Below are 57,671 nucleotides of genomic sequence, written 5' to 3' on the forward strand. Positions count from 1 at the left end.
CTGCTCGGCGCCTGCGACCAGGCCAGCGGCGGATTGTTGCCGTCGCGGCGAATGACCTGGGTCGGTTCGATCGGTGGACGTCCGGGCGGATGGCCCGATCCCGGTTGCGGCCGTCCCGAACCGGGAGGACGGCCCGAATGCGGCGGGCGGCCCGAGCCGGGTGGCATCGGCCGCCCGGAACCGGGCGGGACGCGCGGATCGTGTCCGTGCCGGTCCGGCGGCGGCATGCGTCGACCGTCCGGGCCCGCCGGCGGCGGCACCCGGCGGGTCCGCGGATACTGCTGGGGGTCGTCGCCGTTCACCACCGAGATGGTACTGACCGGGGCGTTGTGCCGGTCGGCACAATGCGTCCGGAGGGCTGAACGTGGCCGATTTCCGCAGGTCGGCGCGATCTCACGGCAGCCAGGAGACGTGGCCGTGCAGGGCGGTGTAGCCGATGTAGGCCACCGAATCGATCGTCGCGTGTGCCAGGATCAGCGGCCACAGCCGTCCGGTCCGCTGCCAGTACCGGCCGAAGATCACCCCCATCACCAGGTTGCCGAGGCCTCCGCCCAGCCCCTGATAGAGGTGATAACTGCCACGCAGCAGCGCCGACGCGGCCAGTGATCGGTTCTCCGACCAGCCGAGCGTGCGCAGCCGGCTGATCAGATAGCCGACGACGATGATCTCCTCGGCCACGGCATTCGCCACGGCCGAGAGCACCAGCACCGGCAACCGCCACCAATGGTCGTGCAGTGAACTGGGCACGATCGTCACGCTCATGCCCAGCGCGTGGGCGGCCAGGTACAGCCCCAGTCCGGGCAGTCCGATCACCGCGGCGAGGACGACACCGGGGACCACATCACCACGCCACCGGATTCGCGCCAGCCCGACCAGCCGCGGCCCGATTCCGCTGCGCCACAACAGATACAGTCCCAGCGCGCCCCATCCGATCAGGCGGGCGACGCTCAACAGCTGGAACAGCAGATCGATCGTCGACTGCGCGGCCCGGGAGGGATTCAGCGCGACCTGCTGACCACCGATTCCGCCCGGTGCCAGCGCGCTTTCCAGCAGCGACAGTGCCGCACCGGCCCCGCTCGTCCCGAAGGTGACGACCAGGACGATCGCGATCTCTACCCGGATCGCGAACCGGTCGCGCTCCGCAGCGGGATCGGGCCAGGCAGCTGCGAAACGATCGGCCGGAACCATAGGAACAATCTAGGGGTGGTCCGCCGCATGCCGCGTTCCGGCCGTATCGGATGTGCTCTCAGGCGGAGCGATCGGAGCCGTGCATGCGATCGAAGAACGGGCAGCCGGCGAGGATGCGCACCGCGCGGCTCAACTGCTGCACGTCGTCCACGGGCGCGTGGAAGGGCAGTCGCACATCGTGATCGGTATCGGGGCCCTCGACCCGCAGCGTGACGCCGTAGCGGTCGATGGCCAGCGGCCGCACCGAGCCGCCGCGCAGCCGGACCGGCAGATGGCGGGCCAGCCGGGCGATCACATCGGCGTGATCGGAGTCCATATGTTGCAACCAGGCCGCCTCCAGTTCCCAGAACGGATCGGCGTCGGCGCTGCGCAGATCGTGCGGGCAGACCGATTCGGCGCCGGCGGAGTCGGCGACGACGGCCGATTCCAGCACCACTCGCAGCAGGGTGCTGGTATGGCCGACATCGAGCAGGCCGGGATGCGGATATTCGCTCGCGACCTGAGATGCCAAGGCGCGCTGGGCATGTCCGGGTACCGCCCGCACGCGCCCGCGCAACCAGACCAGCGCACGCACGGGTTCGCGTAACGCCAAGGGTGCGTGGTCGGTCAGCTCCAGCACACCCGGTGAACCGACCTCGGCCGCCGCGGCGGCGACCGCCGCCGAGTTGCGCGCGACGGCGACGACCACATCACCGCACGCGCGCAGGTGGTGCACGGTCGTGGGAATCGGATCGGTGCCGGGCAGGGCCAGGACGGAACTCTCGGCATGGGCGCACGCACTGCGGATCCGCTCCGCGGCGGATGGAGCGGCGGACGTGATCGTGCGGCGCATACAGACCTCCAGTGACGAACCCGGGACGGATACGGACGGATAATTAGGTAAACCTAAGCTAAGTCACGGCCCGTGGTTACGCAAGCATTGCGCTCGCTACGGTGGAAATGTGCCGCACGATTCGACGCCCGCCTCCGAACCCGTTCTGCTGTCGTTGAGCGTGCCCAGCACGGGCCCGTCCGATCTGGTGGACGGACTGGTCCGGCCGCCGTCGGCGAATCCCCAGGCGCCGGTGCTCGACCTGACCCTGTCCGATGAGCGCATCGCCGAATTCCTGGTCGGCGTGGCACATTCCGATACCGGATTCGTCGCCGCGACCGCCTCGGGCAAGCGGGCGGTGGCGATCGTCGCGGCCACCGTGGCCGCGCTGTGCGGCGAGAATATCCGGACCGCACTGACCAGCCCCGATATCGATTTCCTGCGTGGCCTGTCCGCTCCGGCCGTCCAGGCACTGCGCGAGGTACTGCTGGCCGTCGAGACCGAACAGATGGAGTCGGTGACGGCGGCGCTGCGGGTGCTGACCTCCTGATCGGGCCCGGCCCCGACCTGGGCTGTTACCGCTGGGTACGCACAAACGGCGAGCGCGCAGCCAACTGCCAGTAATGTCGTATCCGTGCCGCGTATCGCCTATTTCGGACCGTCGGGAACTTTCACCGAGATGGCCCTGGCCCGACTCGAATCGGACGGGGCCTTCGACGAGCCGGTCGAGCGGATCGCCGCACCCAGTCAGGGCGCGGCGCTCGAGATGATCCGGTCCGGTGCGGCCGACGGCGCGGTGGTGCCGATCGAGAGCTCGGTCGAAGGTTCCATCTCGGCGACCCTGGACGCGCTCGCGGTGGGCCCGCGGCTGCAGATCATCGCCGAAACCGAACTCGACGTGGCGTTCACGATCGTGGCGAAACCTGGAATGGAGCTGTCGCGGGTGCGCACCGTCGCGGCCTATCCCGTCGCGGCCGCGCAGGTGCGGTTGTGGCTGGCGGATCGGATGCCGCAGGCAACGCTGTACACCTCGGCCTCCAACGCGGCCGCGGCCGAGGATGTGGTGGCCGGCCACGCCGACGCCGCGGTCTCGACCACCCTGGCCGGTCAGCGGCTGAAACTCGTCGAACTGGCCACCGGCGTCGCCGACCACGACCAGGCCATCACCCGTTTCGTGCTGGTCACCCCGCCACGTGAGGCGCCCGCCCGCACCGGCGCCGACCGCACCTCGCTGGTGGTACTCGAACTGGCGAACGAACCCGGTTCGCTGATGCGGGTGTTCGCCGAATTCGCCACGCGCGGTGTGGATCTGACCCGCATCGAATCCCGGCCGACGCGCACCGGGATGGGTACCTATCGCTTCTATCTGGACTGTGTCGGCCATATCGACGACACCGCCGTCGCCGAGGCCCTCAAGGCGCTGCACCGGACCGCCGGGCGGATCCGCTATCTGGGCTCCTGGCCGGCCAGTTCACCGAGTGGATCGCCGCCGCCCGCCGACGAGCCGGCGGCGGCCTGGTTGGACGATGTGAAAAAGGGGGTGGACGCCTCATGAGTGAAACCGGTGCGAACCGCGATCCCGTCCGCGGTTCCGGCAGGTTGGTGCTGGTCCGTCACGGCGAGACCGAGGGTAATGTCGCGAAACTTCTGGATACCCGGGTACCGGGTCTACCGCTGACCGAACGTGGTGTGGCGCAAGCGAAATCGTTCGCCGCGCGGCTAGCGGTGCCGCCGGTGCGGTTGTACTCCTCGGTAGCGCTGCGTGCCCAGCAGACCGCGAGCCATATCGAGTCGGTGACCGGTGTGGCGGCCGAGGTGGCCGACGGTGTGTACGAGGTGCAGGTCGGCGAACTGGAGGGGCAGAATTCCGACGCGGCGCATCGGGAATTCCAGCGGGTCTACCGTTCCTGGCATCTGGGTGAACTGCATACGCGACTGCCCGGCGGCGAATCCGGCGAGGAGGTCCTCGAGCGGTATCTGCCTGTGCTGGAACACCTTCGGGACGACTACCTGCTTCCAGGCTCGGAAACGCGCGATGTGCTGCTGGTCAGCCACGGCGCCGCGATGCGACTGGCGGCCCGCGAACTCACCGGCGTCGCACCGCCGTTCACGACCAACAACCATCTGGACAACACCGAGACCATCGAGCTGGCGCCGACCGCCGACGGCGGTTGGACCTGTGTCCGCTGGGGCCGCTACACCCCGCCGTTCGGATACAAGGTCGAACCGAAGGCCGACGACCCGATGGGTTAGCCGATTCCGGGGGTCGCCGGCTTGAAATCCTCACGTAGCGGAAGCTTGTCGACGAGGTCCTTGATCGCGGTGCGCAATCGGCCCGGTGTCCCGCTGGCCAGCGAGGTCCACATGACCTCGTCGTCGGAGCGGGTGGTGACGCCGATGAATCGCCCGTTGCGGGTGTTGTACACCGCGATCATCCCGTCGGAGATGTCGCGACTGGCGTCGTTGTACACGACGCCGACGATCGAAGCGTGCGAATGGATTTCGACCAGCGCCGAGGCCAGCGCCTGCGCGTCGCGGGGCGGCCGCCCCACTCGCTCCAGGCGCCGCGCGGTGGTCGCGGCATCCCCGGCATCACCGAGAATCGGCTTGAGTTCCTCGGTGAGAACATTCATTCCGCTGAGCTCGAGCGCCTCCGCCGGTCCCAGCGCCGCCATGATCGTGCCCGGTAGGTCGTGTCCCGCCTCGTCGATGCTGTAGGAATTCGGCCCGCGCAGGGCGACGACATCGAGGTCGTCGCCCTTGGCGAGGCAGAATCGGTTCACTCGGTCGCCGACGTACCAGCGCATCGAGATCACCCAGTGCGGGCGGTACAGCCCGCGCAGCCGGTCTTCGAGGTCGTGCTGCACGACTCCGTCGACGAGCAGCTCACGCGCGGTGAGCGATTCGGCGGCCGCGGTCATCGCCCGGTCGTGGTCGACGACATTGTCGTAGCGGCCCCTCGCATCCAGTACGACAGGCACCTCGTCGATCTCCAGTTTCTCGAGCAGAAACTGCATCTCGTCGAGCGACAACACGACGGACTCGAGCATCGACGGCCCGCGGCCGGCGCCGAGCACGGTCACCTAGCGCGCTCCCGCGGCCGGGTCTGCTCCGATGACCCCGGGTGCGATGACCCGGCCGTCGGCGAAGTGCTCGCCCCGCAGGTAGTCGTTGCCCTGGTGCTCGCCCTCGTCGTCGTCGCTGTCGACCTGGCGGCCCAGCAGCGGGTTACCGGCGGCGTTGTTCGCGCGGGCCGGAGCCGGTGCGCCCATCTGCGCGACGGGTGCCGTCTCCGCCACCGGAGCGGTCGCGGCCGGAGCGCCGATCACGTTGCCGGCACCCCAGCCCTCGGGGAGTTGCAGCGTGCCGGCGCCGTTGCCGATGCCGACGGAGCTTCCCCCGAAGGACACGGCACGCGTGGCTGCCGCGGCGCCACCGGCGGCGGCGACACCCCCCATGCCGCCCATCATCATCGGCGACATGCTCGCGGCGGGCGCGGCATGGCTGGTCGCCGCGGCGATCGCGGTACCGGCCACATTGCCCACCGTGGACACACCCGTCGTCGCCACCGATCCGGCGACATTGGCCGCCTGGGTGGCGGCGCTGATCACGCCCGGATCGGTCGCGAGCGCCTGCGCCACACCGATGGCCGTCTGCACCGGGTCGCCGCTGGTGTTCTGCGAAGCCGCCTCGGCGCCGCTGTCGGCCACCCCGGCGCCCGCCGCGATCGGTGGCGGCGTCAGGAACTCGGCCGGAGTCGCCGTCATGGCCTCGACGGTGGATTCGTAGGTGTCCATGACCAGTGCGGCCTGTACATCCAGGGCGGCCTTGGCGGCTTCCGCCACCTCGGCACTGCCGTCCAGATCGCCGCCGTGCGCATGTGCCGCGACGCGCGCGGCGTCCACCGCGGCGATCTCCGGCAGGCTCGGCATGGCAAGGGTGGCGACGGTATTGGCGGTGGCGTGGGCGGAGGCCTTGGCCGCCATCGCAGCCGCCTGCATGCCCTGCTGTTCGGCCCAGCCGGTGAAGCCGGCGAGTTTGGTCAGTGCGACGGCACCGTTGAGACCGACCATGCCGACACCCAGTTCGGCCATGACCCGGGTGACGGTGGCGGTCGCGTCGACCCACGCCGCCGTGAGACCACCCCATGCCGTGGCCGCGGCAGCGGCCGGAACGGCGTGCGGACCCGCGGTCAGCAGACTCGAATTGCCCTCGGCGAGCCGGGGCAGCCAATAGATTCCGGTGATCCCTGCAGTCATTGTCTCTCCCCTGAACGAATGGTGTGGTGAAGGATCGCGCCGGTCAGAACTGAATCGCGGCGGTACCGGCCGCGTTGATCGCGTCCTCGGCGATGTACGAGGCCAGCTGCTGACGCAGGATCGCGGCCGCGTGGTGCAGTTCGAGAATGGCCTGCGCGGCCGCGCGGTCGTGGCTGAGCGCGCCCTCGTTCAGATGGGTTGCCGCGGCGACGGACACCTCTTCGGCGCCGGCGGGGACGACGTGGGTGGCCGGACCGCTCAAAGCGGCGGCAGCAGTGAGACGTTCGGCGAGCAGATCGAGTTCCGCCGAGGCCGCGAGCACGACTTCGGGCTGTACACCGAGCAAACCAACCATGACTCGAACTCCTTCTTGTGGCGGCTGTGCAAGTGTCGAGGCTGCCCGAGCCCAGTGCTGTTCCGGCACAGAGGATCCGGCAGACCCGTCGGTGGAACCACGAGAATTCCCCCTACGAGATGATTGGACGCGACGGCCCCCGGTTCGGTTCCCTCGAGTCACGAATCGATTCGACTTTACCCGCTACGCGCGTAAAGACTAGCCCCAACCGAGCTGATGCAGCCGTTCTTCGTCGATCCCGAAATAGTGAGCTATCTCATGGATCACCGTGATGGCCACTTCCTCGACGACCTGCCGTTCGTCGTCGCACATTTCCAGAATCGTGTCGCGGTAGATGGTGATGGTGTCCGGTAGCGCGCCGCCGTACTGACTGTCCACCCGGTCGGTCAGCGCGATGCCGTGATACAGCCCGAGCAGATGCGGATCCTCGGGATTGCGCGCCTCGATCAGCACCACCACGTTCTCGATCGCCCCGGCGAGTGCGGGCGGAATCGTATCCAGCGCATCGCCGACCAGTTCCTCGAACCGGCTCTCCGACATCGACACCGGCATGGTGTCAGCGCTGCGGTGGAATCGGCGCGGGCGCCGCGCCCGGCAGCGGCGCCGGGGTGGAACGTCCGGAACTCGGCGGCGGCACCGGGGCCTGGCCGTCGATCAGCACATCGCCCTTCGCGGATCCGGTGATCGTCGCGAACCCGTCCTGAGACCCCTTGCCCACCAGGCAATTCAGCTTGTGACTGCCGACCAGCCAGCTGCGGGCGTCGAGGTTGTCCCAGAAGATGGTCAGCGTCTTGTTGATCAGCGCGTCCTGACCGCCGAGGTAATCGCCTGCGGCACGGGCGCATTCGTCCTGCATGAACTTGTCCTGATCGGCGTTCGCCGGCGGGCCGCTGTTGAAGTGGGTGCCGAGATCCACCGTCGACATCACCTCGTAGGCGTGCGGCTGACCGCAGGGGACCGGTTCGTTGGTCGGCAGATTCTGATTGATGCCGATGCAGGTGCCCGGATCGAAGACGCGGGACTGGTCGCTGTCGCGCACCCGGCCCACGGTCTGCTGCGTCGCGCTACCCGTGGCGCTCACCAACTGCAATCCGCACCGGATGGTCCGGTCGCCGTTGCGCCAGCCCGGTTCTCCCGGGTTGACCATGCCGACCACGAACCGCCCCCGCGGGTCGAGCCGGCCACCGAGGTAGGCGGCCGCGGCCGAGGCGCAGTGTTCGTCGCGCAGTTCGCCGAAGCGCAGCGAATCGGGGAAGGCCGAGCCCGGCCCGAATTCGCGGCCCGGATATTTGCTCAGGTCGATATCGGCGGTCACCTCGAACAGATGTTTGTCGGCGCAGTTGACCTTGGTCAGATCCAGGGTTTTGGCGCTGGTCCAGGTGAGGCAGTCACCCGATTTGGCGGAGCCGAAGGCGGCGTCGGCGCGGCCGGCGGGCGCCTTGCCCGAACCGGGATCGTGCACCTCCAGCCCGTGTGAACTGCGAAACCCCGAGATGGACAGCGTCACCAGCGCCGCCACCACGGCACCGACGGCGACCGCGAGCAATCCCCACCGCAGCCGATGCGGATGCAGCGCCTTGCCGTCCTGACCGAAGCGTTTCCCGGCGCCCGGCAACGGGCGGCGACGGTTCGCCCCGGCACGCCTGCGGCGAGGCATGTCGGATTCTTCGTTTCCCGGTTCCGGCGCCGCTGGCGCCCCATCGTCGGAGGACATCGCCGTCCATCATGGCAGGCGCCGTGCGGGGCCTGCCACGATCGGTTCGGATTTCACCGGATCCACAGAAAATGCGGTGGACACCTCCCACTAGGCTGATTGCCCATGATCGACCTCCGATTCCTGCGCGAGAATCCCGAAGCGGTCCGTGCCTCGCAGCGTGCCCGCGGTGAGGACCCGGCGCTGGTGGATGCCCTGCTCGAGGCGGATGCGGCCCGCCGCGCCGCGGTCGCGACGGCGGACAACCTGCGCGCCGAGCAGAAGGCGCTGGGTAAGAAGGTCGGTAAGGCGTCCCCGGACGAGCGCGCGACGCTGCTGGCCCACGCGCAGGAGTTGTCGGCGAAGGTGAAGGAGGCCGAGGCCGCCGAGAACGCCGCCGACGCCGAACTCGACAGCGCCCACCGCGCGATCTCGAACGTCGTGCAGCAGGGCGCACCCGCGGGCGGCGAGGACGATTTCGTTCTGCTCGAAACCGTGGGCGCTCCCACCGAATTCGACTTTTCCCCGCGCGATCATCTCGACCTGGGCGAGGCGCTCGGACTGATCGATATGGAACGCGGCGCCAAGGTCTCGGGCGCCCGGTTCTATTTCCTGACCGGCTACGGCGCCCTGCTGCAACTCGGTCTGCTGCAGCTGGCCGCCCAGCGGGCGGTCGCCAACGGCTTCACCATGATGATCCCGCCGGTACTCGTGCGTCCGGAGATCATGGCCGGAACGGGCTTTTTGGGGCAGCACTCGGCCGAGGTCTACCACCTCGACGACGACGATCTGTACCTGGTCGGCACCTCGGAGGTCCCGCTGGCCGGCTACCACTCGGGCGAGATCCTCGATCTGAGCGACGGTCCGAAGCGCTATGCCGGCTGGTCGTCGTGCTTCCGTCGCGAGGCCGGCAGCTACGGCAAGGACACCCGCGGCATCATCCGCGTGCACCAGTTCGACAAGGTCGAGATGTTCGTCTACTGCCGTCCCGAGGACGCCGACGCCGAACACCGCCGCCTGCTGGACTGGGAGAAGGAGATGCTCGCCGCGATCGAGGTCCCGTACCGGGTCATCGATGTGGCCGGTGGCGATCTCGGCAGCTCGGCCGCCCGCAAATTCGACTGCGAGGCCTGGGTGCCGACCCAGCAGACCTATCGCGAACTCACCTCGACCTCGAACTGCACCACCTTCCAGGCCCGCCGCCTGTCGGTGCGCTATCGGGACGAGAACGGCAAGCCGCAGATCGCCGCGACCCTCAACGGCACCCTCGCGACCACTCGGTGGATCGTCGCGTTGCTGGAAAATCACCAGCAGGCCGACGGCTCGGTCCGGGTGCCCGCCGCGCTGGTTCCGTTCGTGGGCCGCGAGGTGCTCGAGCCGCCGCGCTGACGGTTGCGGCCCTGTCGCGGTGATGATCGCGGCCGGGGCGCGGTGACTTCGGCCTCGAATCCGGCGGTTGTCACTACTGCTATGCACCGCGTTGTCTAGGCTGGACGGCGTGCGAGGACTCGGGTCTCGCGGCGATACCCGCACGCAGGTTCGGGCGGCATCGGCGCTGGCGACGGCAATGGTCATGGCTCGGACCACCGGGGCGTTCTACGTCATGGGTGGGGTCCTGGGCCTGCTGATCACTGCCATCGCACCGGGAGACGAGGGCAACCGCCCGCTGGTCGGCTCGGCCGCCGCGGTCGCGCTGTTGCTCGGCGTGAGCCTGCTGATCTGGGGCCCGCGCCAGCCGCACTGGGTGCACCACGGATATGTCGCGGTGGCGACGGTGCTGGTCACCATCGCCGTGCACTGGTTCCCGAACACCGTCGGCGCGATCACGCTCGCCGCCTTCTACGTCTTCGTCGCCGCCGATGCCGCGATCTTCTTCGCCTGGCGGCTGGCCGGGGCGCACGTGGGCTTCGCGGTCGTGCTCTGTCTGTGGGTGGTGCCGTCCCGGGGTCTGCCCTGGTGGTCGGGCATCATCCCGGCCGGTATCACGGTCGGCGTCGGCATCGTGGTCGGCATCCTCACCCGGATGGCCTCGGACGCCGATATCGACACACTCACCGGCTTGCTGAACCGCCGCGGTTTCGATCGCGCGCTCAACAGCGCCATCGGACATGCCGGGCGGACCGGGCAGGGCCTGGCGCTGGTCCTGGTCGACCTGGACCGGTTCCAGAAGATCAACGATCATCTCGGTCACCGCGCCGGCGATGCCGTGTTGCAGCGCGTCGGCGACGCCTGGTCGAAACTGCTGGGCCCGGATCAGGTGCTGGCCCGATACGGCGGCGACGCGTTCGCGCTGTTGTTGCCCAACACCACCGAACAGGCCGCGATCCTGCTGACCGAACAGCTGCGTGCCGCGGTCACCACGGGATGTTCGGCCGGCGTCACCTCCTGGCAGCCCGGCGAATCCGGATCGCTGCTGGTCAGTCGCGCCGACGTGGGTCTGTACCGAGCCAAGCAGGCCGGGCGTAACCGCACGGTGCTGGAGTCGTCGCGGCAGCTGCCGCTGGCGGTCGAACTGCGCGAGGCCATCGACACCGGTGCGCTGGACGTGCACTACCAGCCCATCGTGAGCCTCGGTGAGGACGGCGCCCAAGCGGTCGGCGTGGAGGCGCTGCTGCGCTGGTCGTCCAACGCCCAGCCCGACGTGACCACCGAGGGGCTGATCCGGGTCGCCGAGGAATACGACCTGATCTCCGACCTCGACGAGCTGGTTCTGCGGCGCGCGTGTGCCGATGCGGCCCGGCTGCAACAGACCTTCGCCCAGCTCGATCTGACCCTGAACGTGAACGTCAGCGGCCTCGAATTGGCCGAGAGCAACTATGCCGACCGGGTCTCCGGCATCCTCGCCGATACCGGCTGGCCGGCCGACCAGCTCGTCCTGGAGGTCACCGAGAGCGAATTGGCCGCCGAATCCCAGACCGCCATCGCGAATCTGCACCAATTGCGCGACAGCGGCGTTCGGATCGCCATCGACGATTTCGGCACCGGCTACTCCTCGCTGAGCCGATTGGCCACCATCCCCAGCGACATTCTCAAGGTCGACCAGTCGTTCGTCGCCGCGATCCGGTCCGATTCGCCCGCCCCGCCGCTACTGGGAGTGATTGCGGCGCTGAGCAAGTCGCTGGATCTCCAGGTGATCGCCGAGGGTGTGGAAACCGAATATCAGGCGGCCGTGCTGACCGAACTGGGCTTCGCGCTCGCGCAGGGCTACCACTACAGCGATTCGCATCCGGTCTCCGAGCTGATCAGCGATATGAACTCCACCCGCGGGCTGGTCGGCGCCGGCACGACCGATCGGGAGCTCGCCGCCAAGGGCTGGGTTCCGTTGGACAACAACGGATTCGATCCCGAGGGCTCGATCCGCCGGAGCTGACCCGATCAGGGGTGCGGCATCGGCCCGGTCGGAACCACTACCGTGGCGGATATGACCGCAGCGCGTGAACGGACCGACGTGCGGCGCTGGATCGGTGTGCTGCTGGGCCTGTGCTGCGGCGCCGGTGTGGCGGTCCAGGCGCGAATCAACGGTGATCTCGGCGATCGGCTCAACGACGGAATCGCCGCGGCGGTCATCAGTTTCGGCTCCGGTCTGATCCTGCTGCTCATCGTCAGCGGTTTCAGCGGGCGGATGCGCACCGGTCTGGCCGCGATACGCCATTCCGTGCGCGCCGGCCGGCTGCGATGGTGGCATCTGCTGGGTGGGTTGTGCGGCGCGTTCTTCGTAGCCTGTCAAGGGTTGTCCGTGGCCACGATCGGCGTCACCGCCTTCACGATCGCGGTGGTCGCCGGCCAGTTGACCAGCGGTCTCGTCGTGGACCGTCTGGGTGTGAGCCCGGCCGGAATCACGCCGGTGACGCCGGTGCGGCTCGGTGCGGCGGCCCTCGCGGTCGCTGCGGTCGGTGTGGCCGCCCTGGGGCGCTCCGGCGGCGAATCCGGTTCCGGCGGGGGCGCGGCCTATCTACTGATCGCGCTGCCCGCCCTGGCGGGACTCGGTTTGGCGTGGCAGCAGGCGGTCAACGGACGGCTGGCGACCGTCGGCGGGCCGGTGCCGGCCACCACGATCAATTTCGCGACCGGGACCGCGGGCCTGCTGGTGGTCGAGGCGGCGCAGCTCGCGCGGATCGGCCGGCCCACCGCCTTTCCCACCGAACCGTGGCTCTACCTCGGCGGTGCGATCGGGGTCTTCTTCATCGCCGTGGCGGCGCTGATCGTGCGCTGGATCGGGGTGCTCCTGTTCGGCCTGACCTCGGTGTCCGGCCAGCTCATCGGCTCGGTGGTACTGGATGTCGTCGCGCCGACGGGCACCCGCCTGTCGGCGCTGACCATCGCCGGCTGCGTATTGACGCTGCTCGCCGCCGCCATCGGCGTCCTCGCGCAGGGCCGCACCACCGAGCAGGCCTGACGACGACTGCCCGCGAAACAGCGTTCGCGCGAACGGCTTTCGTGGTTCAGGGCCGGAAGGCGCGCAGCGTGTGCTCCACCAGCGCATCGGCATACGCGTCGTCGAGCGGCCCGTATCGCAGCAGCCATCGCTGATACACCGGCGCGTACAGCATTTCGAGCATCAGGTCGAGGTCGGCATCCGCGCGCACCTGCCCGGCCGCCTGCGCGCTGCGTAATCGCGCCTTCTTGGCGTCGTCGACGGGACGTCGCAACTGCCGGTCGTACTGCGTGGCCAGCACCGGATCGTTGATGATCTCGGTGTTGAGCGCCCGCACCGGTTTCTCGAATTCCGCATCCGCGAATTCCGCGACCGTCGCCCGCATCACCAGCTTCAGATCCGCCTCGATATCCCCGGTGTCCGGCAGCGAGATGCCCTCCCCGTCGTCGTCACTCAGGTCCAGGAACGATTCGAAGATCACCGCCCCCTTGGACGGCCACCAGCGATAGATCGTCTGCTTACCGACGCCCGCGCGCGAGGCGATCGCCTCGATCGAGACCTTCCGATATCCGACCTCGGAGAGCAGGTCCCGGGTGGCCGTCAGAATCGCCTGCCGCGACTTCTCGCTGCGCCGGGAGCCGGCCGGTTCGGATTTCGCGGTATCGGACACGCGGTCGACCATAGCATCTTCAGCGAGACGAGACGGGTCGTCTTGACAATTCGCGGCGCGATCAGGACACTGTGTCGAGACGAGACGGACCGTCTCATAAAGAGAGGATGTGGGATATGGCCACCGGTAAGACCTGGTTCATCACCGGCGCTTCCCGTGGGCTGGGGCGTGCGTTCACCGAAGCCGCCTTGCACGCCGGTGATCGAGTGGTCGCGACGGCCCGCGATGTCGAACCGCTACGGGATCTGGCCGCCACATATCCGGATCGGCTGATTCCGCTCGGCCTGGACGTGTCGGATCGCCGGGCCGTATTCGAGGTCGTCGAGCGGGCCGTCGCGCTCGTCGGGGAGCTCGACGTCGTGGTGAACAACGCGGGCGGCATGCTCTACGGCATGGTCGAGGAGGCGACCGAGGACCAGATTCGCGCGCATCTGGATGTGAACTTCTTCGGCGCGGTGTGGGTCGTCCAGGCCGTACTGCCGCAGCTGCGCGCACAGGGGCACGGCCGCATCCTGCAGGTCACCTCGATGGGAACCGCCGGCGGTATGGCCGCCGTCGGCTACTACGGAGCCGGGAAGGCGGCACTGGCGTCGCTGTCCGAAGCGCTGGCGATGGAGGCCGAACCCTTCGGTATCAAGGTCACCAATCTGGAGATGGGCGGCTACGACACCGGCCTGTTCACCGCGGGAACGACCGCGACCGAGGCCCTGCCGCAGTACGAGCCACTGCGCGAAGAACTGGCACGCATGTGGGGCGACGAATCCGGGCCGGCGCCGAGTTCGGCCGCGCCGGTGATCATGAAACTGGTCGAACTCGAGAATCCGCCGCGACGTCTGATCGTGGGCGGCAATTCCTTCGATCAGGTCGCCGAACTCTATGCGGCGCGCTCCGAAGGGTATAAAGCCTGGGAGTCGCTCAGCCGGTTGGCGCCCGGCTGAGGGCGGTGAACTATTCGTGCAAACCTGAGCTTTCTGCGCGGGAATCCGCTCATTCGGCCCGAGTTTGCACGATTAGTTCGCCCCCGTTCACACCTTGCGCGAACGAAGTTCGTGCCCCTTGGACGTCTTGCAGCGCCCGGTCTCCAGATCCCACTGCCAGCCGTGCAGATTGCAGGTGAGCGTATTGCCCTCCACCACACCGAATTTCGACAGATCGGCCTTCAGGTGCGGGCAGCGGCGCTGCACTTCCCAGCCGGCGAGCTCGGTCGAGGCGGAATCGTCGTGCGCCTCGGCGAACCAGCCGTCGGCATAGGCGATGCGCTCGTCGGTGAGGCATTTGAAGAAGGTGTAGAGGAATTCGTTGTAGCCGCCGATCCGCCACGCCTGGAAGCGGGTGGACAGGAAGATGGTGTTCACCCAGTCGGGTTCGTTGTCGCGCAGCACGGTGCGTACCAATTGCGGGGCGATGCGGAACCCGTAGCGGTACTTGCCTTCTCCCTCGATCGGCCCGCGCACCAGCCGCTTCGGGAAGTCGAGCACCACGGTTTCGTCGCCCATGACCAGCCCGACCGGATAGCCGATCCCGTCGCAGATCAGATCGCTCTGCGCCATGATCGGTTCGAACAGCTCCTTGAGCTGGGGAAGCAGCGGCGTACCGTCTTCGGTTGCCCAGGAAGCCTTCTCGCGTTCCAGCACCGGCGCCATGCGCTGCGCCATCCGCTCGATGTAGCCGGCCTTGTCGTCGTAGATCTCGGCCGGATCGAACGGATGGGTCAGATCCAGTTCCTTACCGCGCACATCCGCGACCGAACCCGGAATCATCAGCACCCCACCGGGATTGCCGTGGATGCGCATCTGCTCGAGGAACACCATCTGGTCCGGGAAGATATTGCCGTTGTCGGCGGAGTAGCGGTTCTCGCCGTCGTCGTTGAGGTAGCGCAGTTCGTCGTCGAGGAACACCGGCGGTCCGGCCGAGGGCACCACCCAGGTGGCGCCGACCTGCTCGATATAGCTGCGTGCGCGGTCCATTCCGCGCCGGCGCTTCTGCTTGCCGAAGTTGTCTTTGGTCTTGCTCGGGATGTCGTAGACCATCGGGTACCAGATGGCGCCCGAATACTGCAGCAGGTGGATGTCGATATGTCCGAACTGCTCGTGCAGGACGTCCATATCCACCGGCCGGGCGTCGTTCATGTTGAAACACACGGTCTCGCGATCGGAGACGACCAGGCCCGAATCACCGATCGGCCCGTCGGCCGGCGCGCGCAGCGCGATGATCATGATGTCCAGTTCGTGCCCGTCCCGGCCGGTGATCGTGTGCTTGACCGAGTCCTGGGTTTCGAAGAATGTGTGGAAGCCCAGCTTCTCCAGCTCGCGCTGCAGATCCGGCACCGGATAGTCCGGCAGCAGGACGGTGGCGTCCTTGTTCACGTGGTCGAGCAGATTCTTCGCGTCGAAGTGGTCGCGATGCAGGTGCGAGACGTAGAGGAAATCGCAGTTGCCCAGCTCGTCCCAGTCCAGCGCGGTGTTGTCCGGGAACGGGACCCACGACGCGAAATAGGCCGGATTCACCCACGGATCACAGAGGATCGTCCCGGCCGCGGTGCGGATGTGGAATCCGGCATGTCCGACGCTGGTGATCTGCACGAAGAAGTCCCTCCTGAACCGGCTACCAGCCACCCAGGGTAGCGGTTGAACGGGCTTCCGCAGCCTGAGGGGCGCTTTTGACGGCCCCGATGCCGGTTATTTCCGAGCTATTGCTTTGGCCGTCGGAGCGGCGCAGTGTAGAGGTGCACGGTGGCGCCACCGGGGCGCTGCCCCGAGTACAGAGGAAGTGGACCGTGTACGCACGTTCTACGACTATCCAAGCGAAGACCTCCGCGATCGATACCGGAATCGCGCATATGCGCGACGAGGTGATGCCGGCCCTGCAGAACATGCCCGGCTGTGTCGGGATGTCGTTGCTGGTCGACCGGAAGTCCGGTCGTTGCATCGCGACGACGTCCTGGGAATCGGAGGAGATGATGCGCGAGAGCGCCGATCGGGTGCGTTCGCTGCGTGATCGCGCCGTCCAGCTGCTCGGTGCCGATTCGGCGCGGGTCGAGCAGTGGGAGGTCGCGGCCATGCACCGCGACCATCGCCTGCCCGAAGGCGCGTGTGCCCAGCTCACGTGGGCCAAGTCCGACGATCCGAGCCGGTTCGACCACGCGATCGAGACCTACAAGTCCATGGTGGCGTCGCAACTGGAACAGCTGTCGGGGTTCTGCAGCACGAGTCTGCTGGTCGATCGGGCGGACGGGCGCGGTGTCGCGTGCGAGACCTTCGAGAGCGCCGACGCGGTCGAACGCAATCGCGAACAACTCGCCACCCTGCGCCGCGAGGGAACCCGCCGAGCCGGTGTCGACGTGCTCGAAGTCGGCGATTTCGAGGTCGCCCTCGCGCATCTGCGCGTCCCCGAACTGGTCTAGCGGTAGGCGTATCGTCTTCGCGCCCACTGTCATCTAGCGGTTACCCGCGGGCTATCGCAACGAGGCGGGCCCGCTCCCGCACATCAGGCCGAAACGTCGCCGATGCAGTATCCGTTGTCGGTCGCTTTCACGGTGTATGTCCGTTCCTGCTGGCTGCCGCCGGCCGTGACCGTCGCGGATATGGACAGGTAGGTGCTGTTCAGAGCGGTGGAACTGAGCGACTGATCGGCGAAGGCGGTCGGCGTGGTGAGCTTGGCCGCATTGGTGGCCAGCGGCGGGCGCGATGTGCGCCCGGTGCCGTTCGGATCCCACGCGGTGGCGGCGGTGCACAACAGCGGATGGGTGTTTTCCTGGTCGGCCGCATCGATCGGATGTCCGGTCTGGCGGGACAGATAGCGCCGGACGATGTGGCGCGCGTCGGCGGTCTGGGCCTCGTTGCCGGTGCCGAAACCGATCTCGGTGCCGGCGGGGTAGACCCGTGGGCAGGCATATCCGGTGGCGATATCGGTTCGCTCGGCGACAACGGTCACCGCGTCGGCGGCTCCGCTCGCCGACTTCCACACCAGAGCGGTCCCGTCGTCACTGCCGGGCTGGGCCAGCGCCGACTCGATGGCCGATTTGTCGGAGTACATCGTCTCGACGTTGCGGGGAGCCATCGTCCAGCACTTGGCTTCCATGTCCGCCGGAGTGAGTTGCCGCAGATCGGTCACCCAGCGGGTCATGGCCGCGGTGGCCTGCGGATCGGCCGTCACGAGGGCCACCGCTACCGCGGATTCGGGCGCTGCCGGAGCGGGAGCGGCGATCCGCGAGGACGACGGAGCGGCGGATTGCGTTGCCGCGGAGGAATTCTCGGACTCGTGATAGTCGGTGCCATCGATGCCGACCTGCGAATCACAGCCGGCGAGGATGCCCGCGACCACGATCGCCAGACCGCCTGCCCGCACCGCCGAGAGCCGTCTGCCGCGTCGCGCCGCCCGTCCGGTATGCAGCGCTGCGCCCATACCCCCTCGTGGTTTCCGGCCGCCTGCACGCGATGCTGGATTGGGGCTTTCCACTGCGCTGAACCTCGTTTTCTGTGCGGCGGTCGGTAGCGAAAATGTGACAGCGACTACGCTAGCGGAATTGTGGAACCCGTATACCGGACGATCATCGGCCTGGCCCGGACCGTCTTCTTCGTACAGGGACTGAAATTCGACGTCACGGGGGCGGAGAACATCCCCGCGCGGGGCGGCGCGGTCATCGCGATCAACCACACCGGCTATATGGACTTCACCTACGCGGGCCTGCCCGCGCGGACGCCGAAGCGCTACATCCGGTTCATGGCGAAGAAGGAAGTCTTCGACAACGCGATCTCCGGGCCGATCATGCGCGTGCTGCGGCACATCCCGGTCGACCGTGGGGCCGGCGCGGACTCCTACAAGGCGGCCGTCGACTATCTGCGCCGCGGCGAACTGGTCGGGGTGTATCCCGAGGCGACCATCAGCCGCAGCTTCGAGATCAAGGAATTCAAATCGGGTGCCGCGCGGATGGCCGTCGAGGCCGGGGTCCCGATCATCCCGATGACGATCTGGGGTGCGCAGCGGGTCTGGACCAAGGGGCATCCGAAACGCCTGGGCCGCACCAACACCCCCATTTCGATCGCCGTCGGCAAACCCATCTTCCCGCCCGCGGAGGCGGACGAGAAGGCGGTCGCCGAACTCACCGAGACCGTGCGCGCGACCATGCGGGACATGCTGCTCGGCCTGCAGAAGGACTACACACACGAGCCCGGCGCATACTGGGTTCCGGCCCGCCTGGGCGGCGGCGCACCGACACTGGAGGAAGCCGACGCGATGGACGCGGCCGAGGCCAAGGCGAAAGCGGAGGCGCGCGCGGCACGTCGCGCCGCCGAAACGGGAGATGCCGACTCCTGACGGCAGGGTCGGCCCGGCAGTACCAGGAGTGTCACCGATGACGCGAGAACCCGTTTTCGACGTCCTCACCGGATTGGTCCGCACCATCTTCTGGGCACAGGGCCTGAAGATCGATATCGTCGGCGGCGAGCACATCCCGCGCACCGGCGGTGCGGTCCTGGCCGTGAATCACACGGCTTACCTGGACTTCATGCAGGTCGGACTGGTCGGCCGCGAATCGGGCCGCAACGTCCGCTACATGATGAAGGCCGAACTCGAACACGGCATCGTCGGCTGGCTCATGAAGCAGTGCAAGGCGATCGGCGTCGACCGCACCGCCGGCGCCGAGTCCTACGCCCGCGCCGTCACCGCCCTGCGCGACGGCGAAATCGTCGTCGTCTACCCCGAAGCCACCATCAGCCGCAGCTTCGAACTGAAGGAATTCAAATCCGGCGCCGCCCGCATGGCGATCGAAGCCGCCGTCCCCATCGTCCCCATGACGATCTGGGGCGCCCAACGCGTCTGGACCAAAGACATCCCGAAACAACTGGGCCGCCACAACTTCCCGATCCACATCCAGGTAGGCGACCCCATAGCCCCCGTCGACCACGCCGACGACCTCACCGCCACCCTGCGCTCCAACATGGAGAAACTGCTCGACGCCGCGCAACGGGACTACGACATGCCCCCGGGCGCCCGCTGGGTCCCGGCCCGTTTGGGCGGCACCGCACCGACATTGGAGCAGGCGAAGGTCCTGGAACGCGAGGAGATGGAGCGCCGCGCAGCCGCGAAAGCCAAACGCGCACAAGGGTGAGCGCTGTCGCAGCGATCGTGGTCTGGCCTCGATGCCGAGCCGCCACCGCTGTTTCTCGGCCCCGAACACCTCAACTCGGATCCGAACCGCGGATGGCGGCGAACCAGGTCGCGGTGGCGGCCGCTACCACGGTGGCGCCGGCGAAGGCGGGGAGGCCGCCGCCGGCGACGTAGATCCAGAACAGGCCGGCGAAGGGGGCGACGACGGCGAATTGGGCGTCGAGGAGGAGGCGGCGGCCGAGGCGGGTGGCTGCGGCGGCGCGGGCCTGGCCGTCGGGGTCGGGGCGGGTCGGGTTGTCGATCAGGCGGCCTTGCGGTTCGGAGTCACGGACCGCTCCGGAGGCGAACAGGCGGTGGCCGTGCACGAGCACGGCGGCGTCACAGTCGGCGTCGGATTCCGTGAGGCCGACCAGTGAAGGGTCGAAATAGACCGGCAGCCAACGGGTTCGGCCGCCGGAGCTCAGTTCCAGCCACGATCGGCTGACCAACCGGTTCTGCTGGCGTACCCGCTTCACCCGGAACGTCCCGGCCGGAATCGTGCGCCACGGCACCACCCCGAACGCCACCGCGAGACGAAACCCGCTGTACAGCAACACAACCAGCCCCACCGCCGCCAGCATGGCCAACTGTTCCGGATCAACGAACGGCGCCCAGGCGATGCAGATCACCAGGGCGCCGATCGTGGTGAGAACCGGATAGGCCAGCGGATGGCCGGTTCCGGAAATCACTTCAGGTAGCCGACTTTCGTCCAGTCCAGGGTGGCCAGGCCGCGCGCGCCGTAGTTGGCGAGGTTGGACCGGGTCGCGACGATGCCGGGTGACTGCAGCAGCGGGAGGGAATGACCCTCGGCGAAGATCTGGCGGTCGACCTGATTGGCCAGATCGATGGCCTTGGCCGGATCCAGTTCGGAGACGGTCTTCTCGATCAGATCGTTGAGTTCCGGGGAACCGATATGGCCGTAATTGCCCTGCCAGTTGTTCGGGTCGTATCCCCAGATCTGGCTGATGCTGCCCAAGGGGAACGGGTCACCCACCCAGGAGAACTGTGCCAGATCGAAATCGCCCTTCTGGAACACATTGGTGAACAGGCCCTGTCCCGGCCGAGTGTCGATGGTGAGTTTCACCCCGATTTTGGCGAGGTTCTGCTGCATGATCTGCGCCATCTGCACCCAGGACGGATCGTTGTACATCACATCGCGGATCTCGAGTCTGCGGCCGTCCTTCACGCGAGCGTCGCCCTGCAGTTTCCAGCCCAGGGCGTCGAGTTCACGGGCGGCGGCGTCGGGGTCGTAGGGCAGGGCGTTGTCCTGGTACCCCTTCTGCCCCTCCAGGTAGATGTGATTGTTCAACGGTTTGGGTTCGGCGACCAGACCGTTCTGAATCGCGTTCGCGATGCCCTGCCGATCGATGGCCTTCGAAACGGCCACGCGAACCTTGGGATCCTCCAGAATCGAACCCGGTGCGCCGTTGAAGGTCAGATGCGACCACTGCAACGCCGGCGCGCGGCGGATGGACACATTGGGAACCCCCTGAGCCGTCACCAGATCGCCACGGCTGCCGATTCCGATCGCGTCGAGTTCGTCGTTCTGCAGTGCGGGCACCAGTGCGGCCGAATCGAGCACGCTGAAATTGACGGTGTCGAGTTTCGGCGCGGCACCCCACCATTTCGGATTGCGCCCCAGCGTGATCCGGCCCTGAGTCCGGTCGGTGGATTGGACGGCGAACGGTCCGGCCGTCACCTTGATGCCGTCGACGAGGCTCTTGTTGAACGCCTCCGGATTCGAGGTCACCGACTTCGGGTACAGCATGCTGTTGCCGGAGAATTGGCCCTGCCATTCACCGAAGTGCTTGCTGAATGTCAGCACCGCCTGGCGATCGTCGACGCCGCGCTCGACCTTCGCGACCCGATCGAAACCCATGTTGTTGGCGATCAGGTACTCCGGGTTGCGACCACTCAGCGCCTCGGCTTGAGAGGCGATGTCCTCCCAGGTGATCGGCGTTCCGTCCGTCCACACCGCCTTCGGGTTGATGGTGTAGGTGACGGTCTGCGGATCGGTGCCGGTCAACTCGACATTGGTGAAGTAGTCGGTGTTGAGATGGGTGCCACCGGCGGCATCGATGCTGAATGCCTGCGGCAGCATCGGCCTTTCCACCGCCGTGATGTCGTAGTTGTTGCCGTCGATCTGGAGAGTGTTCCAGTTCGGCGGGAACTCCGAGATCGCCAACCGCAGGCTGCCGCCGTCGCGAAGGTCGGCGACGTCGTGCGGATTGATGTCGTTGGTCGTGCCGAGAGCGGAACTCCCGGACCCGGTCGTGGAGCCCGAACACCCCGACAGCAGCAGTCCGCACGCGACCGCGGGGATCGCGAGCCGGGTTATTGTCGAACGAATCCGCATGGTCTCGTTCTCCTTTCGTCGGGACGGGCGGCTAACTTACGAAGCCGATCTTGGTGTAGTCGTAGGAGGCCAGGCCCGGAGCGCCGTAGTTGGCGACGGTGGTGCGCACACCGTAGTTACCGGGATCCTGGGTGAGCGGCAGCGAGAAACCCTCTTCGAAAACCTTGCGATCCACCTGATTCGCCAGGTCGATAGCCTTTTTCGGATCCAGCTCGTTGAGGGTCTGCTCGATCAGCGCATTCAACTCCGGGGAGCCGATGCGGCCGAAATTGCTCTGCTCGTCGTCGGGGTGGTACGCGTAGATCTGCGGAATGCTGCTCAGCGGGAAGGCGTCACCGGAGAAGAGGAACTGCGCGGCGTCGAAATCGCCGGGGATCATCACATCGGTGAAGAATCCCTGACCCGGCCGGGTATCGATGGTGAGTTTCGCGCCGACCTTCGCCAGATCGCCCTGCACGATCTGCGCGACCCGCACCCAGGTCGGATCGTTGTACATCACATCGCGGATCTCGAGTTTGCGGCCGTCCTTCACGCGCACGTCGCCCTGCAATTTCCAGCCCAGGGCGTCGAGTTCGCGGGCGGCGGCATCGGGATCGAAGGGCAGGCTGTTGTCCTGATATCCCTCCTGGCCCTGGACGAAGATGTGATTGCCGAGCGGTTTCGGATTCGCCACCAGACCGTTCTCGATGGCGTTCGCGATGCCCTGCCGGTCGATCGCCTTCGAAATCGCCACGCGCAATGCGGGATCGGTGAGAATAGAACCGGGCGCGCCGTTGAAGGTGATGTGCCGCCACAGATTTCCGGGAGCGTGCCGGACGACCAATTCGGGACTGCTGCGCACGGTCGCCAGATCCTCGATGGAGGTCAGCCGCGCGGCGTCCAACTCGTTGTTCTGCAGGGCGGCGGCGTAGGCGGAGCGGTCCAGTACGCTGTAGGTGATGGTGTCGAGTTTGGGTTTGTCGCCCCACCATTTCGGATTGCGCGCCAGCACGATTCGGCCCTGCGTCCGGTCGGTGGACTGGACGGCGAACGGGCCGGAGGTCAGTGTGATGTGGCCGGCCAGAGCATGGTTGAACGTCTCCGGATCGGCGGTCACCGATTTCGGGTAGAGCATCGCATTACCGGCGAACTGCCCGCGCCAGTCGGAATAGTGTTGTTTGAAGGTGATGACCGCTTGCCGGTCGTCGACCCCGCGTTCCACCTTCTCGACCCGGTCGAAACCGTTGTTGATCGCGATCAGATAGCGCTTGTCGGTGCTGGACAGCGCATGCGCTTGCGAGGCGATGTCCTCCCAGGTGATCGGCGATCCGTCGCTCCACACCGCCTTGGGATTGATGGTGTAGGTGACCTGCTGTGGATCGGAGCCGGTGAGCTGGATATCGGTGAAATAGTCTGTGTTGACCGACAATTTGCCCGTGGCGTCGATGTTGTACGAGCGCGGCATGAGCGGCCAGACGACCTCGCCGATCTCGAGCTCGTTGCCGTCGGTGGACAACGTATTCCAGTTGGCGGGGAACGCGCTGATCGCCAAGCGCAAATTGCCGCCCTCGCGCACCGACTCGCGCGCCTGCGGATTGATGTCGTTGGATGTGCCCAAGGCGGCCGGGCCGCTGGTGGTATTCACCCCGGAACAACCGGCCAGCGCGATGCCCACGCCGGCCGCCACCACAACAGCGGCCGAACGTAGTGCGCGCGAACGTATCCTCACGACGAACTCCTAGCGTGCGACGACCGGAAGGGGCACCGCGTCGATCAGCGCGCGGGTGTACTCGTGCTGCGGCGCCGCGAAAATTTGCTCGGCCGGCCCGGATTCGACGATCTTGCCGCGATACATGACCGCGATATCGTGCGCGAGATTGCGGACCACCGAAAGGTCGTGGGAGACGAACAGATACGACAGTCCGCGTTCGGCCTGCAGATCCCGCAGGAGGTTCAGCACCCCGGCCTGAATGGATACGTCGAGCGAGGACACCGGCTCGTCGAGCACCAGCATGTCCGGATCCAACGCCATCGCGCGCGCGATATTGATGCGCTGCTTCTGTCCACCGGAGAAATCGGCCGGATAGCGATCGGCGTGTTCGGCGCGCAGTCCGACCTGCTTCAGCAATTCCGGTACCCGCTTGCGGATTTCGTCGCGGGACCGGCCGTCGACCCGCAACGGTTCGGCCAGGGCGTCGAAAATCGGCAGGCGCGGATCCAGCGAGGAGGACGGATCCTGGAAGACGATCTGCAATCTGCGGCGGATATCGCGTTTGCGCTGCTTGCTCAGCGTCGCGACGTCCTCGCCGAAGACCTCGATCGTGCCCGCCTCGGGTTGGGCGAGGTCCATGATCTGGCTCAGCGTCGTCGATTTCCCGGATCCGGATTCGCCGACGAGTGCGAGCGTGCGTCCCTTGCGTACCGCGAAATCGATGCCGTCGACCGCGCGCACCTCACCGGTGCGGCGTTTGAAAACGACACCGGAGGTGACCGGAAAGGTTTTGGTCAGACCCGAAACCCGCAGCACCACATCCGAATCGGCGGTTTCCGCCGCGGCCACGCTGTCGGTGTCGCGGCGGTAGGCGGCGAACAGTTCCGCGGTGCCCACTTCGGCGGTGCGGATGCAGGCGGCCCGGTGCGCGGGCGCGGTATCCCGCAGCGGCGGCTCCGCGGCCAGGCAGTCGTCGATGGAGACCGGGCAGCGCGGCGCGAAGGGACAGCCCGGCGGCAGGGCGTGCATGGGCGGGGGAGCGCCGACGATCGGGATGAGCGGCGCGCGGGCCGGACCGTCCATCCGCGGGATGGAACCGAGCAGGCCGACGGTGTAGGGCATCCGCGGTGAGTTGAACAGCTCTACGGCCGGGGCGTTCTCGACGATCCGACCGGCGTACATCACGGCCACGCGGTCGGCCAGGGTGGCCGCGATCCCCATGTCGTGGGTGATCATGATGACGCCGGCGCCGGTGATGTCGCGGGCCTTGCGCAGCAGGTCGAGGATCTGTGCCTGCACCGTCACATCCAAGGCGGTGGTCGGCTCGTCGCAGATGATCAATTCCGGATCGTTGGCGATCGCCATCGCGATCACCACGCGCTGGCGCATACCGCCGGAGAATTCGTGCGGAAAAGCCTTGGCGCGCACCGCAGGTTCGGGGATGCCGACCAGGTCGAGCAGTTCCACCGCCCGGTCCGCGGCCTGCGATTTGCTCATCTTCTTGTGGGCGACCAGCGCTTCGGCGATCTGATCGCCGACCCGGTAGACCGGGGTGAGCGCCGAGAGCGGATCCTGGAAGACCATGCTGACCCGAGTCCCCCGCAGCGCCGAGAGCTGTCTGTCGCCCATGCCGAGCAATTCCCTGCCGCGCAGGCGAATCGAGCCGCGGATGCGGGCCTGATCGGGCAGCAACCCCATCACGGCCAGCGAGGACACCGATTTACCGGAACCCGACTCGCCGACGATGGCCAGCACCTCACCGTCGGCGACGGTGTAGTTCACGCCGCGCACGGCGTCGATGCGGCCCTCCTCGCCGGGGAAGGACACATGCAGGTCCGAGACCTCCAGCAGGGGTGCGGTCGTAGCGCGGCGCGAGTCCGCGCGGTCGGCGGATTCGGTGGTGCGATCGGTCATGCCGCTTCAATCCTCTTGTCCGACTGCTCATCCGGACCGGCACCGGAGGTCCGCGCCGACTTTCCGCGCAGCGCCTTGTCCCGCTTACCGGCCTTGCGGCCCGCCCGCGCCCCCTTGGAACTCGGGTCGAAGGCGTCGCGAAGGCCGTCGCCGACGAGGTTGGCGCACAGCACGATCGCGATCAGGAAACCACCCGGGAACAGGAACAACCACGGGAAGGTCAGCGCCGATTTGGTGCCGAAGGCGATCAGCGAGCCCAGTGACACGTCCGGCGGCTGCACGCCGAATCCGAGGAAGCTCAAACCGGTTTCGGACATGATCGCCGCGCCGACCGCGAGGGTGGTATCGATGATCAGGATCGACGCGATATTCGGCACGATGTGAGTGACGATCACCGAACGCGTCGACGCGCCCATGTACCGTGCCGCGCGGACGAATTCGCGTTCCCGCAGGCTCATCGTCAATCCGCGCACGATCCGGGCACTGATCATCCAGCTGAATCCGGCCAGCAGCACGATCAGCAGCAGAATCGAACTGCTGCCCTTGGTGCGCGGCGCGAAGATCGCGATGATGATGAAACTGGGCACCACCAGCAGCAGATCGACCAGCCACATGATCGCCCGGTCGGTCCACCCACCGAGCAGACCGGCGATCGACCCCGCGGTGACCGCGATCAGTGAGGTCAGCACCGCCACGCAGATGCCGATGATCAGCGATTTCTGCAAACCGTGCAGGGTCTGGGCCAGCATGTCCTGGCCGATCTCGTTGGTGCCGAACAGATGCTGCGGCGAGGGCGGTTGCAGCAGTGCGTACGGGTCGCGCTGCTGATAGTCGTAGGACAGGAACGGCGGAATCGCGAAGGCGCCGATCAGCATGATGATCAGCACGGTCGCGCCGACGATGGCGGGTTTGTTGCGCAGGAACCTGCGCCACACCAGCTTTCGGCGACCGGCGGCAGCGGGTTCCGGCGCGCCCTGCGCGATGATCTCGGTTTCGGTCACTGTCTCGCCCCGATCATCCGACCCGCACTCGCGGATCCAGAATCGCATACACGATGTCGGACAGCAGGCCCGAAACCAGCACCACGAATCCCGCGAACACCGTGACGGTCACCACGATGTAGATGTCCTGCGCATTGATCGCATCGACCAGCCATTCACCGACGCCGTGCCATCCGAAGATCTTCTCGGTGAAGGTGGCGCCGGTGATCAGCGCGCCGAGACTGTAGGCGAACAGCGTCGCCATCGGAATCAGCGCGGTACGCAGACCGTGTTTGTAGAGTGCGCGGCGGCGGGTGAGCCCCTTCGCCCGCGCGGTACGGATGAAATCGCTCTGCAGCACATCCAGCATGGCGTTGCGCTGATAGCGGCTGTAACCGGCCATCGCGCCCAGGGCGAGGCCGAGGGTCGGGACGATCATGTGCTGTAACCGGTCGACGAACTGATTCCACACCCCGTGTACGGCATTGGCCGACGTTTCCCCGGTGTACAGGAATATCTGCTGACCGGTGGCCGAATTGATTTCCAGTGCACCGTATTTCAGTAGCGTCGCCAAGAGGAATACGGGCGTGCTGAGCACCAGCAGGGAAATAATCGTCGTGAAGTAATCGGTGAAGCGATATTGCCGGATCGCACCGGCCGCGCCGATCAGCACACCGAGGACGGTTCCGACCACCGAGCCCACGATCAGCAACCGCAGGCTGACCCCGATCCGGCGCGGCAGTTCCTGACTGACCGGCTGCCCCGTCAGCGTGGTGCCGAAGTCGCCGTGCACCACGCCGCCGACCCAGGTGAGGTAGCGCTGCGGGATGGGCTGGTCGAGATGCAGTTCGTGGGCCTTGGCGTCGATCACCGACTGCGGCGGTCGCGGATTGCGCTGTTCGAGGCTGTCCAGCGGGCGAAATGTCAGCGACGCCAGACTGAAGGCCAGGAACGACGCCAGCGCCAGCAGCACGACATAGTTGAGCGCACGTCGTAGCAGAAAGCCGGTCATCGGTCCCCTCGGGTCGGTTACTAGCCCCTGATCATAGGGAATGGTCTCGAGTCCACCGGTGACATCGTGCACCACTTCCGGCCCGCTCGCAGGCGGGGCGCGGGCAAACGATTACAGCCGCGCCGCGATTTCGGGCAGGATGGAATAGGTGACGCGTCTGCCGAAGCCGAAGATGGTGGCCACCGATGTCGATGGCACGCTGCTCGACGAATGGGAACGGGTGACGCCGCGCACCCGTACCGCGGTGGCCGCGCTGATCGCCGACGGTGTGCCGTTCGTGCTGGCCACGGGCCGTCCGCCGCGCTGGATCGATCCGGTGATCGAGGGGCTGGGCTTTCCTCCGCTGTGCGTCTGCGGCAACGGCGCGGTGATCTACGACAGTGCCGCCGACCGCATCCTGCACACCAGCACGCTGGATGTGGAGAGTCTGGCGTGGATCGCCGACCTCGCCGAGCGCGTACTGCCGGGCTGTGGGCTGGCGGCCGAGCGCGTCGGCCGCAGCGCGCACGATGCGGCGACGCCGCAATTCGTCAGCTCGCCCGAGTACGAGCACGCCTGGCTGAATCCGGACGACACGCAGGTCTCACGGCAGGAGGTCATCTCGGCCTCGGCGATCAAGATGCTGATCCGGCTGCGCGGAACGCCGAGCGCCCAGATGCAGTCGGCCCTGGAACCGCACCTGGCCGGGCGCGCCGACATCACCTACTCCACCAACAACGGACTCATCGAACTGTCCGCGCCGGGTATCACCAAGGCCGCCGGCCTGAGTGTGGTCGCCGAGCGGCTCGGGGTGGACGCGGCGGCGATCCTGGCCTTCGGCGATATGCCCAACGATGTGCCGATGCTCCGCATGGCCGGCCACGGCGTCGCGATGGGCAACGCCCACCCCGAAGCCCTTGCCGCCGCCGACGAGATCACCGCCTCCAATTCGGAGGACGGCGTGGCGCGGGTGCTCGAGCGCTGGTGGGAGAGTTAGGGCCGTCCGCCAGGGTGGCTTTGCCCTGAACTGATCGTGCAAACCTCGCCGCTTCGAGCGGGTTTCGCGCATTCGGGTGGAGGTTTGCACGAAAAATTCAGGGTGACGCGAACTCTCGGCCCCAGCCCTCAGCCCGCGGGGGCGGGAGGAATGGGCTGGGACGGCGCCGCCACAGCGGACTCGGGCGCGGGCGGTGCTTCTCGCACCGCCCCCTCTTGTGTGGGTGCGGCCGGGTTCGGCGCTTCGGTAGCGGGCGCGGGCGGTGCCTCCGGTGCTGCTTGCGCATCGGGTGCCGCCGGGGGCGCTTGCGGATCGGAAGGCCCCGTGTCCGGAGCCGCCGGCGGGGCCGGCGCGTCCGCGGCGGGCAAGGCCTGCGGAATCGGATCCCCCGCCGGGTCCGGTTGTGCGCCACCGTGTTTCAGCAGGGTGGTGACCACACCGGTGGCGGTGTTCAGGATCAACGAGCCGAGGCGGAAATCGGCACGCCGGCCGCCGGGAACCGGGTATGGATTGCGCAGCGGCGTTCCGAGCAGTCCGGATTCGGCGCCGAGCTGAACGAAGCGGTCGAGAATCTGGCCGGCCAGTTCGACGATCGAACCGTCGGGCGCCGCGTAGACGTATCCGTTGACGAACTTGGCGTACTGGCCGCCGTCCCCGGTCGGGGTCGGTTCGGAGGAGGCGGCACCGAGACGTCCGTCCGGGCCGCCCTGTCCCGCCCAGTAGGTGGCGATGGCGTTCTTGTCGACCATGCTCAGCAGCCGCGTGGTCAGATTCGCCAGCGCTGCCAGGTCCGCGTGCGCCCGTTGGTCTTTCGGAGCCGCGGGCGCGTTGTCGGCGGCAACCCCCGCGGCGATCTCGCGGATCCGGTCCATGCGCGCATAGGCGGCATCGCCGGGGCAGGTGGTGTTGCCGACGTCGCGATGTGCGAACACGATCGGCAGGTCCACCGCCGCACCCTCGGCGTACGGGGTGTAGTCGGTGCCCTCGGAATACATGGTGGTGTGGCCCTCGGGATCCAGTCCCGCGATCTTGGCCCGCCACCCGACGAACTGCCCGGTGGCCTGGAGCTGGGCGTCGCTGGGTGCGGCGGTCTCGAAATCGCCCATCATCGCCACGCCCGCGGTGTTCTCGTTGAAACCACCGGCGTGCGCGCCCTCGACCGGGCGGTCCAGGCCGCCGTAGCGACCCTCGAAGATCTGGCCGTACTTGTCGACCAGCGCGTTGTAGCCGATATCGCACCAGCCCAGCGTTTTGGCGTGATACGCGTAGATCGCGCGCACGATGCCGGCGGATTCGGCCTTGCTGTAGTCGTTGCGACCGGCGGTGTGGTGGACGGTGATTCCACCCAGCCCGTCGTCGTAGGTGGGCTCCTCGCAGCGCAGCGATTCGTCGGCGCCCCACTGCGCGCGGCTGATCACCTTCGGCCCGCCGCCCGGCAGCGGCGCGGCGACCGAAGTCAGGTTGTCGTCGATCGCGCCGCGCCCGGGATCGATCAGCACCGCCGACAGTTGCGACGCGGCCTGCTGCGCCGGATCGTCGGAGCGGCCGGCGGCCGGAGCGATCGCCTTGTGGGTGGTGAGTATCTGAACAGCCTTGGTCTCGCCGACGTAGATCGGTTCGGTACCGGTCCGGGCCGGGACGCCCGCGTGATCGGTGCGACCGGTGTCGACCCGGTCGGCCGGAAACCACGGCCCCCAGCTGCCGTCGGCCTGCTGGGCGCGAATCAGGGCGGTGGTTTCGGCCAGTTCCTTCGCGGTCAGCGCGACCATGCTGAAGGGCGTATCCCGGGTCAGTTCCTTGACTTCCGCGCCGACCTGATCGGCCATATCCGGTGGTACGGCACCGGGGGACAGGGCGGGGGCGGCCGGGTCGATGCCCGGAACCTGTGCGGGGTCGAGCGGGGCGGCGATGAAGCCGGGGCCGGCGTGCGCGGGGGACGCGGCGGGGGCGGGAGCCTGCGGGGTGACCGGTCCGGCGTACGGCGCCGGGGTCGGTGTGGCGGTCGTTCGATCACCGAACTGGGGTAGCGGAATCTCGCTGGGTAGTCGCACGCCCGGCGGGGCGGGTAGGCCGGGCGGGACGGGAATCGACTTCGGCAGCGGGAGCTTCCGCAGGTCGGACAGCCGCAGATCCGGCAGGTTCAATCCGGTGAGTTCGCGCAGCGGCAACACGATGTCGGGGGCGGACGCCAAGGCCACCTCGGCGAGTTGCGCGGGTATCGCGGTGAGGTCGCTGTCACCCGCTGGGCGATAGCCGGGAGCATCGCGCAGTGTCAGCGTCGCGAGTGGGGCGGCAACCGCGAGAGTCGCGACCACGGGCAGGACGACGGAACGTTTCGGGCGGCGGTACGGCACGAGCATCTCCCATTCAGGTAGAACCGGTGACCGTCAGCGGGGAACAGGGGTGGGCGCGCGGGGTTGATTCCTGACGGATCGATGGTCACACTAGTCCCAAATGCCGCAGATCTAAACCTTTGGTTGAGGATTAGAGCTAGGATAGCTCGAATGTAACTTTCCAGTAGCCACGCGAGGTCAGGACATGCCGAGCGAGCGGTGCGTTCGATCAACCACCCGGCTCGCCGAACCCGTTGGGAGGCACGATGGCTCACCCCCGCCCGAGTGCGCGCCGGGACGGCCGATCGGCGCTGTCCGCACACCACAGGAGGGTTCGATGACCCGGACCGAAGCCGCTCGGACCGGCGCCGCGCCGCCGGATCGCCCGAACGCCACACCCGCGGACGGGGTGGCGGGCGGATTCACGAGCCGACCCCGGCGCCGGCACGGTGGACTGCTGCGTCGGCGGCGAATGCGGCGCGGGGCGCTGATCGGCTTGGTCGTGGTGCCGGTGACCGGCGGAATCGTCGTCGCCTTCGCGGTGCCGATGTTCGGTTCCGGTACTCGCAACGCCGCCTATCAGGCGGCCGCGGGTCCCGGGCACGGGCGCGGGATGAGCCAGGTCGGCGCGTTCGACCAGGCCACCGCGGGCGCGACGGCCGACGGCATCCTGGCGCATTACTACCCGGGCGCCCAGCTCGCGACGATCGGGCCTACCACGGTGCGGGTGCGGCTCACGGTCTACGACAACGAAACCCTGGACGTGTACTCCGATTCCGGGCTGACCGTCGCCGGCCGTCGGGTGGTGGCCGGACAGGCCGCGCACCTGACTCCGACGCCCGACGGCGGCGCGAACGTCGTGGTGACCATCGGTTGTGACGGTGATGTGCTGTGGCAGGGTTCCACCGACGACCCCTGGGCCTACCCCGCCGACCCGGGTCCCGACCGGCCCGAGGCCGAACATCTGAAGGTGTGCGACGGCTCGAGTTTCCGTGGGGCACTGGGCGTTACGCAGGACAACGGGCAGCCGGCGACGGTGAACCAGCTCGACGTCGAGGACTATCTGCTCGGTGTGGTCCCGGCCGAGATGGAGGCCGAATGGGCCGACAAGGGTGGTGCGGAAGCGCTGCGGGCGCAGGCGATCGCGGCCCGCTCGTACGCTCTGGCCGAACACCGCTACCCATATGCCCAGACCTGCGACACCACCGACTGTCAGATGTATCCCGGCACCGACAAGGAGGATCCGCGCGCGGCCGACGCGGTCCACGCCACCGCGGGCCAGGTCCTCATGCGCGACGGCCATATCCTGCGCACGGAGTATTCGGCGGCGCCGGGCGGCGGGCAGCCGATCGACATCACCACCCTCGAGGTCGGGCCGACGCCCGCCGAGCTGGAAGCCGCGCCGGCCGTGCCCGAAGCTCCGGCCGCACCCGCGCCGGCGGTCCCCGAGCAAGCGGTCCGCGGCAATTCCGCCATCGATGTGAAGTACGCCGAAAGCGGCGGCGCGGCAGGGCCTTTGGGCGATCCGATGGGGCCGGAGTCGTTGCTGCCCGGCAAGGTCGGAACCTTCCGCCTGTACCAGGGCGGTGTCATCATCGCCACCCCGACCCTCGGCGCCCAGATCGTCGATTACGCGCGCCTGCTGCAGATCGCGCCGCAGGTGAGCCAGAGCGCGGGGGAGGACGCCGGAGCGCAGGCCGCGGCTCCCACCCCGCCACCGGCTCCTAGCGGGCAGGATTCGCAGACCCACCCCGGCCCGGCGGACGCGGCCGGTACTCCGGCCTCCGCGACCGGATCACCCGTCGGCCCGCCCGCCGCGGGGATCGCGCCGCCGGACCACACCGCGAGCGCCCCGGCCGCAGCGGCTTCCCGACCCGAATAAGGGGCGGACCGCTGCCGCGTCGCTCGCCGGATGTGACACGGCCGGGTAAGCCGTCGTCCCGGCCGGAGCGGGGCACGACGTGTGCCCACCTCGCTCAACCCAGCGAGGTGTCGTCCAGTGATTCGGAGAGCCGGCGGAGCAGGTCGGCGAGTTGGTCCAGTTCGGTTCGGCTCATCCCGGACAGCAGGCGGATCTCGTTGTCGACGTGCAGCGGCATGACCTCGTCGATCACGTCGAGGCCGTGGTCGGTCAGCTGGACGCGAATGGTTCGCCGGTCTCTCGCATCGGGAACCCGGCGGACCAGATCCTTGGCGGCCATGCGGTCGATGCGATTGGTGATCGCACCCGAGGTCACCATGGTGGCTTTGATCAAGTCACCGGCCGTGAGGCCGTCGGGCCCACCGGAGCGGCGCAGCGTGGACAGCACGTCGAACTCCCAGTATTCGAGTCCGTAGCGGGCGAAGAACTCCTTCATCTCACGCTCGAGCCGGCGGCCCATGCGCTTCAACCGGCCGATGACGTGGGTCGGCCAGACATCGAGGTCGGGGCGGGCGCGACCCCAGTCCGCGACGATCCGGTCCACGGCGTCGCTCACAGCGCTCTCCTCCCGGGCGAATATCTCAACGTTCAGATACTTGACATCAAGACACTCTCTGGTGTCCGATTATCTCAACGTTGAGATTATCAATGAGGAGATACCGTCATGACAGGTACCGTCGCCGCCCGCGGCTCGACTGCCGCGATCCTCGCGATCACCGGTCTGGCGCCGCTGGTGTGGGGGACGACGTACGCCGTCACCACCGAATTCCTGCCGCCGGAGCGGCCGATGTTCACCGCGCTGATGCGAGCCCTCCCGGCCGGATTGGTGCTGCTGGGCGCGACCCGGGTGCTGCCGCGCGGCCGCTGGATCGGCCGTGCCGCCCTGCTCGGCGTGCTCAACATCGGCGCCTTCTTCCCGCTGCTGTTCCTCGCCGCGTACCGGCTGCCCGGCGGCGTGGCGGCCGTATTGGGTTCGGCCGCACCGCTGTTCGCGCTCGGCTTCGCAGCGGTGCTGTTGCGGGTGCGGCCGAGCGGTCGCAAGCTGCTGGCCGGAGCGATCGGCATGCTCGGGGTGGCGCTGGTGGTGCTGCGGGCGAATGCCGCCCTGGACACGATCGGCGTGCTGGCCGGGCTGGCGGGTGCGGCATCGATGGCCGCGGGAACCGTGCTGACCGGGCATTGGGGACGGCCCGAAGGTGTCGGCCCGCTGGCGTTCACGAGCTGGCAACTGACCGCGGGCGGGGTGGTACTGCTGCCGTTGGCGCTGATCACCGAGGGGGCGCCGCCCGTGCTGGACGCCCCGGCGATCGGCGGATACCTCTATCTCGGCGTACTCGGTACCGCGGCCGCCTATGCCCTCTGGTTCCGCGGTCTGGCTCGGGTACCGGCCACATCGGTCGCCTTCCTGGGCCTGTTGAGTCCGCTGTCGGCGGCGGTGATCGGCTGGCTCGCGCTCGGGCAGTCGCTGACTCCGCTGCAGGTGCTGGGCATGGTGATCGCCTTGGGTGGCACGGTGCTGGGGCAGGTGGGCGATCACGCGAAGCCGCCGTCCGAGCACTCGGAGCCGCTCTCGCCGTCGGTCACCGACGCACCCGAACTCGCCGACCCACGGCAACTTTCATCGATCGAGGAGTGAAAAACCATGCGTATCACCGTTTTCGGCGCGGCGGGCATCGCGGGCAGCCGCATCGTGCGCGAGGCGCTGTCGCGCGGCCACGAGGTCACCGCGGTCGGCCGCGGCGAGCGTTCGGACGATCTGCCCGCCGCGGCGAGCTTCCGCACCGCCGACGCCACCGACCCGGCCCAGGTGAAGGATGTCACCGCCGGTAGCGATGTGGTCATCAGCGCGACGCGGCCGCGCCCCGGGCACGAATACGAATTGGCGGACGTGGCCGCGGCACTGCTGGACGGATTGCGCGGCACCGGAATCCGCCTGCTGGTCGTCGGCGGCGCGGGCGATCTGATCGTGCCCGGCACCGGCACGACCGTCATGCAACGGCCGGATTTCCCGCCGGACTGGCGTCCGATCGCCCTGGCCTGCCACGCGCAACGAGAGGTGTTCCGCAGCGCGACAACCGATGTCGACTGGACCTATCTCAGCCCGCCCGCACTGCTCGAGCCCGGCGAACGCCGCGGAACCTACCGGGTCGGCGCCGACGAACTGGTCACCGACAGCACGGGCGCCTCGCACATCTCGATGGAAGACCTCGCCGTCGCCCTCCTCGACGAGGCCGAGGAGCAGCGCCACACCCGCACCCGCTTCACCGTCGCCTACTGAAGTACCGGACCGAACCACGTTCTCGGGCACCGCTTTATCCCGGTCGTAAGGATGGGCCAACCGCTCCGGCGACGATAGATCTCATCCGGTGAGCCGGCTTCCCCGTGATGCGGGTTCACCTCGTACCGACGTCGTCGGCAGGCGGTAGAGTGCCTGCCCGAGAGAAGGGGGAGGCCGATGAGCTATCCGTACGGGCCAGGCTACGGGGGGAACGGTTATCCGCCGGCGGGCTACCCGCCGCCCGGGTATCCGCCCGCGGGATATCCGGCGCCGGGCTATGCGCCCTACGGCTATCAGGAGCCGCGTCCGAGCGGGGGTGCGGCGATCACCGCGGGAGTCTTCGCACTCCTGCTGGCGCTGCTGGCCGCGTTCGGGATCATCGGTTTGCTCAGTGCGGCGAACAGTGTGAGCCACTCTTACGGCTCCTACCGTTCGCACAGCAGCGGTTCGGCCGACATCTTCTACATCATGGCCGCGGTCGACGGCCTGATCGCGCTGCTGTGGGCCGTCGGCGGAATCATGCTGATGAACCACAAGAATGCCGGGCGGGTGATGCTGGTCGTGCTGTCCTCGCTCGGACTGCTCGGTGGTCTCGCGGGAATCGTGATGGCGCTGGCCAACGGCGTGCCCGCGGCATCGATCGGCGGCATCATCGGACTGCTGTTCGCGGTGCTGATGTTGAGCCTGACGCTGTCCGGTTCGGCGAAGCGGTGGTGCGGCGCGGGCATGCCCGCCTATCCGCCCGTGGCCTACTACGGTCAGCCGCCCTACCCGTACTGACAGGGGCGGCGGATATGGCTTCTCCGTATATACAGCCCGGCTACGCGCCGGCGCGGCCGAAACCGAGCGGTGTCTACGTCAACCCCCGGTGACGCCTCGGTGAACACCTCCCGGCCCCTCGCGGCGATATTCCGCTACCCGTCCCGGTCCGCGCACGGCCGTGACCACCATCCCCGCCGGCGAGACCTACGGCGTGCAGACGTGGTGACCCGCTACGGCTACGCTGGGCTCCCGTGACCGTCGCAGCTCCCTTCGATCTGATCGTCGTCGGCTCCGGATTCTTCGGGCTGACCGTTGCCGAACGCACCGCCAACCTGCTGGGTAAGCGGGTGCTCGTGATCGAGCGCCGCTACCACTTGGGCGGTAATGCGTATTCGGAGGCGGACCCCGAAACCGGAATCGAAATCCACAAGTACGGTGCCCACCTGTTCCACACCTCCAACAAGCGAGTGTGGGATTACGTCAATCAGTTCACCGAGTTCACCGGTTACCAGCATCGGGTCTTCGCGATGCACAAGGGACAGGCCTACCAGTTCCCGATGGGTCTGGGGCTGATCTCGCAGTTCTTCGGACGTTATTTCGGTCCCGAGGAGGCGCGCGCGCTCATCGCGGAGCAGTCCGCCGAGATCGAGACCAAAGATGCCGCGAATCTCGAGGAAAAGGCGATCTCGCTGATCGGCCGCCCGCTCTACGAGGCGTTCGTCCGCGATTACACCGCCAAGCAGTGGCAGACCGACCCCAAGGAACTGCCCGCCGGCAATATCACCCGGCTGCCCGTGCGATACACCTTCGACAATCGCTATTTCAACGACACCTACGAGGGTCTGCCGGCAGGCGGTTACACCGCCTGGCTGGAGAAGATGGCCGAATCGGATCTGATCGAGGTGCGCCTGAATACCGATTGGTTCGAGGTTCGCGACGAAATCCGCGCGCAGAATCCGGACGCGCCCGTCGTCTACACCGGCCCGCTGGACCGTTACTTCGACTACAGCGAGGGCGAACTGGGCTGGCGCACCATCGATTTCGAGACCGAAGTGCTCGAGACCGGCGACTTCCAGGGCACCTCGGTGATGAACTACAACGATGCCGATGTGCCGTTCACCCGCATCATCGAGCCGCGCCATTTCCACCCGGAGCGTGACAGCTATCCGGAGGACAAAACCGTGATCATGCGCGAATTCTCTCGCTTCGCGCAGACCGGCGACGAGCCGTACTACCCGATCAACACCCCGGAGGACCGCGCCAAACTCCTGGCCTACCGCGAGCGGGCGAAGAACGAAACCGCCACGGCCAAGGTGGTCTTCGGCGGCCGTCTGGGCACATACCAGTATCTCGACATGCATATGGCCATCGGCAGCGCGCTGAGCACCTTCGACAACGTGCTGCGCCCGCATCTGGAATCCGGCGCACCGCTCACGGCCGGCGATTCCGAGTAATGTGCCACCGGCCCGTACCGCGGATGCAGGAAGTGAAATGACCGCACAAGTGACCCTCGAGGATATGAGCACCGAGACCCGCGCGAAATCCCTGCTGCAGCGCATCATCCTGCCTCGCCCCGGCGAGCCCCTGGATGTGCGGACGCTGTATCTGGAGGAATCGGCGACGAACGCTCGCCGCGCGCACGCCCCCACGCGCACCTCGCTCTCCATCGGCGCCGAATCCGAAGTGTCGTTCTGCACCTATTTCAATGCGGTGCCGGCCAGTTACTGGCGGCGTTGGACCATTCTGGAATCGGTGGTGCTGCGCCTGGACCTGTCCGGGCACGGCCGGGTGGACGTCTACCGCTCCAAGGCCGACGGCTCCCGAATCCATGTGCGCGGTAACGAATTCGCGACGACCACGGCGGGCCGTGAATCGCTCACCGCACCGGCCGATGTGACCACGGTCGAATTCGAGGTCGAGCTGGCGCCGTTCGAGGACGGCGGCTGGATCTGGTTCGACATCACCACCGACTCCGCGGTCGAATTGCGCAGCGGTGGTTGGTACGCGCCGATCGAGGCGCCCGGTGAGGGCAGCATCGCGGTGGGCATGCCGACCTTCAACCGGCCCACCGACTGTGTGAACACCCTCGCGGCCCTCGGCTCGGATCCGCTGGTGCTGGAGAAGATCACGGCCGTGATCATTCCCGATCAGGGCAATCGCAAGGCCGTCGACGAACCCGGATTCGCCGAGGCGGCCGCGGTTCTCGGCGATCGGCTCGCGATTCACGATCAGCCGAATCTGGGCGGTTCCGGCGGTTACAGCCGCGTCATGTACGAGGCGCTGAAAACCACGGACGCGCAATACATCGTCTACATGGACGACGATATCGAGATCGAGCCGGACTGCATTCTGCGCGCTCTGGCCTTCGCCCGTTTCTCCCGCACCCCCACGCTGGTCGGTGGGCAGATGCTGAATCTGCAGGAGCGCTCGCATCTGCACACCATGGGCGAGGTGGTCGACCGCGGTATCTGGATGTGGACCGCGGCGCCGAATGTCGAATACGACCACGATTTCTCGAAATATCCGCTGCGCGACCGCGACAATTCCAAACTGCTGCACCGGCGCATCGATGTCGATTTCAACGGCTGGTGGACCTGCGTGATTCCGCGCGTGGTGGCCGAGCAGATCGGGCAGCCGCTGCCGCTGTTCCTGAAGTGGGACGACGTGGAATACGGGCTGCGCGCCCGCGCGGCCGGATATCCGACGGTCACGCTGCCGGGTGCGGCGGTCTGGCACATGGCGTGGAGCGACAAGGACGACGCCATCGACTGGCAGGCCTATTTCCACCTGCGCAATCGCCTGGTGGTCGCGGCCCTGCACCTCGGCAACGACGGCCGCCCGATGATCGTGAACACGGTCAAGGCGACGCTGAAACATCTGCTGTGCCTGGAATATTCGACGGTCGCCATTCAGAACCAGGCGATCCGCGATTTCCTCGCCGGGCCGGACAAGCTGTTCGAACTGCTGCCCACCGCCCTGGGGCAGGTCGCCACGATGCGGAAGGAATTCCCCGACGCGGTGATCGTCGGCTCCTCGACGGACCTGCCGCTGCCCAGCGGCGCCGATGTGGGTGCGGTCGGTGAACCGTCGAATCCGCTGGCGAAGGTCGTCCGGCTCGGCAAGGGCGTGGTGCACAACCTGCGCAAGGCCAAGACCGAACATCACGACCGCCCCCAGTTGAACGTCCCGACCCTGGACGCGCGTTGGTTCCTGCTCTCGCAGGTCGACGGGGTTACCGTGACCACAGCCGACGGGCGTGGTGTGGTGTACCGCAAGCGTGATCCGCGTCAGGCCCGGGAGTTGTTCGCCGAGGCGATGCGGTTGCGCCGGGAACTGGCCGCCCGATTCCCGGAGCTGCGGGAGCGGTACCGTGCCGCACACGCCCGCTTGACCAGCACCGCGGCGTGGGAGAACGCGTTCGGAATCAACACTAGTGAGGACAAATGACCGCCCCAGCCTCCTCCGATCCGGCAGGCGCCCCGCATCTGCAGGTGGTGGCGGACCCCGAGGTGTCCAAGCCCGCGGAGGTCAAGATCCTCAACGCGGTGCAGGGCGCCATCGGCACGCCGCCGGTGATCAAGGCCGCGCGCGGGATGTCGCATTTCGGTGAGCATGCGCTCGGCTGGATGGCCATCGGCGCCGCGGGTGCACTGGTCGACAAGTCCCGCCGGCGCCAGTGGGCCGGAGTCGCGGTCGGCGCCTTCGGGGCGCACGCCGCCTCGGTCGTCATCAAGCGCATCGTCCGGCGCCCGCGCCCGCACGACCCATCGGTGCAGGTCAACGTATCGACGCCGAGCAAACTGAGCTTCCCGTCCTCGCACGCCACCTCCACGACGGCGGCGGCCGTGTTGCTCGGGAAGTTGACCGGGCTACCCTTGCCTGCGGTGCTCGTGCCGCCGATGCTGCTCTCCCGGGTCGTTCTGGGAGTGCACTATCCCTCCGACGTGCTCGCCGGATCCGCTCTGGGTGCGGCATCCGCCGCAGCCGTGCTAGCCGCCGAAAAGAGATTCGCCAGTGACCGCACAGGAAAGAACCCTCGCTGATATGAGTGAAGAGCCGACCGGCACCGACCTCGACGAAGCCGTCCTGAAGGGTCCGCCGAAGACGCTGGCCGGCGGAATCGTCAAGGCCGTGCGGCCACGGCAGTGGGTGAAGAACGTCCTCGTGCTGGCGGCGCCGCTGGCCGCCGGTAAGGACGCGGCCTCCGGCGCGTACGTGCTGGCGGATGCGACCGTGGTCGCCCATATCGCGATCGCGTTCATCGTGTTCTGCATGGCGGCCTCGGGTATCTACCTGGTCAACGACGCGCTCGACGTCGAGGCCGACCGCGCCCACCCCACCAAGCGGTTCCGGCCCATCGCGGCCGGCATCGTGCCGGTGAACCTGGCGTACTCGCTCTCGGCGGTGCTGCTGGTCGGCTCGATCGCGGGCTCGTTCCTGGCGTCCTGGCATCTGGCCGTCGTGATGGCGGTCTACATCGGCATTCAGCTGGCGTACTGCTTCGGCCTGAAACATCAAGCGGTGCTCGACATCTGCATCGTGTCCTCGGGCTTCCTGCTGCGCGCGGTCGCCGGTGGCGCGGCCGCCGACATCCGGCTCTCGCAGTGGTTCCTGCTGATCATGGCCTTCGGCTCGCTGTTCATGGCGGCGGGTAAGCGCTACGCGGAGTTGAAGATCGCGCTCGACACCGGCGCCAAGATCCGCAAGTCGCTGCAGTACTACACACCCACCTACCTGCGCTTCATCTGGACCCTGTCGGCCACCGCGGTGGTGGTCTTCTACGGGCTGTGGGCCTTCGAAACCGATCACAAGCACACCCAGTGGTTCGCGATCTCGATGATTCCGTTTACCATCGCAGTCCTGCGCTACGCGGTCGACGTCGATGGCGGCGAGGCCGGGGAACCCGAAGAGATCGCGCTGGGGGATCGCATATTGCAGCTCCTGGCCATCGCCTGGATCGGAGCGGTAGGTGTCGCTGTCTATCTCACCTGACGAGATGCTGGTAGCGGGAGACGAACACGGGGAGGGGGCAGACGCGGAGTCGTCCGATCGCGCACTACAGCGCGACGGCGATGCCGCGCGCCGCTTTTCGGTGCTCTCCCGCACGGTATTCGTCGGTGGGGTGCTCGTCACCGTCGCGTTGTTCGGTATCGGCGCCTGGCAACGGCGCTGGATCGCCGACGACGGCCTGATCGTCCTGCGCACCGTGCGCAATCTGCTGGCCGGAAACGGCCCGGTCTTCAATGCCGGCGAGCGGGTGGAGACCAACACCAGCGCGGCCTGGACCTATGTGATCTGGTTCTTCAGCTGGATCAGCGACGCCCGGCTCGAATACGTCGGTCTGGCTGTCGCGCTGACCCTTTCGCTGCTGGCCGTCGTCTTCGCCATGGTGGGTTCGGCGCGGTTGTGGCGCCCGTTCACCGCCACCGCGCCGACGCTGCTGCTGCCCGCCGGTGCGCTGGTCTACATCGCCGTGCCGCCGGCTCGCGACTACGCCACCTCGGGCCTGGAGAACTGCCTGGTCATCTTCTGGCTCGGCGTGCTGTGGTGGTTGCTGCTGCGCTGGAGTCAGGACGAGAAGCCCGGCCTGGCACAACTTCTCGTGGCCGGCTTCTGGGCCGGTCTGTGCTGGGTGGTCCGGCCGGAGATGACCGTCATCGGCGGTCTGGCCCTGCTCATGCTGTTCTTCGCGCCGGTGCCGCGTACCCGGTTGCGCCCGCTGCTGATTCGCGCGCTGCTGGTGGCGGTCGCCGGCGCGGTGCCGGTCGGTTATCAGATCTGGCGCATGGGCTATTACGGCCTGCCCTATCCGAACACCGCGGTGGCCAAGGAGGCCGGCGGTGCGAAATGGGGTCAGGGCCTGAAATATCTGTGGGATCTGATCGGCCCCTACTACCTGTGGATTCCGCTGCTGATCCTCGTCGTGGTGGCCGCGGTGCTGCTGCGCGGCAGGCGCCACCGGACGACGGGCGCCACCGTTGCCGCCGATGCCGGGCGATGGGTCCGGCTGGGGCGGTGGCTGCGCTCCCCGGCCGCGGTGGTGACCCTGATGGTCGGCGGCGGCCTGCTGCTCGTGCTGTTCAACATGCGGGTCGGCGGCGACTTCATGCACGGCCGCATGCTGCTGCCGCAGCTGTTCTGCCTGCTGTTGCCGGTGTCGGTGCTGCCGGTCCGGTTGCCGGTCGGCGAACGTTCCGCCTGGCTGCGGTGGTCGTTCGCCCTGTCGCTGATCGCCTGGGTGGGGACGGTCGGCTGGGCGCTGTTCGCGGCCAACACGACCGCGGACACCTCGGGCGGGCAGATCAGCGCCTCGGGCATCGTGGACGAGCGGATCTACTACGTCCTCAACAGTGGGCACGACCATCCGGTACTGGCCGAGGACTATCTGGACTACCCGCGCATGCGGGCGATGCTGCAGGACATCGCCGCCACGCCGGACGGCGGACTGTTGATCAACTCGCCGTCGTTCATGATGTGGTACGTCGCGCCGCCGCCGCTGCCGATTCCGCCCGGCGGGTACGGGCACACCGTCTACTTCCTCAACCTGGGCATGACCAGCATGAACGTCCCGTTGAGCGTGCGCGTCATCGACCAGGAGGGCCTGGCCTATCCGCTGGCCGCCCACACCGACCGGCTGGCCGACGGACGTATCGGGCACGACAAGAACCTGTATCCCGACTGGGTGGTCGTCGATACCGGTATGGTCGACCAGCATCCGTGGATGCCGTGGTTCCTCGACGAGAAGTGGGTACGCCAGGCGCGGACCGCGCTGTCGTGCCCGGCCACCCAGGACCTGCTGGCCTCCTACCGAGCGCCGCTGACCTGGGATCGGTTCAAGCACAACGTCATCCAGTCGCTGCATTTCGCGAAGTACCGCATCGACCGGGTGCCCAAATACGAGATCCAGCGTTGCCACTTGGTGGACCCGACGACACCGCCTCCGGTGCCGAACTAGACCGCCGACGGCAACGAAGAAGTCGTGTATTAGTCTCGGTTTGATAACGCCGACGTATCGATTTCACGATACGCTCGGTGACGGACGTCCGTCGGGGGCGCATCTCCGCATGCGCACGGGTGATCATTCGCAGAGAAGAACAGCGGTCGGACGGGCCGCGCTACGGGAAAGGCCGGACAGGGTATGCGAGGCGTGACTGTGCGATGGGTGCAGCAGAGACGTCGGAGACGGTCGCAGCAGCCGTCGGCGCCTCATCGAACCGGATGGCTCAAGCGGTCCGCGGTGGGCGTTGCCTTGGCGACGTTGCTGCCGTTCGGGGTGTCGGTGGCAGAGGCCGGACATGCGGCCGCGGCGTTCAATCCGACGGGTATCGACTTCTGGGTCGATTCGTCGATGGGCCCGATCAAGTCGCGCATCTTCCGTGCGGCCGACGGCAACACCGGACGGGTGGTGTACGCCCTCGACGGTATGCGCGCCCAAGGCGACATCAGCGGCTGGGAGAAGGAAACCAACATCATCCCGGCGTTGGTCAACGCCAACATCAACGTGGTGATGCCGGTCGGCGGTCCGTCGAGCTTCTACGCCGACTGGAACGCGCCGAGCAACTTCTTCGGCATCGATACCGGCTCGGTCGGCTCGTCCGGCTCGGCCTCGACCGGCTCCGCGATGACCGGTTCCTCGAACTACAACGAGACGCTGGGCAAGGTCAACACCTACAAGTGGGAAAGCTTCCTCACCCAGGATCTGCCCAACGCCCTGGGCGCGCGGATGGGCTTCAGCTCGCACCGCAACGGCGTCTTCGGCCTGTCGATGGGTGGTAGCGCCGCCCTGACACTGGCCGCGTACCACCCGGACCAGTTCAGCTACGCCGGCTCGTTCTCGGGCTACCTGAACATCTCGGCGCCGGGTATGCGTGAGGCCATGCGCGTGGCGATGCTGAGCGCCGGTGGGTACAACATCGACGCGATGGCACCGCCGTGGGGCCCGCAGTGGTTGCGGATGGATCCGTTCGTGTTCGCACCGCGGTTGAAGGCCAACAACACTCGACTGTGGGTCGCGGCCGGCAGCGGCATTCCGTCGGCGCAGGACGCGGTCGCCCCGCTCGACATCATCCAGGGATCGCCGCTGGAGGCCTTGGCGCTGGCCAACACCCGCGCCTTCCAGGTTCGCATGATGACCCTGGGCGCCGGCAACGTCACCTACGACTTCCCGAATGTGGGTGTGCACAACTGGCACAACTGGGAGGACGAGGTCTACCGGATGCTCCCGGATATGTCGGCCAATATCGGCTGATCTCAGCACGACTCGCAGCCCCGCAGCGGACTTCCGCTGCGGGGCTGCGTCGTATCCGACCTGTGCCGCAGATCACCTTTCGGACTATTTCCGTGTTGAATCATTTGGTCGCGCTACCGGATCACCGATACTCGATTGGTATCGAAGAACCCTCAGTACAGCGGCGAGTGCCTTCGCCGGAACGCTTGTGTCTGTGTTGTCCGGAATGAGCGGTGGCTCGTGCGGTGTGGGATCGGGTGCGACCGCCGCTTCAGGTGAAAGGTCGTGTCGATGCGATTTGCGCACAGGAAGCCGTCACTCGGAGGTAGGTCCGGTTCGTGGCTCAGGCGCTCGGCGTTGGGCATGGCATTGGCCCTGTTGCTGCCGCTGGGAGTTTCGGTTCTCGGCAACGGCGCGAGCGCGTCGGCGGCATTCGACCCGTCGGGGTTCGACTTCTGGGTGGATTCGCCGGTCATGGGTGCGGTCAAGTCCCGGGTTTTCCGGGCGAAGGACGGCAACACCGATCGTGTGGTCTACGCGCTCGACGGTTTGCGGGCGCCGCAGACGCTCAATGGCTGGGAGATCGAGACGAATGTCGCCCAGGTCCTGACCGATTGGAATATCAACGTCGTGATGCCGGTCGGCGGCCAATCCAGTTTCTACGCGGACTGGAATGCGCCCAGCTCGTTCTTCGGCGTCCCGCCGGGCAATTTCGGTTCGGTCAACACCGGATCCGGTGCGACCGAGACATTCCTGGGCGGGCCGGGGAAGGACTATCGCTACGACTGGGAGACGTTCCTGACCGTTCAGTTGCGCAGTGCCCTGCGGGATCGGCTCGGCTTCCGGGGTAGTCGCAACGGCGCCTTCGGATTGTCGATGGGCGGTAGCGCCGCGTTGACGCTGGCGGCGTATCACCCGGACCAGTTCAGCTTCGCCGGATCGTTCTCGGGTTATCTGAACAATTCCGCCCCCGGTATGCGCGAGGCGATTCGGATGGCGATGATCGACGCCGGTGGTTACAACGTCGATTCGATGGCTCCGCCGTGGGGCCCGCAGTGGCTGCGGATGGACCCCTTCGTCTTCGCTCCCCGCTTGATCGCCGACAACACTCGGCTCTGGATTGCCGCCGGCAGCGGTGTGCCGTCTCAGGAGGACTTGGGCCTGCCCCTACCGGCGGCGGCCGACCACATCATGCGCGGTGCGCCGCTGGAGGTGCTGGCCTTGGCGAATACCCGTGCCTTCCAGGTACGGATGATGACGCTGGGCGCGACCAACGTGGTGTATTCGTTCCCGAATGTCGGTGTGCACGACTGGTTCAACTGGCAGGCCGAGGTATACCGGATGATTCCGGACCTTTCGGCGAATATCGGCTGAACATCCTCCACCCACGGGCCCCGGCCGAAACCGCCGGGGCCCGTGGCATGTTGGGCGTTTCCTGGTGAAATTCACCGGCGCACTAGTTGATTCGTCATTTCACACTGTCATTTCCGTGCGGACGCGATAGGGTCACTGCACGATTACGAATGGCGCACGGGCGGATTTCAGCCACCCGGCGGGGTCCGTGTTGCTAACGATTGGGCGGTCGAATATCGTCCAGCGAGCGCAAGTGTGACCGTTCGTAGCCGCGGCGTCGCTCATGTCGAAAGGTCGGGTTCGACGTGAGCGCAGATCATGCCGTCGCTGACGGAAGTGGTCGTGGCGCGGCGACAACAGCAGACAGCAGCAGAAAGAGAGCAGTATCCATGCGTTTCGGCAGGTCGGCCGCGCCGGTTTCGCATTCGGCGCTCGCGCCGGAGTCAGCCCCCAGAGGGCGGCGAGGCGCTCAGCGTGGTTGGCGCACACGTCTTCTCGCTGCGGGTGCCGCGATGGCACTCCCGATCGCGGCGGGCATCATGGCTCCGGCCGCCATCGCCGCTCCCGTTCACGCACCCGTGCATCAGACACCCGCGGGCGGCTACGACGAACTGATGGTTCCGTCGAGCATGGGCCCCATCAAGGTGCAGGTGCAGTGGGCGCGCAACGGCGGTAACGCCGCCCTGCTGCTGCTGGACGGCCTGCGTGCTCGCGACGACCGCAACGCGTGGTCGTTCGAGACCAACGCGCAGCAGATGTTCGGCAACGACAACGTCACCCTGGTGATGCCGGTGGGTGGCCAGTCCAGCTGGTACGCCGACTGGCAGGGCCCGAGCAACACCAACGGCCAGAAGTTCACCTACAAGTGGGAAACCTTCCTCACCAAGGAACTTCCGGACTTCCTCAGCAATTACGGCGTGGAGCGGACCAACTACGCGGTCGCCGGTCTGTCGATGAGTGGTCCGGCGGCGTTGCGCCTGGCGGCATTCCACCGCGACCAGTTCAAGTACGCGGCCTCCTTCTCGGGCCCGCTGAACTGGAACGCCCCGGGTATGCGCGAGGCGATTCGCGTGATGATGCTCGATGCCGGCCGCTTCAACGTCGATTCGATGGCCGCGCCGTGGAGCCCGCAGTGGCTGCGTTCGGACCCGATGGTGTTCGCGCCGCAGCTGCGTGGTCTGCCGATGTACATCTCGGCCGCCAGTGGTCTGCCGGGTCAGTACGACCACCCGAACGGCCTCGTCGGTGCGTTCAATACCGGTAACGCCATGGGCATCGAGTTGATCTCGATGGTCAGCACCCACTCGTTCAAGGCGCGACTGGACTCGCTGGGCATCCCGGCCGCCTACGATTTCCCGCCCACCGGCACCCACGCCTGGCTCTACTGGCAGGACGAGCTGGCCAAGGCTCGTACGGGCATCCTGGCCGCACTGAACGCCTGATCAAGGGCCGCAACAGCAACTGAACTCGGCGCCGCGCAGATCCGATCTGCGCGGCGCCGATGTGTTGCGGGCGGTCCCAGGTTGCCTTGTGCGCTGCCATTTCTCAGGTTTGCTGTCCGCGCGTCCTACCGCCTCGAGCGGCCTCGGCGCGGTACAACACTCCTGTGGCAGGTGTGGTTTCCGGTAGCCGGGGGACGCTGCGTCGCGGCCGTTGGGGCAGGCGACGGCTCGCGATGCTGGCCGCCGCCGTCGTCGTGCCGATCGCCTCCGGGATCGCCGTCGCACCGCTCCCGGCATTCGCCGAACCCGCCGCGGTGCCGGCCCCGGCCGGGGCGACCGTCGAGAAGGTCGTCTGGCTGACCGAGCGTCGCGTCGCGTTGTGGGTGAACTCGCCGTCCATGGGTGCGCCGGTCCAGGTGCAACTGCTGCTGGCCCGGGACTGGAATTCCCGTCCGGACGCGCGATTCCCGCTGCTGTTCATGCTCGACGGCCTGCGTGCCGAGGACGACGAGAGCGGCTGGACCAAGGATGCCGGCGCCGTCGACTTCTACGCGGACAAGAACGTCACCGTGGTGCTGCCGATCGGCGGTCAGTCGAGCTTCTATTCCGACTGGGTGCAGCAGGACAACGGCAAGAACTACAAGTGGGAAACCTTCCTGACCAAGGAACTGCCGCCCCTGCTGGAGAACCAGTGGCGCGCCACCGATGCGCATGGGGTGGAGGGGCTTTCGATGGGCGGTACGGCCGCGATGTTCCTGGCCGGGCGCAACCCCGGCTGGGTGAAGTACGCGGCCTCCTATTCGGGTTTCCTGACCACCACGAGTGTCGGTATGCCCCAGGCGATCATGTTCGCGATGCGCGACGCCGGCGGATTCGACGCCAACGCCATGTGGGGGCCGCCGACGAATGCCGAGTGGTCCGAGCACGATCCGTATCAGCTGGCGCCCAAGCTCAAGGGCGTCAGTATGTACGTCTCCGCCGGCAGCGGCACCACGGGCGCCTACGACAAGCCTTCCGACATCCCTGGCATCAGCACCAATTACGCGGGGATGGGCCTGGAGATGCTGTCCCGGTTGACCAGTCAGAACTTCGTCGACAAGTTGAACAAGCTGTCAATTCCGGTACAGGCCAATTACCGCCCCTCCGGCACACATTCGTGGCCGTACTGGGATTTCGAAATGCGGCAGTCGTGGCCACAGGCCGCGGCCGCGCTCGGCGTGGAGGCCGACAAACCGGCGTGCGCGGTGAACGGCGCGGTCGCCGCGGCCGTGCAGATCGACAAGTGGCTGGGTGATTGCGTCACCGGCGAATACCAGGTGACCAACGGCAGCGCGCAGGACTTCAAGGGCGGCCGGATGTTCTGGTCGCAGGCCACCGGCGCCCACGCCGTGGCGGGAGCGATCGGCGGGACCTATCAGGCGACGGCCGGCCCGGGTGGCCCACTGGGCCTGCCCACCTCCGCCGAACAGCCGCTGCCGGACGGTCAGGGCCGCTTCCAGACCTTCCAGGGCGGTTCGGTCTATTGGACGCCGCAGACCGGCGCCCAGGTGATCCGCGGGGCGATTCTGGCCGAATGGGAGCGGCAGGGCTTCGAACGCGGCCCCGCCGGCTATCCGACCGGGCCGGAGGTTAGGACGCCGAACAAGGACGGCGTGGTGCAGGGCTTCCAGGGCGGGCCGATGTACTTCAGCGACAAGACCGGGGCGCACCGGGTGCAGGGCATGATTCTCGGCAAGTACGCGCAGATGGGCTTCGAGAACAGCTGGCTCGGTTTCCCGGCGGCCGAGGAGCAGCCGACCAAGGATCTGGGCCGCTACAGCAAATTCGAGGGCGGCAACATCTACTGGAGTCCGCTCTCCGGGGCGTGGGCCGTGCGCAACGGCCCGATGATGGACGCGTGGGGCCAGCAGGGCTTCGAGAACGGCAAGCTCGGCTATCCGATCAGTGACGAGTTCCCGGTGCCCGGCGGCGTCCAGCAGAATTTCCAGACCGGATTCGTCGTCGTGCGCGACGGCAAACCCCCCGAGGTGCACGGGGCCTAGGGCGATAAATCACCTTTAAGTGGTTGATGAGGGTTCCGGCCATGGGATCCCTGTCCGCGCCGGTTGCCGTTAACCTGGAGCGCGACCTGCTAGGCCTTGGAACAAGCTCTAGCCTTTAGCGAACTAGATCGAGGACACGATTCATGCTTCGGACCCGCCCGGTCGGAGAACGGTACATCGCTGGTGGCAAGGTCGCCGGCATCGTGGTCGCGCTGGCGGCCACCGGATTACTGGCCGCCTGCGGCGGTAACGATTCCACGGCGTCGAGCACGCCCACCTTGAAGCCGTCCCATACGACCGCCACGGTCGCGCCCGCGCAGAGTGCGCCGAGCAGCGCGCAGGCGGCGCCCGAGCCCACTCAGGAACAGGCCCCGGTCACCAGCACCGCGAACGAGCGTCCGGAGCCGGCGCAGCCGAACTCGGGCGACACCACGCAGTTGTCGGCGAAGGATCAGGCCTATCTGGACGAGTTGAAGAAGCGCGGGGTGAATCCGTCCAGCCCGGACATCGCGATCACCGCGGCCAACTACGTCTGCCAGAGCAAGGCGAGCGGCGCCTCCGATCAGGAGGTCAAGACGTTCGTGAACGCGATGGCGGGCACCGACCCGTCCTTCGATCCGCAGAAGATGTCGGTTGAACAGGCGGGCCAGATCTACATCGACGTCGCGACCCAGTCCTACTGCAACAAGTGAACGCGCGACGTCGTTCCGGATATGCCGGGGGCGGTCGCGGCCGCAACCGGCGGCCGGGTTGTCTGCTGTTCGTGCTGATCGCGGTCCTGGTGGCGATCGTGGCGCTGGTGCTGTGGTTCGTGCTCGCGGGCCGGTTGCACGTCCCGAAGCCGGGACCGCCCAAACCGGGTGCACCCAGCAGCCAGCCGGCGTCCTGCCCGGATGTGCAGTTACTGGCGATTCCCGGCACCTGGGAGTCGAACAGCAACGACGATCCGCACGATCCGTCGGCCAATCCGGCGTCGTTGATGCTGCATGTGACCAACCCCGTGCGGCAGCAGTTCCCGGAGTCCCGGCTCGACGTCTACACCGTTCCCTACGTCGCGCAATTCTCGAATCCGATCGCGATTCCGCCGGACGGCCAGTCGTCCTACAACAACAGCCGGTCCGAGGGCACCCAGCGTGCGCTGGCGGAGCTGACCGATATGTCGAAGAACTGCCCGCTCACCAACTATGTGATCGCCGGATTCTCCCAGGGCGCAGTGATCGCCGGTGATATCGCGGCTCAGATCGGCGCCGGGCAGGGTCCGGTCGCCGCCGACCGGGTGCTCGGCGTCACGCTGATCGCCGACGGCCGTCGCGTGAACGGTCCCGGGCAGCCCGGTGAGATCGGGGTTTCCCCGCCCGGCGTGGGCGCGGAGGTCGCGTTGAAGGGCCTGTCGGTTCCGGGCATCACGATGACCGGTCCGCGCGGCGGGTTCGGTGCGCTGGCCGGGCGCACGAACACCATCTGCGCTCCCGGGGATCTGATCTGCGACGCCCCGCCGCAGGCGCTGAATCCGCTGAATATCGTGCCCAGCCTGATGACCCTGGTGCATGCCGTCGGCAATCCGGTGCACAGTCTCTACAACACCTTCCAGGTGGACGATCAGGGCACCACCGCCACCCAGTGGGCGACCGCCTGGGCCGAGGGTCTGATCAAGGACGCCCCCCACCCGCCGCACAGCTGACGACCAGCGGTGACCGGGGTCGCCGGAGGTCCCGGAAAAAAAGTAAACCCGAGGGTCACTCAGATTTTGGTGAAGGCTGTAAAGTGCAGCGATGATCGCGCCACAGCGCACATCCGCACAGCCAGGAGCAGAGAGTTCATGACAGAAGCCGCCGCCGCCGGCGCGACCAGCGGTGTCGAGATGACAGCGCTGGGTGTTCCGGCGCGCGCGTTCCGATTCGCTGCTGCAGGTGAGGGAAATCAGCAGGAGGGCGGTGCGCGGAAATTCGTCAAGCTCGCCCAGCAGGCCGAGGAATACGGATACGACTCCTTCGCGATTCCGGACCACCTCGGACCCCAAGTCGGGCCGATCGCCGCACTCGGCGCGCTCGCCGTGGCCACCGACCGTATCCGGATCGGAACCTCGGTGCTGGCCAACGGTTTCCGGCATCCGGTGGTGCTGGCCAAGGATGCCGCGACGATCGACGTGCTCTCGCGCGGACGGCTCGAACTCGGTGTCGGCGCGGGCTGGATCAAGAGCGAATTCGACGCCGCCGGTCTGCCCTACGAATCGCCGGGCGTGCGGTTGGAGAAGCTGGACGAGGCGCTGACCATTCTGGATGTGCTCCTGCGCGGGCAGGAATGCCATTTCGAGGGCAAGCACTATCAGGTGCGTGGCATCAAAGGCACGCCGCGGCCGCGGCAGGGTCCCCGCCCGCCGCTGGTGACCGGTGGTGGCGGCCCCAAGATGTTGCGGCTGGCCGCCAAGCACGCCGACATCATCTCGGTGGTGCCGCGCACGACCAAGACCGGTAAGGGCCTGCTGTCGGGAATCACCCTCGAGAAGACCATCGAGAAGGTGAATCTCATCAAGGAGGCCGCCGGGGACCGGTTCCCCGAGATCGAACTCAACTGGACCGTCACCGCCGTCGTGATCACCGACGATCGCGAGCGCACGGCCGAGATGGCGTTGGCCGCCCTCGACAAGGGTTTGCACCCGGATCTCGAGGTCGACGTCCAGCTGTCGGTGGAAGACATCCTGAATTCGCCCTATGTGGCCATCGGCACATTCGAGGAGATCGCCGAGCAGATCCGTAACGTGCGGCGATTGACATCGATGTCCTATGTCGGAGTGTTTCCGACCCAGATGGATGCTTTCGCACCGGTGATCCCCTTGCTGCGAGAGGAGCCGTAGCGAGCCGCCACCGTGCAAGCCGGGGAATCGTTCGGCTCGCTCCGGAGACCGCTTCGGGGCCTGCTCTGTAACATGTCCCTGGCTCGAGTACATCTAGCCGATAGGTGGTCACCGCGCAGACCACCGGAAAAAGCTGCAGGCAAGCTCTCGCACCACAGAGCGGCCGCGGGTGAAAGAGAGTCGGGGCCTCACAGGTAACAGCGGCCATGTCGCCGTGCTGCGTGTGCCTCGGAGGAGAAGGAATGACGGACGAGACTTTCGACGATTACCTGGACGAAACCGGGAACATCAGAATTCCCGAGGGCCGCACCCTGGTCGATTACGTCGAGAAGCACACCCGCAACGATGCGAACGATCTTGCGTATCGCTATATCGACTACTCCCGCGAGCGCGACGGGGAGTACCAGGACCTGACCTGGAAGGAATTCGGCGTCCGGCTGCGCGCGGTGGCCGCTCGCCTGCAACAGGTGACCAAGCCGGGCGACCGGGTGGCGATTCTGGCGCCGCAGGGCCTGGACTATGTGATCTCCTTCTTCGCCGCCATCTACGCCGGCACCATCGCCGTGCCGCTGTTCGATCCGGACGAGCCGGGCCACACCGACCGGCTGCACGCCGTACTGGGCGACTGCAAGCCGTCGGCGATTCTGACGGCCAGCTCCTCGGCCGCCGGCGTGCGCCAGTTCTTCCGGCCGCTGCCGGCCGCGCAGCGTCCGCGCATCATCGCCGTCGACGCGGTGCCCGACACCCTCGGCGAGTCCTGGGTGCGGCCGGATCTGGCCGTCGACGACATCGCCTACCTGCAGTACACCTCGGGTTCGACCCGGACCCCGGCCGGTGTGGAGATCACCCACCGCGCGGTCGGCACCAACCTGCTGCAGATGGTCAACGCCATCAACCTGGACTGGAATTCGCGCGGTGTCACCTGGCTGCCGCTGTACCACGACATGGGCCTGCTGTGCGTGATCCTGCCGGCCATCGGCGGCAAGTACATCACCATCATGTCGCCGAGCGCCTTCGTCCGGCGTCCGGGCCGCTGGATCTCCGAGCTCGCCGCGGTGTCCGACGGCGCCGGCACCTTCGCCGCCGCGCCGAACTTCGCCTTCGAGCACGCCGCGGCGCGCGGTCTGCCGAAGAACGGCGAAACGCTGGATCTGTCGAACGTGATCGGCCTGATCAACGGCAGTGAGCCGGTGACCACCTCGTCGATGAAGAAGTTCAACGAGGCCTTCGCCCCCTACGGGCTGCCGAAGACCGCGATCAAGCCCTGCTACGGCATGGCCGAGGCGACGCTGTTCGTCTCCGCGACGCGGGCCGAGGACGAGGCCAAGGTCATCTACGTCGACCGCAACGAGCTCAACGCCGGACGTGTGGTGAAGGTCGACCAGGGCGCGCCGAACGCCATCGCGCAGGTGAGCTGTGGCTATATCGCGCTGTCGCAGTGGGCCGCGATCGTCGACCCGGAATCGATCGACGACCCCGAGGGCGCGCAGGAGCTGCCCGAGGGCCGCGTCGGCGAAATCTGGTTGCACGGCAACAACATCGGCATCGGCTACTGGGGTCGCGAGGAGGAAACTCGCAAGACCTTCAAGAACCTGCTGACCAACCGCCAAGCCGAGGGCTCGCACGCCGCGGGCACCCCCGACGACGCGATCTGGCTGCGCACCGGTGATTACGGCGTCTACGTCGATGGCGAGTTGTACATCACCGGCCGCGTCAAGGACCTGGTGATCGTCGACGGCCGCAATCACTACCCGCAGGACCTCGAGTTCTCCGCGCAGGAGGCCAGCAAGATGCTGCGCCCGGGCTTCATCGCGGCGTTCTCGGTGCCGGCCAATCAGCTGCCGGCCGAGGTCTTCGCCGCCGACAGCCACGCCGGTCTGAAGTACGACGCCGACGATGCCTCCGAGCAGTTGGTGATCGTGGCCGAGCGGGGGCCGGGCGCGCACAAGGCCGATCCGCAGCCGATCGCCGACGCGGTGCGCGGTGCGCTGTCGCAGCGGCACGGCGTGACCGTGCGCGATGTGCTGCTGGTGCCCGCGGGTTCGATTCCGCGGACCTCGAGCGGCAAGCTGGCGCGCCGGGCGTGCCGGGCCGCGTATCTGGAGGGCACTCTGCGCGGTGGCTATCAGCAGCAGGCCTTCCCCGACGCACCGGACGAAGAGTAAGTCGTGCTCCCGGTGATTTCCCACCGTGCCGAGATCGGGGTTTCTCGTCGCCCCGGCCGGTCCGTTGGTCGCTGTGACGTGCCCGTTCGACGGGCCGACCGGCAGCCGGCGGCGGTGCGGAACTCGCCGGGGGACGTGCGCTGCGTGGCGAGTTGTCCACAACCCGCCACTTATCCACATGACGGCGAATCGGCTGTCAATCCCCGCCCGCGCAACATTCGCACACAGGTAGCTTGAGGAATTGATGGCTGACAACGAGGGCACCCAGACGACGGCAACCACCGGCGACGCGAACGCCGAGGTGGAGCAGACAACTGCGACCGAACAGAGTGTGACCGAGCCGGGCGGTGCGGCGAAATCCGGCGGCACCGATATGTCGGTGGCCGAGCTGCGCGAGTGGCTGCAGCGCTGGGTCGCCGACGCCACCGGCCAGCCGGTGGAGCAGATCACGGTCGACCGGCCGATGGAGGAATTCGGCCTGGCCTCGCGTGACGCCATCGCCCTGGGCGGTGATATCGAAGAGCTCACCGGCGTACTGCTGAACGCGACGATCGTGTATCAGCATCCGACGATCGCGGCGCTCGCCGAGCGGATCATCAACGGTGAGCCGGAGACGCCGGAGGAGGCGGCGGACGATGCCTTCTACACCGCCGGATATCAGCCGGGGGCGGCGCACGATATCGCCATCGTCGGTCTCTCCACGCGCCTGCCCGGCGCCGGCGATACGCCGGAGACGACCTGGGACTTCCTGATCAACCGGGGTGACGGCATCCGGGACCTGCCCGAGGGCCGGTGGTCGGAATTCCTGGCCGATCCGGATATCGCGGCGGCCGTCGAGAAGGGCAATACCCTCGGCGGCTACCTCGACCAGGACGTGATCAAGGGCTTCGACGCGGAATTCTTCGCGATGTCGCCCGTCGAGGTCGAGCGCGTCGATCCGCAGCAGCGGCTCATGATGGAGCTGACCTGGGAAGCGTTGGAGCACGCGCGAATTCCGGCGAATACCCTCAAGGGCGAATCCGTCGGCGTGTTCATCGGTACCTCGACCAACGATTTCTCGTTGCTCGCCGCGTTGGGACTGGGCAAGTCGGACGCCGACGCGCCGGCCTCGGCCGACGCCTACGCCCTCACCGGCGGCTCCACCGCGATCGTCGCCAACCGGGTGTCGTACTTCTACGACTTCCGCGGTCCCTCGGTGGCCGTGGACACCGCATGCTCGTCGACCCTGGTGGCGGTGCACGACGCGGTGCGCGCACTGCGCAACGGCGACGCCGACGTGGCGCTGGCCGGTGGTGTGAACATGCTGCTGGCCCCCGCGATCACCCTCGGTTTCGATTCCATCGGCGCGGTCGCGAAAGACGGCCACATCAAAGCGTTCTCGTCCGATGCGGACGGCATGGTCCGCAGTGAGGGCGCCGGCATGGTGGTGCTCAAGCGCCTGGCCGACGCCGAGCGCGACGGGGACCGCATTCTCGCGGTCGTGAAGGGCACTGCCGTCAATTCCGATGGTCGTTCCAACGGTATCGTCGCGCCCAACCCGGACGCCCAGGTCGACGTGCTGCGCCGCGCCTACCGGGATGCGGGTATCGCGCCCTCGACCGTCGACTACATCGAGGCCCACGGCACCGGTACCCCGATCGGCGATCCGATCGAGGCCGACGCGCTCGGCCGGGTGATCGGCCGTGGGCGCGAAGACGACAAGCCGGCGCTGCTGGGTTCGGCGAAGACCAACTTCGGACATCTCGAATCCGGTGCCGGCGCCGCCGCCCTCGCCAAGGTGATTCTGGCGTTGCAGCACAACGTCATTCCGCCGAATATCGGCTACGCGGGGCCGAGTCCCTTCATCCCGTTCGATCAGGCGCACCTGAAGGTCGTCGACGAGCCCACCGAATTTCCGCGCTACAGCGGTACCGCCACCATCGGCGTCTCCGGATTCGGATTCGGTGGCACCAACGCGCACGTGGTCATCCAGGAATACGCCCCGGCCGCTGCCGCCGCGCCGAAAGATGATGCCGCGCAGGGCGCTTCGGCCGACGCCGAGACGCTCGACGCCGAACTCGACAACGAGGCGACCGATGTGCTCGCCGGTGCCGAGGCGATCGTCGAGGGCAGCGATCCGCTGGCCGCACCCGACCCCGTCGCCGAGGTGGCCGAGTGGACGCAGGAACGCACCGAGCCGCTGCCGGTGATCCTGCCGGTGTCGGCCTATCTGCCGTCGCGTCGCCGCCGGGCCGCGAGCGACCTCGCCGACTGGCTGGAATCCGAAGCGGGACAGGCGACTCCGCTCGAGGATGTGGCGCGGTCGCTGGCCAAGCGCAACCACGGCCGTTCGCGCGGCGTGGTGCTGGCGAAGACCCACGAGGAGGCCGTGGCCGGATTGCGGGCCATCGCCGCCGGTAAGCCGGGGCCGGGCGTGTTCACCGCCGACTCCCCGGCCGCCCAGGGACCGATGTGGGTGCTGGCCGGATTCGGCTCGCACCACCGGAAGATGGGTAAGCAGCTCTACCTGGAGAATTCGATCTTCGCCCGGACCGTGGACGAGGTCGACGAGCTGGTTGTCGACGAGGCCGGATATTCGGTCAAGGAGATGATCCTCGACGACGCCCAGGACTGGGATGTGGGCACCTCGCAGGTCGGCGTATTCACGATCCAGCTCGGTCTCGCCGCGCTGCTGCGCGCGCACGGCGCCGAACCGCATGGCGTGGTGGGGCATTCGCAGGGTGAGGCGGCCGGTGCGTACATCTCCGGCGGTCTGCCGCTCGAGGACGCGGTGCGCGTGATCTGCGCGCGGTCGCGGCTGATGGGCGAGGGCGAACAGATGATCACCGACGACCAGGTGCGCAATATGGCCCTGGTCGAATACAGCGCCGAAGATATCGAGAAGGTGCTGCCGGAGTACCCGGATCTCGAGGTCGCGGTGTACGCCGCGCCGACCAACACCGTGATCGGCGGCCCGCCGGATCAGGTGCACGCGATCGTGGCGCGCGCCGAATCCGAGGGCAAATTCGCGCGGGTGCTGCAGACCCGCGGCGCCGGGCACACCTCGCAGATGGATCCGCTGCTGGGTGAGCTGGCCGCGGAGCTGGCCGGCATCGAGCCGACCAAGGTGACCACGGATCTCTATTCGACCGTGCACAAGGCGACCGTGTACAAGGCCGGTTCGGACCCGGTGCACGATGTCGACTACTGGGTGACCAATATGCGCGGCTCGGTGTATTTCACCAACGCGATCCGTCGCGCGGTCGACGCGGGCATCACCACCTACCTGGAACTGGCGCCGAATTCCGTCGCGCTCATGCAGGTGATGGGTACGACCTTCGCCGCCGGTGTGCACAACGCGGCTCTGATCCCCACGCTCAAGCGCAAGGAGGACGAGGCCGCGGGGGTCATCTCCGCCCTGGCCCAGCTGTACGTGCAGGGCCACCCCGTCGATCTGGTGTCGCTGCTGCCCGCCGGTGACTACGCCGACGTTCCGCGAACGGCCTTCCTGCGCAAGGAATACTGGCCCAAGGTCAGCATCGCGACGGGTTCGGGCAGCGGCCGCGCGCCCGGTGCGCACGTGGCGCTGCCCGACGGCCGCCACGCCTGGGAGGTGTCGGCCGCGGCCGTCACCGATCTGGCCGGTCTGGTGAACGCGGCTGCGGCGCAGGTGTTGTCGGAGGTGGCGCTGGGTGCGACCGTCGCGCACTCCCCGCTGCCGGCGTCGGGCACCCTGACCACGACGCTCACCCCGCATCCGGGGGGAGCCTCGGTCCAGGTGCACGTCCGCGAGGGCACTGCGTTCCGGCTGCTGTTCGATGCGGTGGTGACCGCGAGCGCGCCGTCCACCAACGGAACCCCGGCAGCCGCCATCCAGCCCGCTCCCGCT

Annotated in this window: 47 protein-coding genes and 1 pseudogene (1 of these 48 running past the window's edge); 29 read left to right on the forward strand and 19 right to left on the reverse strand. The window is 67.4% G+C overall.

Annotated elements, in window-relative coordinates; translation table 11 throughout:
* The 3 genes and pseudogenes from RJ03_RS38030 to RJ03_RS00410 all read right to left on the reverse strand — a co-directional run.
* Positions 1 to 302: pseudogene (locus RJ03_RS38030) on the reverse strand (LCP family protein); the annotation flags it as partial.
* Positions 303 to 393: 91 nt separating this feature from the next.
* Entirely contained in the window at positions 394 to 1,188 is a 795-nt protein-coding gene (locus RJ03_RS00405) for a CPBP family intramembrane glutamic endopeptidase (RefSeq protein WP_036496985.1), read from the reverse strand.
* A 58-nt stretch (positions 1,189 to 1,246) separates the two neighbouring features.
* Positions 1,247 to 2,020 (reverse strand): DUF2470 domain-containing protein, encoded by a 774-nt coding sequence (locus RJ03_RS00410; protein WP_036496986.1) that lies wholly within the window; start codon positions 2,018 to 2,020, stop codon positions 1,247 to 1,249.
* A 109-nt stretch (positions 2,021 to 2,129) separates the two neighbouring features.
* Here RJ03_RS00410 and RJ03_RS00415 point away from each other — a divergent pair, with 109 nt between their 5' ends.
* The 3 genes from RJ03_RS00415 to RJ03_RS00425 all read left to right on the forward strand — a co-directional run bounded on the left by RJ03_RS00415 (position 2,130) and on the right by RJ03_RS00425 (position 4,252).
* Complete coding sequence (locus RJ03_RS00415) at positions 2,130 to 2,549, forward strand: hypothetical protein (protein ID WP_036496987.1); 420 nt, start codon at positions 2,130 to 2,132, stop codon at positions 2,547 to 2,549.
* A gap of 84 nt (positions 2,550 to 2,633) precedes the next feature.
* Positions 2,634 to 3,554, forward strand: coding sequence for a prephenate dehydratase (gene pheA, locus RJ03_RS00420; RefSeq protein WP_036496988.1), 921 nt, complete (start codon positions 2,634 to 2,636; stop codon positions 3,552 to 3,554).
* Positions 3,551 to 4,252, forward strand: coding sequence for a histidine phosphatase family protein (locus RJ03_RS00425; RefSeq protein ID WP_051024077.1), 702 nt, complete (start codon positions 3,551 to 3,553; stop codon positions 4,250 to 4,252). The genes pheA and RJ03_RS00425 overlap by 4 nt, the downstream gene beginning before the upstream one ends.
* Here RJ03_RS00425 and RJ03_RS00430 read toward each other — a convergent pair.
* The 5 genes from RJ03_RS00430 to RJ03_RS00450 form a co-directional block, all read right to left on the reverse strand.
* On the reverse strand, positions 4,249 to 5,082 hold the full coding sequence (locus tag RJ03_RS00430) for an ESX secretion-associated protein EspG (RefSeq protein WP_051024078.1): 834 nt from the start codon (positions 5,080 to 5,082) through the stop codon (positions 4,249 to 4,251). The two genes, RJ03_RS00425 and RJ03_RS00430, sit on opposite strands and share 4 nt — an antisense overlap.
* Positions 5,083 to 6,258: a PPE domain-containing protein gene (locus RJ03_RS00435; RefSeq protein ID WP_036496989.1), complete on the reverse strand. Its 1,176-nt coding sequence runs from the start codon at positions 6,256 to 6,258 to the stop codon at positions 5,083 to 5,085.
* 43 nt (positions 6,259 to 6,301) lie between these two features.
* Entirely contained in the window at positions 6,302 to 6,613 is a 312-nt protein-coding gene (locus RJ03_RS00440) for a PE family protein (protein WP_036496990.1), read from the reverse strand.
* Positions 6,614 to 6,811: 198 nt separating this feature from the next.
* Positions 6,812 to 7,165 (reverse strand): metallopeptidase family protein, encoded by a 354-nt coding sequence (locus tag RJ03_RS00445; RefSeq protein ID WP_036496991.1) that lies wholly within the window; start codon positions 7,163 to 7,165, stop codon positions 6,812 to 6,814.
* A gap of 4 nt (positions 7,166 to 7,169) precedes the next feature.
* On the reverse strand, positions 7,170 to 8,327 hold the full coding sequence (locus tag RJ03_RS00450; RefSeq protein ID WP_371507109.1) for a septum formation family protein: 1,158 nt from the start codon (positions 8,325 to 8,327) through the stop codon (positions 7,170 to 7,172).
* A gap of 105 nt (positions 8,328 to 8,432) precedes the next feature.
* On the opposite strand from RJ03_RS00450, the gene serS reads away from it, so the two are divergent.
* The 3 genes from serS (at position 8,433) to RJ03_RS00465 (ending at position 12,702) form a co-directional block, all read left to right on the forward strand.
* The gene (gene serS, locus RJ03_RS00455) at positions 8,433 to 9,695 is read left to right on the forward strand and encodes a serine--tRNA ligase (RefSeq protein ID WP_036496992.1); all 1,263 of its coding nucleotides are present in this window, start codon (positions 8,433 to 8,435) and stop codon (positions 9,693 to 9,695) included.
* A gap of 109 nt (positions 9,696 to 9,804) precedes the next feature.
* Positions 9,805 to 11,676: a putative bifunctional diguanylate cyclase/phosphodiesterase gene (locus tag RJ03_RS00460; protein ID WP_245552140.1), complete on the forward strand. Its 1,872-nt coding sequence runs from the start codon at positions 9,805 to 9,807 to the stop codon at positions 11,674 to 11,676.
* A gap of 51 nt (positions 11,677 to 11,727) precedes the next feature.
* Positions 11,728 to 12,702 carry a DMT family transporter gene (locus RJ03_RS00465; RefSeq protein WP_036496993.1) on the forward strand — a complete coding sequence of 325 codons (975 nt, stop codon included), beginning with the start codon at positions 11,728 to 11,730 and terminating at the stop codon, positions 12,700 to 12,702.
* A 46-nt stretch (positions 12,703 to 12,748) separates the two neighbouring features.
* Here RJ03_RS00465 and RJ03_RS00470 read toward each other — a convergent pair whose 3' ends face one another.
* A complete protein-coding gene (locus RJ03_RS00470) occupies positions 12,749 to 13,351 on the reverse strand; it encodes a TetR/AcrR family transcriptional regulator (RefSeq protein ID WP_245552142.1) in 603 nt (200 codons plus the stop codon).
* A gap of 116 nt (positions 13,352 to 13,467) precedes the next feature.
* Between RJ03_RS00470 and RJ03_RS00475 the strand changes: the two genes are divergently transcribed.
* Positions 13,468 to 14,289, forward strand: a complete 822-nt coding sequence (locus RJ03_RS00475) for an SDR family NAD(P)-dependent oxidoreductase (RefSeq protein ID WP_036497080.1) — start codon at positions 13,468 to 13,470, stop codon at positions 14,287 to 14,289.
* Positions 14,290 to 14,376: 87 nt separating this feature from the next.
* Here the strand turns inward: RJ03_RS00475 and RJ03_RS00480 are convergent, their stop codons facing one another.
* Complete coding sequence (locus RJ03_RS00480; RefSeq protein WP_036496997.1) at positions 14,377 to 15,933, reverse strand: Rieske 2Fe-2S domain-containing protein; 1,557 nt, start codon at positions 15,931 to 15,933, stop codon at positions 14,377 to 14,379.
* Positions 15,934 to 16,127: 194 nt separating this feature from the next.
* Here RJ03_RS00480 and RJ03_RS00485 point away from each other — a divergent pair, with 194 nt between their 5' ends.
* Positions 16,128 to 16,754 (forward strand): hypothetical protein, encoded by a 627-nt coding sequence (locus tag RJ03_RS00485; RefSeq protein WP_036496999.1) that lies wholly within the window; start codon positions 16,128 to 16,130, stop codon positions 16,752 to 16,754.
* An 83-nt stretch (positions 16,755 to 16,837) separates the two neighbouring features.
* On the opposite strand, the gene RJ03_RS00490 is transcribed toward RJ03_RS00485, so the two are convergent.
* Complete coding sequence (locus tag RJ03_RS00490; protein ID WP_036497000.1) at positions 16,838 to 17,755, reverse strand: hypothetical protein; 918 nt, start codon at positions 17,753 to 17,755, stop codon at positions 16,838 to 16,840.
* 123 nt (positions 17,756 to 17,878) lie between these two features.
* Here RJ03_RS00490 and RJ03_RS00495 point away from each other — a divergent pair, with 123 nt between their 5' ends.
* On the forward strand, positions 17,879 to 18,667 hold the full coding sequence (locus RJ03_RS00495) for a lysophospholipid acyltransferase family protein (protein WP_036497001.1): 789 nt from the start codon (positions 17,879 to 17,881) through the stop codon (positions 18,665 to 18,667).
* 37 nt (positions 18,668 to 18,704) lie between these two features.
* Positions 18,705 to 19,460, forward strand: a complete 756-nt coding sequence (locus tag RJ03_RS00500) for a lysophospholipid acyltransferase family protein (RefSeq protein ID WP_036497004.1) — start codon at positions 18,705 to 18,707, stop codon at positions 19,458 to 19,460.
* Between the two features lie 70 nt (positions 19,461 to 19,530).
* Here the strand turns inward: RJ03_RS00500 and RJ03_RS00505 are convergent, their stop codons facing one another.
* From RJ03_RS00505 to RJ03_RS00530, 6 genes are read right to left on the reverse strand one after another with little or no spacing between them, the layout of a single operon-like run.
* Positions 19,531 to 20,187: a hypothetical protein gene (locus RJ03_RS00505; protein WP_157163310.1), complete on the reverse strand. Its 657-nt coding sequence runs from the start codon at positions 20,185 to 20,187 to the stop codon at positions 19,531 to 19,533.
* On the reverse strand, positions 20,184 to 21,854 hold the full coding sequence (locus RJ03_RS00510; protein WP_036497005.1) for an ABC transporter family substrate-binding protein: 1,671 nt from the start codon (positions 21,852 to 21,854) through the stop codon (positions 20,184 to 20,186). Before RJ03_RS00510 ends, RJ03_RS00505 begins: the two co-directional genes overlap by 4 nt.
* A gap of 31 nt (positions 21,855 to 21,885) precedes the next feature.
* Positions 21,886 to 23,562, reverse strand: coding sequence for an ABC transporter family substrate-binding protein (locus tag RJ03_RS00515; RefSeq protein ID WP_036497006.1), 1,677 nt, complete (start codon positions 23,560 to 23,562; stop codon positions 21,886 to 21,888).
* Between the two features lie 9 nt (positions 23,563 to 23,571).
* Positions 23,572 to 25,458, reverse strand: coding sequence for an ABC transporter ATP-binding protein (locus tag RJ03_RS00520; RefSeq protein WP_051024082.1), 1,887 nt, complete (start codon positions 25,456 to 25,458; stop codon positions 23,572 to 23,574).
* The gene (locus tag RJ03_RS00525) at positions 25,455 to 26,459 is read right to left on the reverse strand and encodes an ABC transporter permease (protein WP_051024094.1); all 1,005 of its coding nucleotides are present in this window, start codon (positions 26,457 to 26,459) and stop codon (positions 25,455 to 25,457) included. The genes RJ03_RS00520 and RJ03_RS00525 overlap by 4 nt, the downstream gene beginning before the upstream one ends.
* Positions 26,460 to 26,472: 13 nt before the next feature.
* Positions 26,473 to 27,450, reverse strand: coding sequence for an ABC transporter permease (locus RJ03_RS00530; protein ID WP_036497008.1), 978 nt, complete (start codon positions 27,448 to 27,450; stop codon positions 26,473 to 26,475).
* Between the two features lie 172 nt (positions 27,451 to 27,622).
* On the opposite strand from RJ03_RS00530, the gene RJ03_RS00535 reads away from it, so the two are divergent.
* Positions 27,623 to 28,426 (forward strand): Cof-type HAD-IIB family hydrolase, encoded by an 804-nt coding sequence (locus tag RJ03_RS00535; RefSeq protein ID WP_086007165.1) that lies wholly within the window; start codon positions 27,623 to 27,625, stop codon positions 28,424 to 28,426.
* A 128-nt stretch (positions 28,427 to 28,554) separates the two neighbouring features.
* Here the strand turns inward: RJ03_RS00535 and RJ03_RS00540 are convergent, their stop codons facing one another.
* On the reverse strand, positions 28,555 to 30,786 hold the full coding sequence (locus RJ03_RS00540) for an N-acetylmuramoyl-L-alanine amidase (protein WP_051024083.1): 2,232 nt from the start codon (positions 30,784 to 30,786) through the stop codon (positions 28,555 to 28,557).
* 310 nt (positions 30,787 to 31,096) lie between these two features.
* On the opposite strand from RJ03_RS00540, the gene RJ03_RS00545 reads away from it, so the two are divergent.
* Positions 31,097 to 32,641, forward strand: a complete 1,545-nt coding sequence (locus RJ03_RS00545) for a SpoIID/LytB domain-containing protein (protein WP_051024084.1) — start codon at positions 31,097 to 31,099, stop codon at positions 32,639 to 32,641.
* 94 nt (positions 32,642 to 32,735) lie between these two features.
* Here RJ03_RS00545 and RJ03_RS00550 read toward each other — a convergent pair whose 3' ends face one another.
* A complete protein-coding gene (locus RJ03_RS00550; protein WP_036497010.1) occupies positions 32,736 to 33,236 on the reverse strand; it encodes a MarR family winged helix-turn-helix transcriptional regulator in 501 nt (166 codons plus the stop codon).
* Between the two features lie 108 nt (positions 33,237 to 33,344).
* Between RJ03_RS00550 and RJ03_RS00555 the strand changes: the two genes are divergently transcribed.
* From RJ03_RS00555 to pks13, 17 genes are all read left to right on the forward strand, one after another.
* Positions 33,345 to 34,316: an EamA family transporter gene (locus RJ03_RS00555; RefSeq protein WP_051024085.1), complete on the forward strand. Its 972-nt coding sequence runs from the start codon at positions 33,345 to 33,347 to the stop codon at positions 34,314 to 34,316.
* Between the two features lie 6 nt (positions 34,317 to 34,322).
* A complete protein-coding gene (locus RJ03_RS00560) occupies positions 34,323 to 34,958 on the forward strand; it encodes an NAD(P)-dependent oxidoreductase (RefSeq protein ID WP_036497011.1) in 636 nt (211 codons plus the stop codon).
* A gap of 177 nt (positions 34,959 to 35,135) precedes the next feature.
* Complete coding sequence (locus tag RJ03_RS34735) at positions 35,136 to 35,738, forward strand: hypothetical protein (protein WP_051024086.1); 603 nt, start codon at positions 35,136 to 35,138, stop codon at positions 35,736 to 35,738.
* A 233-nt stretch (positions 35,739 to 35,971) separates the two neighbouring features.
* Entirely contained in the window at positions 35,972 to 37,174 is a 1,203-nt protein-coding gene (gene glf / locus RJ03_RS00570; RefSeq protein WP_036497012.1) for a UDP-galactopyranose mutase, read from the forward strand.
* A 37-nt stretch (positions 37,175 to 37,211) separates the two neighbouring features.
* Complete coding sequence (locus RJ03_RS00575; protein ID WP_036497013.1) at positions 37,212 to 39,167, forward strand: glycosyltransferase; 1,956 nt, start codon at positions 37,212 to 37,214, stop codon at positions 39,165 to 39,167.
* Between the two features lie 62 nt (positions 39,168 to 39,229).
* On the forward strand, positions 39,230 to 39,763 hold the full coding sequence (locus tag RJ03_RS00580) for a phosphatase PAP2 family protein (RefSeq protein WP_036497096.1): 534 nt from the start codon (positions 39,230 to 39,232) through the stop codon (positions 39,761 to 39,763).
* Between the two features lies 1 nt (position 39,764).
* Positions 39,765 to 40,712 (forward strand): decaprenyl-phosphate phosphoribosyltransferase, encoded by a 948-nt coding sequence (locus RJ03_RS00585; protein ID WP_036497014.1) that lies wholly within the window; start codon positions 39,765 to 39,767, stop codon positions 40,710 to 40,712.
* 4 nt (positions 40,713 to 40,716) lie between these two features.
* On the forward strand, positions 40,717 to 42,675 hold the full coding sequence (locus RJ03_RS00590; protein ID WP_051024087.1) for an arabinofuranosyltransferase AftB family protein: 1,959 nt from the start codon (positions 40,717 to 40,719) through the stop codon (positions 42,673 to 42,675).
* Positions 42,676 to 42,957: 282 nt separating this feature from the next.
* Positions 42,958 to 43,968: an alpha/beta hydrolase gene (locus tag RJ03_RS00595; protein WP_036497017.1), complete on the forward strand. Its 1,011-nt coding sequence runs from the start codon at positions 42,958 to 42,960 to the stop codon at positions 43,966 to 43,968.
* Between the two features lie 342 nt (positions 43,969 to 44,310).
* Positions 44,311 to 45,321 (forward strand): alpha/beta hydrolase, encoded by a 1,011-nt coding sequence (locus RJ03_RS00600; RefSeq protein ID WP_036497018.1) that lies wholly within the window; start codon positions 44,311 to 44,313, stop codon positions 45,319 to 45,321.
* Between the two features lie 491 nt (positions 45,322 to 45,812).
* Entirely contained in the window at positions 45,813 to 46,742 is a 930-nt protein-coding gene (locus RJ03_RS00605) for an alpha/beta hydrolase (protein ID WP_036497019.1), read from the forward strand.
* Between the two features lie 233 nt (positions 46,743 to 46,975).
* Entirely contained in the window at positions 46,976 to 48,784 is a 1,809-nt protein-coding gene (locus RJ03_RS00610; protein WP_036497021.1) for an alpha/beta hydrolase-fold protein, read from the forward strand.
* 143 nt (positions 48,785 to 48,927) lie between these two features.
* Positions 48,928 to 49,476 (forward strand): DUF732 domain-containing protein, encoded by a 549-nt coding sequence (locus tag RJ03_RS00615; protein WP_051024088.1) that lies wholly within the window; start codon positions 48,928 to 48,930, stop codon positions 49,474 to 49,476.
* A complete protein-coding gene (locus RJ03_RS00620; RefSeq protein ID WP_051024089.1) occupies positions 49,473 to 50,465 on the forward strand; it encodes a cutinase family protein in 993 nt (330 codons plus the stop codon). Before RJ03_RS00615 ends, RJ03_RS00620 begins: the two co-directional genes overlap by 4 nt.
* Positions 50,466 to 50,603: 138 nt before the next feature.
* On the forward strand, positions 50,604 to 51,638 hold the full coding sequence (locus tag RJ03_RS00625; RefSeq protein WP_036497022.1) for an LLM class F420-dependent oxidoreductase: 1,035 nt from the start codon (positions 50,604 to 50,606) through the stop codon (positions 51,636 to 51,638).
* 242 nt (positions 51,639 to 51,880) lie between these two features.
* Positions 51,881 to 53,803, forward strand: coding sequence for a long-chain-fatty-acid--AMP ligase FadD32 (gene fadD32, locus RJ03_RS00630; protein ID WP_036497023.1), 1,923 nt, complete (start codon positions 51,881 to 51,883; stop codon positions 53,801 to 53,803).
* 244 nt (positions 53,804 to 54,047) lie between these two features.
* Positions 54,048 to 57,671, forward strand: the 5' portion of a protein-coding gene (gene pks13 / locus RJ03_RS00635; RefSeq protein WP_083870505.1) for a polyketide synthase Pks13. It continues 1,698 nt past the right edge of the window; 3,624 of the gene's 5,322 nt are visible here — the first part of the coding sequence; its start codon is at positions 54,048 to 54,050; its stop codon lies beyond the right edge, outside the window.

This window comes from Nocardia aobensis NBRC 100429, from assembly GCF_000308375.1.
GTDB classification, from domain to species: Bacteria; Actinomycetota; Actinomycetes; order Mycobacteriales; family Mycobacteriaceae; genus Nocardia; species Nocardia aobensis.

Excerpts from the sequence above, each read along its gene's own strand:
- RJ03_RS00540 (WP_051024083.1), bottom strand. The coding sequence starts at position 30,786 with ATGCTCGTGCCGTACCGCCGCCCGAAACGTTCCGTCGTCCTGCCCGTG.
- RJ03_RS00605 (WP_036497019.1), top strand. The coding sequence starts at position 45,813 with ATGGCACTCCCGATCGCGGCGGGCATCATGGCTCCGGCCGCCATCGCC.
- RJ03_RS00590 (WP_051024087.1), top strand. The coding sequence starts at position 40,717 with ATGCTGGTAGCGGGAGACGAACACGGGGAGGGGGCAGACGCGGAGTCG.
- RJ03_RS00435 (WP_036496989.1), bottom strand. The coding sequence starts at position 6,258 with ATGACTGCAGGGATCACCGGAATCTATTGGCTGCCCCGGCTCGCCGAG.
- serS (WP_036496992.1), top strand. The coding sequence starts at position 8,433 with ATGATCGACCTCCGATTCCTGCGCGAGAATCCCGAAGCGGTCCGTGCC.
- RJ03_RS00440 (WP_036496990.1), bottom strand. The coding sequence starts at position 6,613 with ATGGTTGGTTTGCTCGGTGTACAGCCCGAAGTCGTGCTCGCGGCCTCG.
- RJ03_RS00535 (WP_086007165.1), top strand. The coding sequence starts at position 27,623 with ATGGTGGCCACCGATGTCGATGGCACGCTGCTCGACGAATGGGAACGG.
- fadD32 (WP_036497023.1), top strand. The coding sequence starts at position 51,881 with ATGACGGACGAGACTTTCGACGATTACCTGGACGAAACCGGGAACATC.
- RJ03_RS00575 (WP_036497013.1), top strand. The coding sequence starts at position 37,212 with ATGACCGCACAAGTGACCCTCGAGGATATGAGCACCGAGACCCGCGCG.
- RJ03_RS00500 (WP_036497004.1), top strand. The coding sequence starts at position 18,705 with ATGACGCGAGAACCCGTTTTCGACGTCCTCACCGGATTGGTCCGCACC.
- RJ03_RS00520 (WP_051024082.1), bottom strand. The coding sequence starts at position 25,458 with ATGACCGATCGCACCACCGAATCCGCCGACCGCGCGGACTCGCGCCGC.
- RJ03_RS00465 (WP_036496993.1), top strand. The coding sequence starts at position 11,728 with ATGACCGCAGCGCGTGAACGGACCGACGTGCGGCGCTGGATCGGTGTG.
- RJ03_RS00510 (WP_036497005.1), bottom strand. The coding sequence starts at position 21,854 with ATGCGGATTCGTTCGACAATAACCCGGCTCGCGATCCCCGCGGTCGCG.
- RJ03_RS00410 (WP_036496986.1), bottom strand. The coding sequence starts at position 2,020 with ATGCGCCGCACGATCACGTCCGCCGCTCCATCCGCCGCGGAGCGGATC.
- RJ03_RS00475 (WP_036497080.1), top strand. The coding sequence starts at position 13,468 with ATGGCCACCGGTAAGACCTGGTTCATCACCGGCGCTTCCCGTGGGCTG.
- RJ03_RS00545 (WP_051024084.1), top strand. The coding sequence starts at position 31,097 with ATGACCCGGACCGAAGCCGCTCGGACCGGCGCCGCGCCGCCGGATCGC.
- RJ03_RS00615 (WP_051024088.1), top strand. The coding sequence starts at position 48,928 with ATGCTTCGGACCCGCCCGGTCGGAGAACGGTACATCGCTGGTGGCAAG.
- RJ03_RS00625 (WP_036497022.1), top strand. The coding sequence starts at position 50,604 with ATGACAGAAGCCGCCGCCGCCGGCGCGACCAGCGGTGTCGAGATGACA.
- RJ03_RS00405 (WP_036496985.1), bottom strand. The coding sequence starts at position 1,188 with ATGGTTCCGGCCGATCGTTTCGCAGCTGCCTGGCCCGATCCCGCTGCG.
- RJ03_RS00490 (WP_036497000.1), bottom strand. The coding sequence starts at position 17,755 with ATGGGCGCAGCGCTGCATACCGGACGGGCGGCGCGACGCGGCAGACGG.
- RJ03_RS00445 (WP_036496991.1), bottom strand. The coding sequence starts at position 7,165 with ATGCCGGTGTCGATGTCGGAGAGCCGGTTCGAGGAACTGGTCGGCGAT.
- RJ03_RS00600 (WP_036497018.1), top strand. The coding sequence starts at position 44,311 with ATGGCATTGGCCCTGTTGCTGCCGCTGGGAGTTTCGGTTCTCGGCAAC.
- RJ03_RS00555 (WP_051024085.1), top strand. The coding sequence starts at position 33,345 with ATGACAGGTACCGTCGCCGCCCGCGGCTCGACTGCCGCGATCCTCGCG.
- RJ03_RS00610 (WP_036497021.1), top strand. The coding sequence starts at position 46,976 with ATGCTGGCCGCCGCCGTCGTCGTGCCGATCGCCTCCGGGATCGCCGTC.
- RJ03_RS34735 (WP_051024086.1), top strand. The coding sequence starts at position 35,136 with ATGAGCTATCCGTACGGGCCAGGCTACGGGGGGAACGGTTATCCGCCG.
- RJ03_RS00560 (WP_036497011.1), top strand. The coding sequence starts at position 34,323 with ATGCGTATCACCGTTTTCGGCGCGGCGGGCATCGCGGGCAGCCGCATC.
- RJ03_RS00585 (WP_036497014.1), top strand. The coding sequence starts at position 39,765 with ATGAGTGAAGAGCCGACCGGCACCGACCTCGACGAAGCCGTCCTGAAG.
- RJ03_RS00450 (WP_371507109.1), bottom strand. The coding sequence starts at position 8,327 with ATGTCCTCCGACGATGGGGCGCCAGCGGCGCCGGAACCGGGAAACGAA.
- RJ03_RS00425 (WP_051024077.1), top strand. The coding sequence starts at position 3,551 with ATGAGTGAAACCGGTGCGAACCGCGATCCCGTCCGCGGTTCCGGCAGG.
- RJ03_RS00530 (WP_036497008.1), bottom strand. The coding sequence starts at position 27,450 with ATGACCGGCTTTCTGCTACGACGTGCGCTCAACTATGTCGTGCTGCTG.